Origin of the sequence: Pseudomonas sp. NyZ201, assembly GCF_049860765.1 — a bacterium.
In the GTDB taxonomy this organism is placed as follows: domain Bacteria; phylum Pseudomonadota; class Gammaproteobacteria; order Pseudomonadales; family Pseudomonadaceae; genus Aquipseudomonas; species Aquipseudomonas bharatica.
On record NZ_CP187557.1, the window covers coordinates 56144 to 111928 of the forward strand.

Below are 55785 nucleotides of genomic sequence, written 5' to 3' on the forward strand. Positions count from 1 at the left end.
AAGGTGTTCAACTGGGTGAGCACCATGTGGGAAGGCTCGCTGACCTTCGAGACGCCGATGCTGTTCGCCATCGCCTTCGTCATCCTGTTCACCATCGGCGGGTTCTCCGGGTTGATGCTGGCCATCGCCCCGGCGGACTTCCAGTACCACGACACCTACTTCGTGGTCGCCCACTTCCACTACGTGCTGGTGCCCGGGGCAATCTTCGGCATCTTCGCCTCGGCCTATTACTGGCTGCCCAAGTGGACCGGGCACATGTACGACGAAACCCTCGGCAAGCTGCATTTCTGGCTGTCGTTCGTCGGCATGAACCTGGCGTTCTTCCCGATGCACTTCGTCGGCCTCGCCGGCATGCCGCGGCGGATCCCGGACTACAACCTGCAGTTCGCCGACTTCAACATGATCAGCTCGATCGGCGCCTTCATGTTCGGCACCACCCAGTTGCTGTTCCTGTTCATCGTCATCAAGTGCATCCGCGGCGGCGAGCCGGCGCCGGCCAAGCCGTGGGATGGCGCCGATGGCCTGGAGTGGACGATTCCGTCGCCGGCGCCCTACCACACCTTCCAGACGCCGCCGGAAGTGAAATAAAGGAGGGCTGCGGTCATGAGCGAGGGCATCTCGATCAAGCGCCTGGTCAGCCGCCTGCTGCTGCTGGCGGTGGTGATGTTCGCCTTCGGCTTCGCCCTGGTGCCAATCTACGACGTGATGTGCCGGGCCTTCGGCATCAACGGCAAGACCGGCGGGCAATACCAGGGTACGCAACAGGTGGACCCGGCGCGTTCGGTGAAGGTGCAGTTCCTCTCGACCAACGCCATCGACATGGTCTGGGACTTCTACTCCACCGCCGACCAGATCGACGTCAACCCGGGGGCGGTGAACCAGATGATCTTCGTCGCCCACAACCCCACCGACAAACCCATGACTGCCCAGGCCATCCCGAGCATTTCCCCGGCCGAAGCGGCGGCGTATTTCCACAAGACCGAGTGCTTCTGCTTCAGCCAGCAGGTGCTGCAGCCGGGTGAGCGCATCGAGATGCCGGTGCGGTTCATCGTTGACCGCGACCTGCCCAAGGATGTGAAACACCTGACCCTTGCCTACACGCTGTTCGATATCACCGCTCGCCAGCCGCCGGTCGCCCAGGTGACCCACCCGAACCCGCAGAGCGCCCGATAAGGAGAACAATCCATGGCCTCTCACGATCACTACTACGTCCCGGCGCAAAGCAAGTGGCCGATCATTGCCACCATCGGCATGTTCATCACGGTGTTCGGCCTCGCCACCTGGTTCAACGACATGAAGGCCGGGCGCGATAGCCACGGGCCGCTGATCTTCTTCGTCGGTGCGCTGTTCCTCGCGTACATGCTGTTCGGCTGGTTCGGCGCGGTGATCAAGGAAAGCCGTGCCGGCCTGTACAGCCCGCAGATGGACCGCTCGTTCCGCTGGGGGATGTCGTGGTTCATCTTTTCCGAGGTGATGTTCTTCATCGCCTTCTTCGGCGCGCTGTTCTATGTGCGGCACATGTCGGGGCCGTGGCTTGGCGGCGAAGGGGCCAAGGGCGTGGCGCACATGCTCTGGCCGAACTTCGAGTTCACCTGGCCGCTGCTGCATACGCCGGATCCGAAGCTGTTCCCGCCGCCCAGGGAAGTGATCGATCCATGGCACCTGCCGCTGATCAACACCATCCTGCTGGTCAGCTCCAGCGTGACCATCACCATCGCCCACCATGCCCTGCGCAAGGACCATCGTGGCCCGCTGAAATTCTGGCTGGCGCTGACCGTGGTCCTGGGCATCGCCTTCCTCGTCCTGCAGGCCTACGAGTACCACGAGGCCTACACCAAGCTTGGCCTGACCCTCGGTTCCGGGATCTACGGTGCGACCTTCTTCATGCTCACGGGCTTCCACGGTGCCCACGTGACCATGGGCACCCTGATCCTGTTCGTGATGTTGATGAGAGTGTTGAGGGGCCATTTCAACCCGGACAAGCACTTCGGCTTCGAGGCGGCCAGTTGGTACTGGCACTTCGTCGATGTGGTCTGGGTGGGGCTGTTCATCTTCGTCTACGTGCTGTGAAGGCAGGAATCACCAAGGGGCGTGCGACACCAGTTGGCCGCTGACGAAGCCCCAGGTGATCAGGCCCAGGGTCACGGCGGCCAGGCAGACACGGACGGTCAGGGCCTTGAGCAGGCGGGTGGAGTTCTCGTCGTCCTTGACCAGGAACACCAGGCCGCTGAAGAGGCTGGCGACGGTAGCCAGCAACATCACAACGATCGCGGCTTTGAGCATGGCGACATCTCCGGGGGACGTGATGCATTCGAGTATAGCGGCAGCCTTCATGGGGGCTCGATGAGCGCCTTTCGTCCCGGCCTGGTGCCGACCCTGGTGGTGCTGGCGTTGCTGCCGGTGCTGGTCGGCCTGGGGTTCTGGCAGCTCGGTCGCGCTGAGCAGAAGCGTGCGCTGCTGAATGTGTATGCAGAGCGCGAAGTCGAGGCGCCCGTGCCAGCCGGGAAAGTGCTGGAGGACCAGGCTGATCCGGCCTACCGCCGCGTCCATCTGCACGGCCATTTCGACGGCCAGCACAGCATTCTCCTCGATAGCCGCATGCGCGACGGCAAGGCTGGCGTGGAGCTGTTGCAACCTTTCTTCGATGAGTCCAGCGGGCATTGGTGGCTGGTCAATCGCGGCTGGCTGCCATGGCCGGACCGGCGGGTACCGGCGAGCTTCGACACTCCGGCACACACCCTCGACCTGACGGCCTGGGTCTATATCGCGCCGGGCGCCAGCTTCCTGCTGCGCGCCGATGCGCCTGACGGCGACTTCCCGCGCCTGCTCAACAGCGCCGAGCCGGCGCACCTGTGGCAACAACTGGCCCGCGCCGGCTACCCCCACGAACTGCGCCTGGAGCCGGGGCCGGCCAGTTACCGGGTGGACTGGCCCCTGGTGCCCCTGGGCCCGGAAAAACACCTGGGCTACGCCGTGCAGTGGTTTGCCCTGGCCACGGCCCTGATCGCGCTTTACCTCTACTTCGGTTGGCATCGACACAATAAAAAGGAGAAACCTCATGGGCGTCGCCACGGGTCCACTCGACATGTCTGAGGGCAGGCCACCAAGGAATCGTGCCAAGGGCCGCCTGCAACTGATCCTGATCCTGCTGGTGGTGATCGGGCCGATGATACTCGCCACCGGCATGTACAAATTGCAGTTCTGGGTGCCGGAGGGGCGCAGTTATCACGGCGAGATGATCGGCAACGGCCTGGGGCTGGCCGACCTTGGCGTGCAGGCTCCGGCCGAGCGCTGGCAACTGCTGGTGAGTGCGCCGAAGGACTGCAGTGTCGATTGCCAGCAACTGGTCTACCTGGCCCGGCAGATCAACATCGGCCTGGGCCGCGATGCCAGCCGCGCCGGTCATGCCCTGGCCAGCAGCGAGCCGGTGAGCGGCGCCTACCTGTCCAGGCTGGAGAGCGAATACCCCCAGCTCCAGCGCTATCCGCTGGATGCCGCTCGCTATGGCGCGGTCGCGCCGAACCGTAGCGAGGCGCAACTGTGGATCGTCGATCCCCACGGCAACCTGGTGCTGCGTTACGACGCGAAGGTCAAGGGCAAGGATGTGCTCAACGACCTGCGCCACCTGCTCAAACTGTCCAATATCGGCTAGGAGCCCGCCATGACCCGTCCCGGATATCGCCTTGCCGTATTCGCCACCGGACTGGCGCTGCTGGTGGTGCTGCTCGGTGCCTATACCCGCCTGACCCACGCCGGCCTTGGTTGCCCCGACTGGCCCGGTTGCTACGGCTTTATCAGCGTGCCCAAGACCGAGGCGCAACTGGCCCATGCCGAACTGCATTTCCCCGATTCGCCGGTCGAAGCCCACAAGGGCCGCAACGAGATGGTCCACCGTTACTTCGCCGGCACCCTGGCCCTGGTGATCGCCATGCTGGCGGTGCAGGCGCTGCGCCGGCACGGGCGCGACGGGCAACCCTACCGCCTGCCGTTGCTGGTGCTCGGTGTGGTGTTCCTGCAAGCCGCCTTCGGCATGTGGACGGTGACCTTGCAACTGTGGCCGCAGGTGGTCACGGCGCACCTGTTGGGCGGGTTCGCGACCTTGAGCCTGCTGTTCCTGCTCAGCCTGCGCCTGTCCCGGGCCTATATGCCGCTGCCCGGGCTGCCGCGCAGGGTGCGCCGGCTGGCGGCCGTGGCGCTGATGCTGGTGATCGGGCAGATCGCCCTGGGCGGCTGGGTCAGCGCCAACTACGCGGCGGTGGCCTGCATCGACCTGCCTACCTGCCACGGTGAATGGTGGCCGCAGGCGGACTTCGCCAACGGCTTCCACCTGACCCAGCATATCGGCCCCAACTACCTCGGCGGCCAGCTCGACAGCGAGGCGCGCACCGCCATCCATATCACCCACCGCCTCGGCGCGCTGCTGGTGACCTGCGTACTGCTGGCCCTGGCTTGGCAACTGCACCGGGTCGGGTTGCGGCGGCTGGCGAAACTGGTAGTGGCGGCGTTGTTCCTGCAGGTCGGCCTGGGTATCAGCAACGTGCTGTTCCACCTGCCACTGGTCGTGGCCGTAGCACACAACGCCGGTGGCGCCGGTCTCCTGTTGACCATAGTGCTGGTCAACTACCGCACCCGTCCGGCCCTGCAGCCACGGGCACGCAGGGTCAGTCCCGGCTGGCGGCTCACGCCGTTGCGCCTGGCCGGTGACTTTCACTACCTGGGAGGCAATCCATGGCAACGCACCTGAGTGAACGTCAGCTCGACACCGGCTGGCGCGACTACCTTGAGTTGACCAAGCCCAAGGTGGTGGTGTTGATGCTGATAACCTCGCTGGTCGGCATGTTCCTCGCTACCCGGGCGGGCGTACCCTGGACGGTGCTGCTGTTCGGCAACCTCGGCATCGGCCTGTGTGCCGGGGCGGCGGCGGCGGTCAACCATGTGGTGGATCGGCGCATCGATGCGCTGATGGCCCGTACCCACAAGCGGCCGCTGGCCGAGGGCCGGGTCGCTCCGGTGCCGGCGCTGCTGTTCGCGCTGTTGCTGGCGGTGCTCGGCATGGTGCTGCTGCTGACCTTCACCAACTCGCTCACCGCGTGGCTGACCCTGGCCTCGCTGCTCGGCTATGCGGTGATCTACACCGGCTTTCTCAAGCGCGCCACGCCGCAGAATATCGTGATCGGCGGCCTGGCTGGTGCGGCCCCGCCGCTGCTTGGCTGGGTGGCGGTCAGCGGTCATCTGAGCGCCGAACCGCTGCTGCTGGTGCTGATCATCTTTGCCTGGACCCCGCCGCATTTCTGGGCCCTGGCCATCCACCGCAAGGCCGAGTACGCCAAGGCGGATATCCCGATGCTGCCGGTCACCCACGGCGAGCACTACACCAAGGTGCACATCCTGCTCTACACCTGCGTATTGCTTGCGGTGAGCCTGCTGCCGTTCGCCATCCATATGAGCGGGCCGCTCTACCTTGCCTGCGCCGTGCTGCTGGGGCTGCGCTTCCTGCAGTGGGCCTGGGTGTTGTACCGTGGCGTTCGGCCGCACGCTGCGATCAAGACCTTCAAGTACTCTGTCTGGTACCTGTTCCTGCTCTTCATCGCGCTGCTCGTAGACCATTACCTGTTGTTGAATCTATGACTCGAACCCAGAAAACCGTCTTTATCCTCGTCGCCCTCGTCGCGTTGATTCTCGGGCTGACCATCAACAAGGTGCTCAACGGCCGTGGCCAGGGCAACCCGACCGAACTGATCGATGCCGGCATCATCCTGCTGCCGCAAAGCCGTGCAGTGCCGGAGCTGGAAATGAGCGACGAGAACGGCCAGCCGGTGCGGGTCGATCAGTTGAAGGGCAAGTGGTCGCTGGTGTTCTTCGGCTATACCTTCTGCCCGGATATCTGCCCGACTACGCTGGCGCAGTTGCGCCAGGTGAAGAGCGAGCTGCCGAAGGAGGCGCTGGAGCGGTTGCAGGTGGTGCTGGTCAGCGTCGATCCGAACCGTGATACACCGGCCCAGCTCAAGCAATACCTGGGCTATTTCGACAAGGATTTCCGCGGCCTGACCGGCTCGCTGGAGGCGACGCAGAAGCTGGCCAATGCCCTGAGTATCCCGTTCATTCCGGCCGATACCAGCAAGCCGGGGTACACCGTGGATCACAGCGGCAACCTGGCCCTGATCGGACCGGATGGGGCGCAGCGGGGGTTCATTCGGGCGCCGTTCAACAACCAGAAGCTGGTGGCGCAATTGCCGGAGTTGGTGAAGCGGGATTGAGGTGGGGGATTTGGGGGCCTCATCGCTGGCAAGCGATGAGGCCCTCAAGAGCGATAGAGAACTATCAGAACGCCGGAATCACCGCGCCCTTGTATTTCTCCTGGATGAACTGCTTCACCTCAGGCGAGTGCAGGGCACCGACCAGCTTCTTGATGGCATCGGAGTCCTTGTCGTTCGGACGAGCCACCAGGATGTTCACGTAAGGCGAGTCGGCACCTTCGATGACCAGGGCATCCTTCTCAGGATTCAGCTTGGCTTCCAGCGCGTAGTTGGTGTTGATCAGCGCTAGGTCGACCTGGGTCAGCACGCGCGGCAGGGTGGCGGCTTCCAGTTCGCGGATCTTCAGGTTTTTCGGGTTTTCGGCGATGTCCTTCGGCGTCGACAGGATGTTCGAGGCGTCCTTGAGCTTGATCAGGCCAGCCTTCTGCAGCAGCAACAGGGCACGGCCGCCGTTGGTGGCGTCGTTCGGGATCACCACGTTGGCGCCCGACGGCAGCTCGTCCAGCTTCTTGAACTTGGTGGAGTAGGCGCCCAGCGGCTCGATGTGCACGCCGGCAACGCTCACCAGGTTGGTGCCCTTGCCCTTGTTGAACTCATCCAGGTACGGCTGGTGCTGGAAGAAGTTGGCGTCCAGGCGGCCTTCGGCGACCTGTACGTTGGGCTGGATGTAGTCGGTGAAGACCTTCACTTTCAGGTCCACGCCTTCCTTGGCCAGGGTCGGCTTGACGAATTCGAGGATCTCCGCGTGCGGCACCGCGGTGGCGGCGACGCTCAGGGTTTCCGCGGCGTTGGCGGCAGTGGTGGAAAGGGCCGCGAACGCGGCGACGGCAGCGAACAGCTTTTTCATTGCATCACTCCTTGAGGGAGCCGCTCGGCCCCCGATGTGTCGGTCACGCCGACCCTTTACTTACGGGAAAAATGGACGACCAGTTTGTCGCCAATGCTCTGCAGAACTTGAACCAGGATCAGCAGCAGGACCACGGTGACGATCATCACGTCGGTCTGGAAGCGCTGGTAGCCGAAGCGGATCGCCAGGTCACCCAAACCGCCTGCGCCCACCACGCCGGCCATGGCGGTGTAGGACACCAGGGTGATGGCGGTGACGGTGATCGCGGCGAAGATGCCCGGCCGCGCCTCCGGCAGCAGCGCATTCATGATGATCTGCCGGGTGGTCGCGCCCATGGACTGGGTGGCCTCGATGATGCCGCGATCCACCTCGCGCAGCGCGGTTTCCACCAGGCGCGCGAAGAATGGCGTGGCCCCCACCACCAGCGGCGGAATGGCCCCGGCGACGCCCAGCGAGGTGCCGGTGATCAGCACCGTGACCGGGATCATCACGATCAGCAGGATGATGAACGGCAGCGAGCGGAGGATGTTCACCACCAGCGACAGCACGGCGTAGATGCCCTTCTGCTCGAACATCTGCCGCGGGCCGAACATGAACAGCAAAACGCCCAGGGGCAGGCCCAGCAGCACGGTGAAGAACAGCGAACCGAACAGCATGATGAAGGTGTCGCCGGTGGCCAGCCAGATCTCGGACCAGTCCACGTTGGCGAAGAAATTCAGGGCGTCCATCAGCGCAATACCTCCATATGAACGTCAGCCGCGGTGAAGCGGGCGAAGGCCGCTTCCATGTCGCCGCCGGTGACGGCCAGGGTCAGTTGCCCGTATGGAGTGTCCTTGATGCGGTCGATGCGGCCGGCCAGGATGCTGTAGTCGACGCCCGTCTCGCGGGCCACGGTGCCCAGCAGCGGCGCGTAGGTGGCATCGCCCTGGAAGGTCAGGCGCACGATGCGCCCCGGGACGTGGGCGAAGTCGTCGCGCTGTTCGGCTTCATCCACCTGCTCGTCTTCCTGGACGAAGCGCCGGGTGGTCGGGTGCTTGGGATGCAGGAAGACATCGGCAACCGGGCCCTGCTCGACGATCTGCCCGGCGTCCATCACCGCGACCTGGTCGCAGACCCGGCGGATCACGTCCATTTCATGGGTGATCAGGACGATGGTCAGCTTCAGCTCGCGGTTGATCTCGGCCAGCAGTTGCAGGACGGAGGCGGTGGTCTGCGGGTCGAGGGCGCTGGTGGCCTCGTCGCACAGCAGGATCTTCGGCCGGGTCGAAAGGGCACGGGCGATGCCGACGCGCTGCTTCTGCCCGCCGGACAGTTGCGCCGGGTACTTCTTCGCATGCTCGGACAGACCGACGCGTTGCAGCAGTTCGGCGACGCGGGCGTCGATCTCCTTGCGCGACAGTTCGCCGGCCAGGGTCAGCGGCAGGCCGACGTTATCGGCGACGGTCTTGGAGGCCAGCAGGTTGAAGTGCTGGAAGATCATCCCGACCTGCTGGCGGAAGCCGCGCAGCTGGTTGGCATCGAAGGCGGTGACGTCCTCGCCATCGACGATGATCTTGCCACCGCTTGGCGCTTCCAGGCGGTTGATCAGGCGCAGCAGGGTGCTTTTGCCGGCACCGGAGTGGCCGATCAGGCCGAACACCTGGCCGTTGTCGATGCTCAGGCTCGTGGGGTGCAGCGCGGGAATGTCCCTACCGGCGACGCGGTAGGTCTTGTGGACTTGTTGGAACTCGATCACGTAGCGAACCTTGTGGGGCGCATGGGAATGGGGTCAGCGGTTAGCCGGTCGCGCATTTTAGCCTGTTCGTTTAGAGGTTCTTAGCATTTATTTCGTCATCGTCCATTGCTGCAGGCATAACGCGATCAGTGGTCAATCCGATGGAACGCCAGCCAAGCGGCCCCGGTCACTAGCAAAACAGCCCGCCAACGGGCATCCCCGCGATGGAACTGATGAGGACCGCCAGCCATGCCTAGCAAGAACGATGCGCCACGGGAAAGCCAGCTTGCCGGAACCGACACCCCGGACCGCGCCAATACCAATGCCAAGTTGCAAAGCCTGGAAACCGTGCGCAGCGACGCCACTGGCCAGGCCCTGCGTACTAACCAGGGCGTGAAGATCGCCGACAACCAGAACACGCTCAAGGCCGGCCCGCGCGGCCCGTCGTTGCTGGAAGACTTCATCATGCGCGAGAAAATCACGCATTTTGACCATGAGCGGATTCCGGAGCGCATCGTTCATGCCCGCGGTACCGGGGCGCACGGCTACTTCCAGTCCTACGGCAACCACGCGGAACTGACCAAGGCCGGCTTCCTCCAGGATCCGGAGAAAATCACCCCGGTCTTCGTGCGTTTCTCCACCGTGCAGGGGCCGCGTGGCTCGGGCGATACGGTGCGTGACGTGCGCGGCTTCGCCGTGAAGTTCTTCACCGACGAAGGCAACTTCGACCTGGTCGGCAACAACATGCCGGTGTTCTTCATCCAGGATGCGATCAAGTTTCCCGATTTCGTGCATGCGGTAAAACCCGAGCCCCATAACGAGATCCCCACCGGCGGCAGCGCCCACGACACCTTCTGGGACTTCGTCTCGCTGGTACCCGAATCGGCGCACATGGTGATCTGGGCTATGTCCGACCGCGCGATCCCGAAAAGCCTGCGGACCATGGAAGGTTTCGGCGTGCACACCTTCCGCCTGATCAACGCCGAAGGCGTGGCCAGCTTCGTCAAGTTCCACTGGAAACCCAAGCAGGGCGTGCTCTCGCTGCTCTGGGACGAAGCGCAGAAGCTCGCCGGCAAGGACACCGACTATCACCGTCGCGATCTGTGGGAAGCGATCGAGACCGGCAACTATCCGGAATGGGAACTGGGCGTGCAGATCGTCCCCGAGGCCGACGAGCACAAGTTCGACTTCGACCTGCTCGACCCGACCAAGATCATTCCCGAGGAACTGGTGCCGGTGACGCCGCTGGGCAAGATGGTGCTCAACCGCAACCCGGACAATTTCTTCGCCGAAGTCGAGCAGATCGCCTTCTGCCCCGGGCATATCGTGCCGGGTATCGACTTCACCAACGACCCGTTGCTACAGGGTCGCCTGTTCTCCTACACCGACACCCAGATCAGCCGCCTGGGCGGGCCGAACTTCCATGAAATCCCGATCAACCGGCCCATCGCACCGAACCACAATGGCCAGCGCGACGCCATGCACCGTGTGCGCATCGACAAGGGGCGCGCGGCCTACGAGCCCAACTCCATCGACGGTGGCTGGCCCAAGGAAACACCGCCAGCGGCGCAGGACGGCGGGTTCGAGTCTTACCAGGAGCGCATCGACGCGCACAAGATCCGCCAGCGCAGCGAATCCTTCGGCGACCACTTCTCCCAGGCGCGGTTGTTCTATCGCAGCATGAGCCCGAACGAGCAGGAGCACATCGTCAATGCCTACAGCTTCGAGCTGGGCAAGGTCGAGCGTGAGCACATCCGGGCGCGCGAGGTGAACGAGATCCTGGCCAATATCGACCTGGACCTGGCGGCGAAGGTGGCGGCCAAGCTTGGCCTCCCGGCACCGAAGGCCGGGACGGTGGATGTGCCGGAACTGTCGTTGAAGGCTTCGCCGGCGCTGAGCCAGATGAATCACCTTGGCGAAAGCATCAAGGGGCGCAAGGTGGCGCTGCTGGTGGCCGATGGCGTCGATGCCGGGCTGGCCGACAAGCTGACCAAGGCCCTGGAAGCCGAGAGCGTGCAGATCAAGGTGCTGGGGCCGACTTCAGCGCCGGTGAAAACCGCCGATGGCAAGACCTTGCCCGTGGATGCGTCGATGGAAGGCATGCCATCGATCGCCTTCGACGCGGTCTGGGTGGCGGGTGGCAAGGCGGTGATCGACGCGCTGCAAGGGGATGGTGTGGCGGTCCATTACATCCTCGAGGCCTACAAGCACCTCAAGCCGGTGGCCGGGCATGCCGAGGCGAAAGCCTGGTTCGACAGCCTGAATCTCAAGGAAGACAGCGGGTTGCTGGCGGGGAATGATGCCAAGGTGATCAAGGCGTTCACCCAGGCCATCGGCAAGCATCGGGTGTGGGAGCGGGAGGCTGCGGCTAAAGCCATTCCGGCCTGATCATCGTCCCCTTGTGGGAGCGGGTTCACCCGCGATTGCGGTAGTGGATCCACCATCGCAATCGCGGGTGAACCCGCTCCCACAAGGTCCGCAGATTATTCGTAGGTGCGCTTCGGCGTCAGGACCACCTGGGCCGGCTGGCTGCGGTGAATCTCACTGCGCTGCTGCAGCTCGAAGGCCGGATCACGCTTGCTGACCCGCTTGCCCAGCAGGGTCGACAGCCATGGATAATCGGCCTTGCGCGGCACCTGGAAGACCACTTCGCACTGGTAGTTGACGACATCGTCGGCGATATCGTCGAGCTGCCGACGCAGCTTGCCGATATCCCGGATATCCAGGGCGATCACGGTGCTTGGCGCCGTCGGGTCGATCACCTTGGCCTTCGGCTTGGCTTCGGCCGCTTTCAGCGCTGCTTCGGCACGGTCCAGCTCGGCCTTGCGCGCCTGGGCGATGGCACCGTTGACGCCGCCGGTCAGGGCCGGAGCCTTGGGCATCAGGGCACGGGCGCGGGCCAGGGCGGTGGCGGCAGCATTCACATCACCCTTCTGCAGGACGATCTGGCTGCGTTGCAGATACGCCTCGGCCAATTGCCGCTGGTACTGTTCGAGGCGGCTGTCGTCCGGCGCTTGGGCCTGCAACGCGGCCAACTGGTCCTCGGCGGTGGCCAGTTCACTGCTGGCGATACTCTGCTGCAATTGCTGCCAGGCATCCGGCGTGGCAGGCACGGCGGCGCTTTCGACCGGCTTGCCTGCGCAAGCGGTCAGAATCAGGGAAAACGCGGCAAGGAGCAGATAACGGGAGGCGAACGGCTTCATTCCTACGACTCTCTATTTGCGCGAAAAACGAGCAAGTCTACACCCAGTCCGTGGGCGGGAACATCATTCCTTCGCTGGCGCTCGCGGGGTGCATGGGGGCGGACGCCACCGCGCAGGCGGCGTTCGCTGTTGCATTCAGCGCTTGGGCAGGGCCAGGCTCAGCAAGAATAGCACCGCGGCACAGACCACGATCGAGGGCCCTGCGGGGGTGTCCTTGAACCAGGACATGGCCAGGCCGCCACAGACCGCGACGACCCCGATAAGACTGGCGCCAAGGGCCATTTGTTCCGGAGAGCGTGCATGTCTTTGCGCGGCGGCGGCGGGGATGATCAGCAACGACGTGATCAGCAGCACGCCGACGATCTTCATGGCTACGGCGATGACGATCGCGATCAGCAGCATCAGTGCCAGGCGCAGGCCGGCCACCGGCAGGCCTTCGACCCGGGCCAGCTCTTCATGCACGGTCACCGCCAGCAGCGGCCGCCACAGCGCCACAATCAACAACAGCACCGCTGCGCTGCCACCGAGGATCCAGGCCAGATCGGCCGGGCTGATCGCCAGCAGGTCGCCGAACAGGTAGCCCATCAGGTCGATGCGCACATCGCGCATGAAACTCAACGCCACCAGGCCGAGGGACAGGGTGCTGGGGGCAAGGATACCGAGCAGGGTGTCCGAGGCCAGCGGCTGGCGCTGCTGCAAGGTGACCAGGAGCAACGCCAGCAGCAGGCAGCCGACCGTTACCGCCAGCGCCGGGCTGATGTCGAGCATGAAGCCCATGGCCACGCCGAGCAGTGCGGCATGGGACAGGGTGTCACCGAAATAGGCCATGCGCCGCCAGACCACGAAGGAACCCAGGGGGCCGGCCACCACGGCCAGGGCCAGGCCTGCGAGCAGGGCGTAGAGCAGGAAATCAGCCATGCTTGCAGTTTTCTCCATGCACATGCGGGGTGACCACCGAACCATGCAGGTCGTGGCTGTGGTCGTGATGATGGTGATAGATCGCCAGGCTTGGCGCGTTGTTGCCGAACAGCTCGACGAAGGCCGGGTCGCCGCTGACCTGCTCCGGATGCCCGGAACAGCAGACGTGACGATTGAGGCAGACCACCTGGTCGGTGGTGCTCATGACCAGGTGCAGGTCGTGGGAGACCATCAGCACGCCGCAACGGTGGCGGTCGCGCAGGCGGGTGATGAGGCTGTACAGCTCGGCCTGGCCGGCGACGTCGACGCCCTGGACCGGTTCGTCCAGCACCAGCAGCTCGGGCTCGCGCAGCAAGGCGCGGGCCAGCAGCACGCGCTGCATCTCGCCGCCGGAAATGTTCTGGATCGGGCTGTCGATCACCTGTTCGGCACCGACTTCCTCCAGGGCCGCCAAGGCGGCGGTGCGGTCTACGCCCGGAACCAGGCGCAGGAAGCGCAGAACCGAGAGCGGCAGGGTCGCGTCCACCTGAAGCTTCTGCGGCATGTAGCCGATACGCAGCTTCGGCTTGCGCCAGACGCTGCCGCGATCTGGCTTGAGCAGGCCGAGGACGGCGCGCACGAGGGTGGTCTTGCCGGCGCCGTTGGGGCCGATCAGGGTGACGATCTGCCCGGGGTCGACGGTCAGGTCGATGCTGTCGAGGATGCTCTGCCCGGCGATGGTCACTCCCACCTGCTGCAGGCGGATCAAGGCATTGCTCATCAGGCGCTCCGGCAACTGGCGCAGATGCCGACGACTTCCACGGTCTGCGCCTCGACGCTGAAACCGACCTCCTTGGCACTGGTGACGATGGCGTCGCTGATCGCCGCCTGCTCGAGCTCGATCGCGACATGGCACTCGCGGCAGATCAGGAATTGACCCTGGTGCGCATGTTCCGGGTGATTGCAGCCGATAAAGGCGTTGAGCGAGGCGATGCGGTGCACCAGGCTGTTTTCCAGAAGGAAATCGAGGGCCCGATAAACGGTTGGCGGCGCAGCGCGACGGCCATCCTGTTCGCTCAGTACGCCGAGGATGTCATAGGCACCCAGCGGTTTATGGCTCTGCCAGACCAGTTCCAGCACACGCCGGCGCAACGCGGTCAGGCGCAGCCCCTGGCGGGCACACAGGGCATCGGCTTCGGCCAGGGCAGTGTGGACGCAATGGGAATGGTCGTGTGGGCGGTTGGCCAGCGGGGTAATGGGCATGGGCGGCGACGGTTCTGGTGAGAGACGTTATTATGTTACCTCTCTTTGCATCAATGAGCGCTTATCGTGTCCCGATTTTTTGCCCTTTTTGTCGCTTTTGCCTCAACCCTGGTCGTGCTGGCCCCGGCCCGCGCCGACGTTCGCGTTCTGACCAGCATCCAGCCGCTGCAACTGATTGCCGCAGCGGTCCAGGACGGCGTCGGCAAGCCGGAAGTGCTGCTGCCGCCGGGCGCTTCGCCGCACCACTATGCGCTGCGTCCGTCGGATGTACGGCGGGTAGCGGAGGTTGACCTGCTGTATTGGATCGGGCCGGACATGGAAAGCTTCCTGCCGCGTGTCATCACTGGGCGCAGCAAGCCTACCGTGGCGGTGCAGGATTTGCCCGGCATGAGCCTGCGCCACTTCGGCGAGGACAGCCAATCCCATGAAGAGCATGACGCGCACGGGGATGACCCTGATGAACATGACCACGACCACCGCCCCGGCAGCCTCGATGCCCACCTGTGGTTGTCCACGGTCAACGCCCGGGTGATCGCCGCGCGCATGGCGGCGGACCTGAGTGCGGCGGATCCGGCCAATGCCGCGCGCTACCAGAGCAACCTGAAGGGCTTCGAGCAGCGCCTGGATGTGCTGGACCAGCGCTTGAAACAGCGACTGGCCGGCGTCGCGGACAAGCCGTTCTTCGTCTTCCACGAGGCGTTCGATTACTTTGAATCGGCTTATGGGCTGAAGCATGCAGGCGTGTTCAGCGTGGTCCAGGAAGTGCAGCCGGGCGCCCAGCATGTGGCCGCCATGCGCAAGCGCTTGCAGGAGGCAGGCAAGACCTGTGTGTTCAGTGAGCCGCCACTGCGGCCGCGCCTGGCTGAAACCCTGACCGCCGGTTTGCCGGTGAAACTGGCGGAACTGGATGCGCTGGGCGGGACGCTGCCAGTGGATGCCAAGGGCTACGAGACCTTGCTGGCGAACCTGGGGAACGGGTTGGCGGGGTGTCTGGAAAGCCTATAAAGTCCCTGGCAACGACGCTGTACCCTGTGAGAGCGGGTTTACCCGCGATTGCTATGGTGGAATCACTATCGCAATCGCGGGTAAACCCGCTCCCACAGGGTCCGCGTGATCCTTATAGGGCGAAATGCAGTGCCAGGCTCACATCCTGCCGCGCCTTCAAGCGCACCTCGAACTCCACCGGATCGTGAATCATCACATCCATCCCCGCGAACGATTCCGCCGCGATCAGGCGCGACAGCCAGAAGCGCACGCACGCGACCCGCAGCATCACCGGCCAGAGCTCGGCTTCCGCCGCCGTGAACGGCCGCAGTGCCGCATAGGCGCCGAGGAACGCCCGCGCTCGCGGCAGATCGATCGCTCCCGCCTCGTCACAGCACCAGTCGTTCAGGCTGATCGCCAGGTCATACAGCATCGGCCCCGAGCAAGCGTTGTAGAAGTCGATCACACCGGTCAGGTGCGTGCCTTCGAACATTGCGTTGTCACGGAACAGGTCGGCATGCACGTTGGCCCGTGGGAGCGCCATGATCCGTGCGTGATTGGCGCTGATCTCGTCCAGGCTGGCTTTCAGCAGGGCTTGCTGCCCGGCATTCAGTCGCGGCATCAATTCGTTGCCGGCCTGCAGCATCCAGTCCAGCCCCCGGTCGGTCTTGCGTTCCAGTGTGTGTTCGCGGGTCGCCAGGTGCAGGTGGCCCATGAAATCGGCGACCTGCATGCAGTGCTGGGCGTTGGGCGCCTTGATGTGCTTGCCGGCCAGGCGCGGTTGCAGCAGCGCCGGCTTGCCGGCCAGCTCGCGCAGGGCCACGCCGTCGGTGGCGGGCAAGGCATAAGGCACCGGCAGGTCGGCCTGGTGCAGCACCTCGAGCAGTTCGACGAAGAACGGCAGGTCCTGGATCGGTCCGCGCTCCACAAGCGTCAGCACGAACTCCCCCTGTTCGAGGCTGATGAAGAAATTGCTGTTCTCGGTACCGGCGGCGATGCCCTGGAAATCCAGCAGGCGGCCCAGTCCATAGGGGGCCAGGAAGGTTTCCAGCTGTGGCCGGGTCAGGGGGGTGAAGACAGACATGGTCAAAAACTGCTCAGTCAGGCACGTCGTCGCGACGTGCCGGGTGGATGTTAAGGGTCCGCGTTACCACTCGAAGATTTTCCAGGAGGGAATCAGCATGTCGGGTTGGTCGGACCGGATGAAGTTGGCGTCGCTACCGTCGGCACGCACCAGGAAGTACGGCTTGCCGTTCTTCGGTGTGACCTTGATCGCGTACAGGAAGCCGTTCTGACGGTATTCCTGAATGGTTTTGTCACCTTCCGTGCGAATGGTTACTTCCGGCTCGGCCGAGGGCGCTTCGTCCGCTGCCAGGGCTGCGACCGGCGTGCCGACGAGAAGGCCGAGCAACAACAGGCGATTGAATGTACCCATGATAACCTTGTCCCTTTGTCGTCAATGTTCCGGACATTCTAGCGCCGGGCCCGTCGAAAAGGTTGATTCCGCTCATGAGCCAAACCCCCCTCGTCCTGGTGGACGGTTCTTCGTACCTCTACCGTGCCTTCCACGCGCTGCCGCCGCTGACCACGTCCAAGGGCATGCCGTCCGGGGCTGTAAAGGGTGTGCTGAACATGCTCAGGAGCCTGCGCAAGCAATATCCGGACAGCCCGTTCGCGGTGGTCTTCGATGCCAAGGGCGGAACGTTCCGCGACGAGATGTTCGCCGACTACAAGGCCAACCGCCCGAGCATGCCCGACGACATGCGCGTGCAGATCGAACCGCTGCACGCCGCCGTGCGTGCCCTGGGCTTCCCGCTGCTGTGCGTCGAGGGTGTCGAGGCCGATGACGTGATCGGCACCCTGGCCCGCAGCAGCGCTGCGGCAGCGCGCCCGGTGGTGGTGTCCACCGGCGACAAGGACATGGCGCAGCTGGTGGACGAGCACGTTACGCTGGTCAACACCATGACCGGAACCGTGCTGGATATCGAGGGCGTAAAAGGGAAATTCGGTGTCGCTCCGGAACAGATCATCGACCTGCTGGCCCTGATGGGCGATACCGCCGACAACATCCCGGGGGTCAAGGGTGTCGGCGAGAAGACTGCCGTCGGCTTGCTGGTCGGGGTCAATGGCGGCCTCAAGGAGCTCTACGACAACCTCGACCTGGTGCCGTCCCTGCCCATCCGTGGTGCCAAGACCCTGCCGGCCAAGCTGCTGGAAAGCAAGGAAATGGCCTTCCTCTCCTATCGCCTGGCGACCATCAAGTGCGACGTCGAACTGGACGTCGGCCTGGATGACCTGCACCTGGGCGAGCCGGATCGCGACAAGCTCATGGAGCTCTACACCGAGCTGGAGTTCAAGGGCTGGATCGACGAACTCGAGCGCGAAGCGCGCCGTGCCGCGCAGCCGGCCCCGGTGGCGGTGCTGGATGTCACCGTGGCGGCGGTCAGCGACGAGGCGCTGGTGGTGGCCGAGGTCGAGGTGCCGGTCGAGCCGGATTACGAGACCATCCTCGACCAGGCGCGTTTCGATGCCTGGTTGCAGAAACTCAAGGACGCCCCGCTGTTCGCCTTCGACACCGAAACCACCGGCATCGACGCGCAGCAGGCGCAACTGGTGGGTGTGTCCTTTGCGGTGAAAGCCCATGAGGCGGCGTATGTCCCGCTGACCCACAGTTACCCCGATGCCCCCGCGCAACTGGACCGCGACAGCGTGTTGCTGGCCCTGAAGCCGCTGCTGGAAGACCCGCAAAAGCTCAAGGTCGGCCAGCACGCCAAGTTCGACATGAACATCCTCGCCAACTGCGCGATCGGCGGCGACCCGGCCAACGGCATCACCGTGCGCGGCATCGCCTTCGACACCATGCTCGAATCCTACGTGCTCAACTCCACGGCGATCCGCCACGATATGGACAGCCTGGCGAAGAAGTACCTCGACTACAGCACCGTCAAGTTCGAAGACATCGCTGGCAAGGGCGCCAAGCAGGTGACCTTCGACAAGATCCACCTGGACAAGGCCGGCCCCTACGCCGCCGAAGACGCCGACGTGACCCTGCGCCTGCACCAGACGCTGTTCGCGCAGCTCCAGGCGATCCCGTCCCTGGCCAGCGTGCTGACCGACATCGAGATGCCGCTGGTGCCGGTGCTGGCGCGGATCGAGCGCCAGGGCGCGCTGGTCGATCCCGAATTGCTGAGGCTGCAGAGCCAGGAGCTGGGCGACAAGATGGTCGAGCTGGAGCGCGAGGCCATCGAACTCGCCGGTGAGCCGTTCAACCTCGGTTCGCCACGCCAGCTAGGCGCGATCCTTTACGACAAGTTCGGCCTGCCGGTCTTGAAGAAGACCGCCAAGGGCCAGCCCTCCACTGCCGAAGAGGTGCTGGACGAACTGGCCGAGGAAGGCTATCCGCTGCCACGGGTGCTGATGCAGTACCGCTCGCTGAGCAAGCTCAAGAGCACCTACACCGACCGTCTGCCCGAGCAGATCAACCCGCGCACCCAGCGCATCCATACGTCCTATGGCCAGGCGGTCGCGGCCACCGGTCGCCTGTCGTCCAGCGATCCGAACCTGCAGAACATCCCGGCCCGCACTGCCGAGGGGCGGCGCATCCGCCAGGCGTTCATCGCGCCACCGGGCTACAAGCTGCTGGCGGCCGACTACTCGCAGATCGAGTTGCGCATCATGGCCCACCTGTCCGGCGACGAAGGCCTGATGAACGCCTTCCGCAACGGCCTCGACGTGCACACCGCGACTGCCGCCGAAGTGTTCAACGTGGCCCTGGACCAAGTGACTTCCGACCAGCGCCGCAGCGCCAAGGCGATCAACTTCGGCCTGATCTATGGCATGGGCGCGAAAAAGCTCGGCAAGGACATCGGCGTCGAGACCAAGCAGGCCAAGGCCTATATCGATGCCTACTTCGCCCGCTACCCGGGTGTGCGCCAGTACATGGAAAGCACCCGCAAGCTGGCCGCCGAGCAAGGCTTCGTGGAAACCCTGTTCGGTCGTCGCCTGTACCTGCCGGCGATCAACTCCAGCCGCCCGATGGAGCGTGCCGGAGCTGAACGTACGGCGATCAACGCGCCGATGCAGGGTACCGCGGCGGACATCATCAAGCGCGCCATGGTCGCGGTGGACAACTGGCTGGAAAGCTCCGGGCTCGATGCCCGGGTAATTCTCCAGGTACACGACGAACTGGTGCTGGAAGTGCGCGAAGACCTGGTGGAGCAGGTGCGTGAGGACATTCGTCCGTACATGAGCAACGCTGCGCAACTGGATGTTCCGCTGGTGGTGGACGTTGGAGTGGGGGCGAACTGGGACGAAGCGCACTGAACATCGGGGAATGTCTGCGACATAAGGTCGCGCGAAATGCCCGACTCCGGCAGTCGGGCATTAAGAGAATTCCTACTTATCGCAAATAGTTTCTACACGCCCGGAACTAATCCGGTGAACCGACACTCAGAGGTACTGAATGGCTGGTGAAGCCCTTCAATGCTCCTATGTTGTGTTAAGTGTTGGCAGATATCCGGACCCCGCCCTAGCGGTTCGGAACTTGAACCCCGAACTTCCCCCTCCCCATACGAAGTCCGGGGTTTTTTTTTGCCCGGATTTCGCCGGGCAGCCCTTATGCCTCGGGCTTGTCAGCCAGTTCCAGCCAACGCGCGAGGACGGCGTAGGCTTCTTCCAGCCCCTGCCGTTTCGGTGCCGAGAACAGCTGGATGGTGATGCTGTCACCCCAGCCCTTGCGGATTTCCGACTGCACCTTGAGCAGCGTGTTCTTGGCCGCGCCGAAGGTCAGCTTGTCGGCCTTGGTCAGCAGGATATGCATCGGCATGCCGCTGGCCTTGGACCAGTCGAGCATCATCTTGTCGAAGTCGGTCATCGGATGGCGCACGTCCATCATCAGGATCAGGCCCTTCAACGCTTCGCGGCTGCCCAGGTAGGCCTCGAGGTGGCGCTGCCAGTGCTGCTTGAGCGGAATCGGCACCTTGGCATATCCGTAGCCCGGCAGGTCGACCAAACGCCGATCGTCATCCAGACTGAAGAAGTTCAACAGCTGGGTCCGGCCCGGGGTTTTCGAGGTACGCGCCAGGCTGGCGTGGGTCAGGGTGTTGAGCGCGCTGGACTTGCCGGCGTTGGAGCGGCCGGCGAAGGCGACTTCATAGCCTTCGTCAGGTGGACACTGGTCGACCTTGGCGGCACTGAGGGCGAATCTTGCCGTCTGGCAAAGTCCGAGGATGGGGTTTTTGACTTGCATGGGATGTCCGAAGTGAGCGTTGCCCGGGGTGGGTGCGGCAGGGTGTGTCGTTTCCGTTTCGGCAACGGGAGTATATAATGCCCTAGATTTTGTGTGCGCATTATCCCAGCGTAGGAGGATGTGCACGGGGGCTCAGACTTTAAAGGTTGCGCACTAGAACGCAATGAGCTTCCAACCCTGAAGGGTCGTTCGATGACGAAATGGCTGCTTGCAATCGGTGTCTTGATACCGTTTTCCAGCGCTCAGGCTACACAGGATCCCGAGGCGTTGTACAACCGCACCTGTGCGGCCTGTCACGCCGGGCAGCTGCCACAGGCCCCGAAAGCCGGTGATCGTGCAGCCTGGGAGCCAAGGCTGGCGCAGGGTATGGAGATATTGGTCGGGCATGTAACCCAGGGTTTCAAGGCTATGCCACCGCGTGGATTGTGCATGGACTGCAGTGCCGAGGACTACCAGGCGATCATCCAGTGGATGAGCGGTAGGCCCGATACATAACTCTTTCACCCTTAGCCGTAGTTGGATTAGCTGATGAACAAACTGATCGTGAGTCTGCTGTTGACCCTGGGCGTTACAGGCGGCGCCAATGCCGCTGGCACTATCGTTGGCGATGCCGCTGCCGGTCAGGCAAAAGCGGCCGTTTGTGGGGCGTGTCACAGCCCGGACGGCAATAGCGTCGCGCCGAACTTCCCGAAACTTGCAGGCCAGGGTGAGCGTTACCTGACCAAGCAGCTCCACGACATCAAGGACGGCAAGCGCACGGTCCTGGAAATGACCGGCCTTCTGACCAACCTCGGCGACCAGGACCTGGCCGACATCGCCGCCTACTTCGCCAGCCAGAAAGGCAGCGTCGGTGCTGCCGATCCGAAACTGGTCGAACAGGGTCGCGCCCTGTTCAACGGCGGTAACCTGGAAAAAGGCCTGCCCGCCTGCACCGGTTGCCACTCGCCGAATGGCGCTGGCCTGGCAACCGCCGGCTTCCCGCACCTGGGCGGCCAGCACGCCCAGTACGTTACCAAGCAACTGACCGACTTCCGCGAAGGCAACCGCACCAACGATGGTGATGCCACCACCATGCGCACCATCGCTTCCAAGCTCAGCAACAAGGAAATCGAGGCGCTGGCCAGCTACATCCAGGGCCTGCACTGATCCGTCCGGCGGCAACGTTAACGCTGCGTTAATGGCGCGTGCCGAACATGAAAAGGGTGGCCTCGGCCACCCTTTTTTCATTCTTCAGCCGTTACACTTACGAACTCGGACCCGCCTTGGCCTGTCAGAAAGACAAGTCGTTTCAGGGCGACTCAAAGACTGCACAGGAGCAAAGCATGCGTAATCTGATTCTCAGCGCCGCGCTGGTAGCTGCCAGCGTTTTCGGTATGACTGCCCAGGCCGCGGAACCGGTCGCCGGCAAGGAATACATCGAGCTGAGCAACCCGGTGCCGGTATCCCAACCGGGCAAGATCGAGGTCGTCGAACTGTTCTGGTACGGCTGCCCGCACTGCTACCACTTCGAACCGACCATCAATCCCTGGATCGACAAGCTGCCCGCCGACGTCAACTTCAAGCGCGTGCCGGCCATGTTCGGCGGCCCATGGGATGCCCACGGCCAGATGTTCCTGACCCTCGAAGCCATGGGCGTCGAGCACAAGGTGCATGCCGCCGTCTTCGACGCCATCCAGAACCAGCGCAAGCGCCTGACCGACCCGCAGGACATGGCTGACTTCCTCGCCACCCAGGGTGTCGACAAGGACAAGTTCCTCGCCACCTTCAATTCCTTCGCGATCAAGGGCCAGGTCAACCAGGCCAAGGAACTGGCGAAGAAATACGAGATCACTGGCGTGCCGAGCATGGTGGTCAACGGCAAGTATCGCTTCGACCTGGGCAGCGCCGGTGGCCCGGAAGGCGTGCTGAACGTTGCCGACCAGCTGATCGCCAAGGAGCGCGCCGCGAAGTAAGCGGCGATGATCATGGCGCGCTGGAGAAGCGAGCGGGTAGTCGGCCTGTGTGATCCACGGATCAACGAGCTGCATGTCGGCGAGGACAACCTGCCAAGGGACGGTCGCCTGCGCCTGCTCAGCTTCAATATCCAGGTCGGGATCAGCACCGAGCGCTATCGACACTACGTGACGCGCAGCTGGCAGCATCTGCTGCCACATGTGGGACGCGCCGGCAACCTGCAGAAGATCGGCGCGTTGCTCAACGACTTCGACCTGGTGGCCCTGCAGGAAGCCGACGGCGGCAGCCTGCGCTCGGGTTATGTCAACCAGGTCGAGCATCTCGCCCATCTCGGTGCTTTCCCCTACTGGTACCAGCAGCTCAACCGTAATCTCGGGCGCTTCGCCCAGCACAGCAATGGCGTGCTGAGCCGGCTCAAGCCGCAGCTGCTCGAAGACCACCCGCTGCCCGGCCCTGCCGGTCGCGGGGCGATCCTGGTGCGTTTTGGCGAAGGCGAGGACGCCCTGGTCGTGGTAATGATGCACCTGGCCCTGGGCTCCAAAACCCGCGCCCGCCAGCTTGCCTATATCCGTGAGTTGATCGGTGGTTATCGTCACCAGGTGCTGATGGGCGACATGAACACCCACGCCACCGACCTTCTGCAACATTCCCCCCTGCGTGACCTCGGCTTGATCGCGCCACAGGTCGAAGCCACGTTCCCCAGCTGGCGCCCGCAACGCTGCCTGGACCATATTCTGCTCAGCCCGAGCCTGACCCTGGAAAAGGTCGAAGTGCTTTCGCAGCCGATTTCCGATCATTTACCGGTCGCCGTTGAGATTCGTTTGCCTGACGCCCTGACTGTGGATACGCTTCCGGTTTTGCGTTAATCCCCCCTGATTGCGGGCCCGGGCATGAGCGACGAAGCAGAGCGCTGGAAAGAGAAGTACCTCAAGAGTATCGAACAGCAGGAAAAGCTGGAGCGCCGTTGGGAGGCCCGCCTCGACCTGCTGCGTCGCGGTCTCGTGCGCAGTACCCTGGCCGCTGAGGGCAGCGACCGTGTGGTAGACGAGTGCATGAAGGAAATGCGCGATGTCATCCGCTCCGACAACATGGACGCTGGTCTTGCCGGACTCATTCCCCGTCTCGAAAAAGCCGTGCTCGACTCCGAGCAGCGCCGTGCCACGCGGGTAACCCAGGTAATCACCGCGTTGACGTCGCTGGTCAACCAGCTGCAAACGCTGTCCTTGCCCAGCGAGGTGCGGCGTCCCTTGAAGAAGCTCGGCAAGCAGGTCGAGGCCCGTGCTGGCCAGTCGCGGGAAATCCCCTTGCTGTTGAGTGAGCTGAGCAAGCTGCAGGGCGAAGCGATCGGCGTGCTGACCCATCCCGAGGAACAGAACAGACCGGGCTTTCTGCAACGGTTGTTCGGCGGCCGCGATGCCGCGGAAGAAGTGCCGTCGGCGGCGCCGGTGGGCGAGGCGCCTGTCGTGCCGGCCGCGCCGAAGGCCGAAGTTGCCCCGGTTGCCGATATAGACGAACTGCGACCTTCTTCCCGGACAGCTGATGCCTGCGCAACCAGTGCGCCTGCGGCGGATATCGATACTGCGTCTGAGGTGCCTGTCCCTGTCACTGCCGCTGTGACAGCGACCGCGGTTGCCGAGCCTGAGGTTGCCGATCCGGCTCCAATGGAACTGGAGGTGGTGGCGGAGCCCGCCAATCCAGAGCCTGTCGAAGCCGTTTCACGCGAAGAGGAGCCTGTGCAGCCGGAGCCGGTCGTGGAGCTGACCGCGGAACAGATGCTCTACGCCCTGCCCGACGGTACCGAGCCAACCTACAGCTCGGTGGCGACCCATATCGAGCACACCCTGCTCGGGCTGCTCAACGACCTGGCCCTGCCGGAGCGCCACCGTCCCCAGGCGGAGTCCATGCGCCAGCGCCTGGAGCATGGCCTGAACTGGTATGAGTTGCTTCCGGTGCTGGATGATCTGGCGGTACTGATGCTGGCCATCACCGACAGCGGGCAGCATGAGTTCGAAGCCTATCTGAAACAGCTCAATGAGCGTCTGGAGTCGTTCCAGAGCCACCTGCAGGAGGCCAGCGAAGGCCACGCCGACAATCAGTCCGCCGAACGTGACCTGAACAGCCAGTTGCGCGAACAGGTCGACGGCCTGCACAGCAGCGTGCAGGGCGCGGCTGATCTGGAAAGCCTCAAGCACGTGCTGGAGGGGCGTCTCGAAGGGCTGCTTGGCGTCATGGACGAGCACCAGCAGCAGCGCGACAAGCGCGAAGAGGAAATGGCCAACCGCCTCAAGGGGCTGTCCGAGCGGGTCGCCCACATGGAGCAGGAGGCCCAGGGCTACCGCGAGCACCTGGAGGAGCAGCGTCAAAAAGCCTTGGTCGATCCGCTCACCGGCCTGCCCAACCGCGCCGCCTGGTCCGAGCGTCTCGAGCTGGAAGTTGCTGAATGGGAGGAAAAAGGCGGCCAGTTGCTGATGGCGATCCTGGACCTGGATCACTTCAAGCGCATCAACGACAGTTATGGCCACCTGGCTGGCGACAAGGTCCTGAAGATCGTCGCCAACGAACTGCGCAAGCGTCTGCGTCCTCGGGATTTCATCGCCCGCTTCGGTGGCGAGGAATTCGTTCTGCTGGTGCCACAGACAACGGTGACGGGTGGTCTACAGTTGGCGGAGAGCCTGCGTGCAGCGGTGGAGGCCTGCCCGTTCCACTTCAAGGGTGAGCGCGTCACCATTACCCTGTCGGTGGGTATGACCGAGTTTCGCGATGGCGAACGCAGCGACACGGTGCTCAAGCGCGCCGACGAAGCGCTTTACCGGGCCAAGCACCTTGGACGCAATCGCTTGCAACTCGGATGAACGACCCCACAGGAGGCACGTTATGCTATTGCATTGCACACTTCCCAGGCAGTCCTTTTCCCATGAAAGCGTTTTTCTCCATCCTGCTGCTGGCCCTGCTGGCCGGTTGCACCAGTGGCCCGCAGTTGCGTATCGACCGTAGCCATGTTTCGGCCAACCAGGACAGCCGCATCCAGTTCGTCGTCCTGCATTACACCAATGCCTCGCTGGAGCGCTCGCTGGCCTTGCTGACCCATGGCGAGGTCAGCAGCCATTACCTGATCGGCGATGACCGTGATGGCACCGTCTACCAACTGGTGGACGAAAGTCGCCGCGCCTGGCATGCCGGTGAAAGCCAGTGGGAGGGCCGGACCTGGCTCAACTCCACGTCGATCGGCATCGAAATCGTCAATCCCGGCTTCACCGACACCCCGACCGGACGGGTCTGGCATCCGTACAGCGAGGCGCAGGTGCAATCGCTGATCCTGTTGCTCAAGGACATCGCCAAGCGCAACAACATCCTGCCGCGGCACATCATCGGTCATAGCGACATCGCGCCGTTGCGCAAGCTGGATCCGGGGCCACTGTTTCCGTGGAAGCGTCTGGCCGACGAAGGCCTGGCTATCTGGCCGAATGCCCAGGCGGTGGTGCAGCAGCAGGCGCGCTTTGCGGTGAATCCACCGAGCATTACCTGGTACCAGCAACAGCTGGCACGGTTTGGTTATGCGATCGAGCAGACCGGGGTATTCGATGTTGCCACCCGTCACGTGATCGCCGCGTTCCAGATGCGTTTCCGCCCGCAAAATTTCGACGGCCAGCCGGATGCGCAGACGGCCGCAATGCTGCAGGTCCTCAACAACCAGCGCTAGCAGGATCACTTCATACCCTGTGGGAGCTGGCTTGCCAGCGATTGCGTCAGTCCGGACAACATCGCGACATTGCCGGCCTCATCGCTGGCAAGCCCGCTCCCACAGGGGGCAGAGGTCGCCTGCAAGAAGCTTCACCGTCAAAACCCCGCCAAACGGCCAGGACGATATCCAACCAAGTTGCTATACCTTTGGTATGAAACGGGATATTGCCGATGTCGCCTGCCCTCCAGCTGTTACGCGGCCTGTTATATCGACCCTGGCTCCTGGCATCGCTGGCCGCCTCGGCAAGCGCCTTTTTGCTTCTGCTGGGCAGCCTGGGCCTGGCCATGCACCAGGTGCAGGCCAATGAAAGCGAGCGCATGAACGCCCGCGGTGAGCGGTTCCTGGAACGCCTCGAGCAGATCTTCGGCCAGCTCCGACAGGGCGTCGACCAGTTGTACAAACAGCCCGTGCGCGGCTGCAGCTTCGAAATGTATTCCGCTTTGCAACAGGTCGCCTTCAACAATCGCTTCGTGTTCGAAGCGGCCTATATCGATGATCGACAGATCTGTTCCAGCCGCCTCGGCGATCGCACCTTCCAGTCCTTGCCGCCCCCGGATATTCGCGGCCCGACCTATAGCTATTGGCTCAATACCAGCACCGAACCGGACGATAACCGTGCGGCATTGATACTCGGTCGCGGGCCGTTTCGCGTCTCCACCTCTCGCGGACATCTCACCGATGTGGTCGATCTGCCCGCCGGCGGCAGCCTGCTGGTCGTTCTCGACCAAGGTACCCGTGCCGTGCCGGTTCTCGGGCCCGTACAACCCTGGCCACCGCCCAGCGGCAATTGGCCGCCGAGCTCGAAAACCGCCCTGATCGAGTTGCCCGACCGCTTGCTTTATCGAATGCCGACCCGATCACCGGATTACCAACTGGTGTTGATTGCCCCGCGCGTCAGTCAGCCGCTGAAGATGAGCGGTGCCCTGTGGCTGCTGTTTCCCGGCAGCCTGCTGCTGGCCTGGTGCATCGGCTGGGCGGTGTTGCAACTGGTGCAGCAAAGCCGCTCCATGAGTTCGCAATTGCAGGGCGCGCTGCGCCGGGGCGAATTGCAGGTGCTCTACCAGCCGATATTCGAACTGGCCAGCCGTCGCTGTGTCGGCGCCGAGGCCCTGGTGCGCTGGCGCCGCCCGGACGGTACCCTGACCAGCCCTGAGCTGTTCATCCCGCTGGCGGAAAACACCGGGCAGATCCGCCAGATCACCGATTTCGTCCTGCAGCGGGTGTTCGATCAGTTGGGGCAGCTGCTACGCGCTAATCCGCAACTGTACGTCTCGGTCAACCTCGCGGCATGCGACGTAATGGTGCCGCGTATCGATCGGGTCGCTGCGCGCCTGCTGGCGAGCCATCATGTAGCGGCCAGCCAGATCGCCTTCGAGGTGACCGAGCGTGGCCTGATCGATGTGGCGATAGCGCGGGACAACCTTCAGGCGCTCCGGGCGCTGGGCCATCAGGTGTTGATCGACGATTTCGGCACCGGCTATTGCAGCCTCGCCTATTTGCAAACCTTGCCGGTGGATTGCCTGAAAATCGACAAGGCCTTTATCGACGCTCTCGGCCATGACGCGGCCAGCAGCGGTGTCGCCCCGCATATCATTCGTATGGCCCACGCCCTGCAATTGCGGGTGATCGCCGAGGGGATCGAGTACGAGGAACAGGCCGTGCTGCTTAACAGCGAGGGGGTCAATTATGGCCAGGGCTGGCTGTTCGCCCACCCGCTGAACGCGCGGCAATTCGCCGAACTCATCACCCGCGGTCGTCGCCTCGGGCCTCGGCGGATCGACGACGAAGCCTGATCAGACCGGCAGGGCCATGTAGAACTGGGTCCCGTGTTCCGGCCGCGAATACACGCCCATGCGCCCACCGTGCAACTGCACGATTTCCTTGCACAAGGCCAGGCCGAGGCCGGCGCCGCCCTTCTTGCGTCCGACCTGGACGAAAGGCTCGAAAATACGTCCTTGCTGGCTGTAGGCGATGCCCTCGCCGCTGTCCTCGACGCTGACAATCACCCGCTCGCCGTGCCGACGGGCCTGCAGTCGGATAGTGCCGTTCTTCGGGGTATGCCGGATGGCATTGTCCAGCAGGTTGTCCATGACCCGATCCAGTTGCGCGATGTCCGCCTGGATCCGTGGCAAGGGCGAGCCCAATTCCAGTTGCAGCTCGATCTGCTTGGCCGCTGCGGCCTGGGCGTGGCGCACGCGGGCGCGTTCGAGCAGATCGTCGAGGGCACAGACGCTGCGCTCGAGCTTCTGCTGGCCACTCTGGTAGCGGGAAAAGTTCAGCAGGTCGTTGATCAGTTGGGTCAGGCGCTGCATTTCCTCGCCGATGGTATCCAGCAGGTCATTTTCGCGGCTTTCTTCGGGGAATTTGATTCGCTCCTTCAACAGACCGAAGGCCATGTGCATGCCGGTGACCGGTGTGCGCAATTCGTGGGAGGCACGCAGGACGAACTCGCTGCGCACCCGCTCGAAAGCGCGCTGTTCGGTGACATCGTGCAGCACCATCACGGCACCGAGGATCTGCCCGTCCGGGCGACACACCGGGGTCAGGCTGTAGGTCAGGACGCGGTTTTCCTTGTCGATCTCCAGGTGCAGGTCTTCCGGGACCCGCTCCAGGCTGCCGCCGCGCAGGATCAGGTGCAGTTGCTGGTCCAGTTCGGGGCGCTGCAGTGCCTCGCCCAGGGGGCTGCCGGTGCGGGAGTCGTCCCAGCCCAGTTGGCGCTGGGCCACCGGATTGAGGTGTTCAAGGCGGCCTTGGCGGTCGATGATCAGCAGACCGTCGTCGATGCTGTCCAGCACCGCCTGCAAGCGTTGCTGGCCGGCCAGCAATTCATCGACATTGGTTGCCTGATGCTCGCGCAGGGCCTCGGCCATAAGGCCGAAGCGCTTGGTCAGCTGGTTGATTTCCAAGGCCGAAGTTACTGGCAGGGTCACATCGAAATTTCCCAGGCCGACCTGGTCGGCGGCGCTGGCCAGCGCTTCGATGGGCTGGCCGAAGCGCCGGGCGATACCGTGGGCGGTGAAAAAGCCCAGCGCCAGCACGGCCAGTGCGACCAGCCCGAGCACGCCCGACATCAACACCGCGCGATCCCGGGAGATCTTCTCGGCATCGCGGATCTGTTCCACCGCCTGCTTGTGATACGCAATCAGCGTGGCGCGCAGCTCGCTGAAAGCCTGGCCCAACGGTTCGTCGACGCTGAGGCTGCGTGCCGGCGATGCGGCGGCCTTCAGTTGCTGGAGAAAATCCTGGTACTTGGCATTGGCCCTGGAAAACTCCTGTTCGTTGTCACTGAACTGGCTTTCATGCTGCATGCCTTCATCGAGCAACTGTTGGAACTGCGCCTGCAGGTCCGCCAGGACCCGTGGGTCGCTGCCATCGTCGAGGAGCTGGGTCAACTGTTCGCTGAGGTTCTGCCGCAGCTTCAGGCCCATGTCGAGGACGAAGGTATTGTTGCGAATCATCGTCTGCTGCGAGCTGGCCATCTGCTGGACGCTCACCAGGCTCAGCAACAGGCCGAGCAGTGCCACGGTGATCAGCGCGGAAATGCTGAGAAACAGCCGTGTCCGCAGCTTCATCGCCCATCTCATAGGTTGTACTGCTTGCGCTTGCGATACAGGGTCGAGGCGTCGATGCCGAGGGTCTTGGCCGCCTGGTCGAGGGTATCGCTGGTGGCCAGCACCGCGCCGATGTGTGCCCGCTCCAGTTCATCCAGGCTCAATGCCGCGCCGATGCGCGGGGCGTTGCTGGCCGGCTGTTCGGCCATGCCGAGGTGGCTGACTTCGACCTTCTCCTGGGCGCAGATGATACTGGCCCGTTCGATGACGTTGCGCAGCTCGCGAATGTTCCCCGGCCAGCGGTAATTGAGCAGCGCGGTGCGGGCTTCGTCGCTGAAGGCACGGGCCGGGCGCGAGTACTCCTTGACGAAACGGGCGAGGAAGCGCTCGGCCAGGGTCAGGATGTCTTCGCTGCGCTCGCGCAACGGCGGCAGGTGGAGGGTAATGACGTTGAGGCGATAGAGCAGGTCTTCGCGGAAGCGGCCTTCGCGGACCATGTCCTCGAGGTTGAGGTTGGTCGCGGCGAGAATGCGCACGTCGGCGCGGCGTGTCACCGGGTCGCCGACCCGCTCGTATTCCTTGTCCTGGATAAAGCGCAACAGCTTGGGCTGGAGCGTCAGCGGGAAATCGCCGATCTCGTCGAGGAACAAGGTGCCACCGTCAGCCTGGTTGACCCGGCCCAGAGTGCTTTCACTGGCGCCGGTGAAGGCGCCGCGGCTGTGGCCGAACAGTTCGCTCTCCATGAGTTCGGCGGTCAGCGATGGGCAGTTGATGGTCACGCAAGCCTTGCGTGCGCGCTTGCTCCAGCCATGGATGGCGCGGGCCAGTTCGCCCTTGCCGGTGCCGGACTCGCCGAGGATAAGAATGTTGGCATCGGTGGTTGCTACCTGCCGTGCGGTTTCCAGCACCACCATCATGGCCGGGCTGTGCGAATCGAGGCCATCCTTGGGTTTGCGCACCTCGCCTTCGAGGGCCTCCAGGCGCGCCGAGAGTTGCCGCACCTCCAGTTGCTTGGCGGTAGCCAGGCGCAGCTGATCAGGGCTGCATGGCTTGACCAGGTAATCGGCGGCGCCGGCCTGGATGGCATCCACCGCAGTGTCCACGGCCGAGTGGGCAGTGACGATGACCACGCGCATCCAGGGCGCGAGGATGCGCATCTGCGCCAACACATCGAGGCCGTTGTCTTCGCCAAGGCGCAGGTCGAGGAAGCACAGGTCGAAGACCTGACGCTGCAAGAGGGTCTCCGCCTGGGCCGCACTGTTGGCGGTGGCCACGGTATAGCCCTCGTCCTCGAGGCAATAGCGGAAGGTACGCAAGATGGCGGACTCATCGTCCACCAGCAGAATGCGGCCTTGAGGCTCCGGGGCTGACTCCATTTCCTGCGCTCCTTGGGAATTATCTTGGTTAGTGTCGGAAAAATCGTGCAAGTTGCATGGCAGATTCTGATTCATTCTTTCCCTTCCATGCTAGCTCGCCGTTTTTCGTCCACTGTCGGGATTTCTGACGTTGAAAAAGCGGCGTTTCACCATGCAAAAAGCACGACCGCCGCAGGGGGCATCGTGCAGGATGCGTTCCCAGGCCATTTCGGTCAAATCATAAGTTATTGATTTATAAGAATAATTTAAGCTGCTGAAGGCTGGCATGCAGGCTGCAATGACCCTTCCAGGTCATAACGAACATGCAGCAAGAGGAGCCCGGCACATGAAACGCACTTCCGCCGCCCTGGTGCTTATATCGCCACATCATTTGCGTCAGGCGCTGTTTCTTGTGCTGGCGCTGTTGCTGACCCTGGTCGCCGGGCAGCTTTATCACGCCTGGCAGGCCAGCAAGGTCGAAAGCCAGCTCGCCGTGCAGGTGGTGCGCATCCATGAAAGCCGCGCCGCCCCGTTGCAAACCACTCCGATCATGCGCTCGCAAGTGCTGCCGGCCGCCAGTGTCGATGACTCGACGCCGGCTCCGGTACAGCGCTGGGTCTTTTGACCGCATGCGGACCGGGAACGTTTCCAAAACAGAAGGAGTATCACCATGTTGAGTTGGGCCATTACCTTCCTGATCATCGCCATTGTCGCCGCTGTGCTGGGCTTCGGTGGTATCGCCGGCGCCGCTACCGGTATCGCGAAGATCCTGTTCATTGTCTTCCTGGTGCTGTTCGTGGCTTCGTTCTTCTTTGGTCGTCGCGGTCGAGGCTGAAGCCAATGAAAGGCGTGATACGCAGCGCCCTGGTCGCCGGCCTGTTGATGGCCGGCGGGTCGGCGGCAATGGCGGCCAATGACGGCCAGGTCCGGGCCAGTGAATTGCTCGGCACGGACCCCGAGTATCGGGAAACCTGGCAGGACGTGGTCAAGAAAGAGGAACGACTGCCCGATTGGGTGCTCAACCTGAGCGGAGTGTCCGAACTGCAGATGTCCGCCGTCGAGGAAGATGGCGACAAGTACCTGGTCGGTCCTCTGTGCGAAAGCGCCGGCAAGTGCTTGAACAAGCGTCTGATCGTCGCTTTCCGTTGGGATAAGGAAAAAGCCTACGGAATGCTGGTGGAGGTGCCGGAAGGGCTACCGGGTGACAAGTCGCCGACCCGCCATGCCGATTACCGTTGGCTCGGTGATCCCGACGAAGGCATGCAGGCCATGCTCAGGGAACAGCTCAAACGTGATCCGAACTGGTACTGAGGCGCGACCGCGCGCGTCGGTGCCGTGACAGAAGCTGAACCTTTCCTGTGTTCAAGCTTCTATGTTGCGCCCTCCCGAGGACGGTGGGTGCATGACCAGGGGGCCGGGCAGCTCTGATCGATGCAGTTCGGAGCAGCCTAGGGGTACAAGGAGTGCCTCCGTCGAGGGCCGGGTCAGGAAAGCAAATGCCGGGATCAGTCAGTCGGGGGTGTTCCGTGAATGGAAGATCCTGACCGGGCTGTCCCGGCAGCACCTTGTCCCGACAGATGGCAAATCTGCCATCCGTTCGTCTGTCGACGTAAATTTTTTTGTCAATTTTCCTACATCATCGAAGAGCTTTTTCACCCATTCGGATTGTCGAACGCTGATAGCGTGCATCCATTAAACATCCTGTGAATCTGCCGAAATATGGCGGATCGGTCCTATTCGGGATTCCGAACAGCTTGCGAAAAACCCCTTCCGGCGCTTGATTTCTGCTCAAAATCTCATGCCGATTCGGCATGGGCTACTCGTTTCCGGCATTAGACTGCTCCCCCTCCCGCCTGAATAGTTGCGCCTTTTTTCGCCAGCAAGCGACCGTCCCGGTTCGTTGGCAGCAACCTTCTGCGGTGCCTTTGACTGTTGCCGAAGAAGTCTCCGGATTGGCTAGAAGCCGCTCTGGAACGCCGGTTACAGCGCAATGCCCGTGTCCACTTGAACAAAAAGGTAAAGACATGAAGAAGGCAAAACTGAGCCTCGCCTGGCAGATCCTTATCGGTCTGGTACTGGGTATCGCCATCGGCGCCTTGCTGAATCATTTCAGTGCAGAAAAGGCATGGTGGATCAGCAACGTGCTGCAGCCCGCCGGTGACATCTTCATTCGCCTGATCAAGATGATCGTCATCCCGATCGTGATTTCGTCGCTGATCGTGGGTATCGCCGGGGTTGGCGATGCGAAAAAACTTGGCAGTATCGGCCTCAAGACCATCATCTATTTCGAGGTGGTGACCACCATCGCCATCGTCGTCGGCCTGGTCCTGGCCAACCTGTTCCACCCGGGCGCCGGCATCGACATGAGCACCCTGGGCACCGTGGATATCTCCAAGTACCAGGCCACAGCGGCCGAGGTGCAGCACGAGCATGCGTTCATCGAAACCATCCTCAACCTGATCCCGTCGAACATCTTCGCGGCGCTGATGCGCGGTGAAATGCTGCCGATCATCTTCTTCTCGGTACTGTTCGGCCTGGGCCTGTCGAGCCTCAACGCGGACATCCGCGACCCGCTGGTCAAGACCTTCCAGGGCGTTTCCGAAGCCATGTTCAAGGTCACCCACATGATCATGAACTACGCCCCTATCGGCGTATTTGCGCTGATCGCCGTGACGGTCGCCAACTTCGGCTTCGCCTCGCTGCTGCCGCTGGCCAAGCTGGTGTTGCTGGTGTACTTCGCCATCGCCTTCTTCGCCTTCATGGTGCTGGGCCTGGTGGCGCGGCTGTTCGGCTTCTCGATCATCAAGCTGATGCGCATCTTCAAGGACGAACTGGTCCTGGCCTACTCCACCGCAAGCTCTGAAACCGTGCTGCCGCGGGTCATCGAGAAGATGGAAGCCTACGGTGCGCCAAAGGCCATCTGCAGCTTCGTGGTGCCGACCGGCTACTCCTTCAACCTCGACGGTTCCACCCTGTACCAGAGCATCGCGGCGATCTTCATTGCCCAGCTGTACGGCATCGACCTATCGATCAGCCAGCAACTGCTGCTGGTGCTGACCCTGATGGTCACGTCGAAAGGTATCGCCGGCGTGCCGGGCGTGTCCTTCGTGGTACTGCTGGCGACCCTGGGCAGTGTCGGCATTCCGCTGGAAGGCCTGGCCTTCATCGCCGGTGTCGACCGCATCATGGACATGGCGCGTACCGCCCTGAACGTGATCGGCAATGCCCTGGCGGTGCTGGTGATCGCTCGTTGGGAAGGCATGTACGACGCCGAAAAAGGCCAGAAGTACTGGAACTCCCTGCCACACTGGCGCAGCAAGGAAGCGGCGGTGGCGGGCAAGACCGTCAACTCCTGAGTCCTGTACCGCGCCGAATGAAAAAGCCCCGCATTGTCGGGGCTTTTTCACATCCAGCCGCCGCAACACGGACCCTGTGGGAGCGGGTTTACCCGCGATTGCGATGGTGAATCCACTACCGCAATCGCGGGTGAACCCGCTCCCACAGGGTTCGCGTCATGGCTTCGAGTGACGACTCCGCCTATCATTCAGCCCATCTTTGAGGGGAGTTCGTTCGGATGCTCAACGGCCTTTGGCTTGGTTTCTTCGTGGTGGCGGCCATTTCGGCGCTGGGGCAATGGCTGGTAGGCGGTAATGCCGGGATCTTCGCGGCGATGGTGGAAAGCATCTTCGCCATGGCCAAGCTCTCGGTGGAAGTGATGGTCCTGCTGTTCGGCACCCTGACGCTGTGGCTGGGCTTTCTCAAGATCGCCGAGCAGGCCGGTATCGTCGAATGGCTGGCCAAGGTCCTCGGCCCGCTGTTCCGCCGCCTGATGCCGGAAGTCCCGCCGGGCCATCCCGCCCTCGGCCTGATCACCCTGAACTTCGCCGCCAATGGCCTGGGCCTGGACAACGCTGCCACCCCAATCGGCCTCAAGGCCATGCGCGCCCTGCAGGAACTGAACCCGAGCCCGACCACGGCGAGCAACGCGCAGATCCTGTTCCTGGTGCTCAATGCCTCGTCCCTGACCCTGTTGCCGGTGACCATCTTCATGTACCGCGCCCAGCAAGGCGCGATGGACCCGACCCTGGTGTTCCTGCCGATCCTGCTCGCCACCAGTTGCTCGACCCTGGTCGGCCTGCTCTCGGTGGCCATCGTCCAGCGCCTGCGCCTGTGGGACCCGGTTGTGCTCGCCTACTTGATTCCCGGTGCGCTGCTGCTCGGTGGCTTCATGGCCATCCTCGCCGGGCTGTCGGCCAGCGCCCTGGCCAGCCTGTCGTCGATCCTCGGCAACCTGACCCTGTTCGGCCTGATCATCCTGTTCCTGCTGATCGGTGCGCTGAAGAAAGTGAAGGTGTACGAAACCTTCGTCGAGGGGGCGAAGGAAGGCTTCGATGTGGCGAAGAACCTGCTGCCGTACCTGGTCGCCATGCTGTGCGCCGTTGGCGTGCTGCGCGCGTCCGGGGCCCTGGAGTTCGGCCTGGAGGGCATTCGCCACACGGTGGAATGGCTCGGCTGGGACACCCGGTTCGTCGATGCCCTGCCTACCGCGATGGTCAAGCCGTTCTCCGGCAGCGCTGCGCGGGCGATGTTGATCGAAACCATGCAGACCCACGGCGTCGACAGCTTCCCGGCGCTGGTCGCAGCCACCGTGCAGGGCAGCACGGAAACCACCTTCTATGTGCTGGCGGTGTATTTCGGCGCCGTCGGCATCCAGCGCACCCGGCACGCCGTGGGCTGCGCCCTGCTTGCCGAGCTGGCCGGCGTGCTGGGCGCCATCGGCGTGTGCTACTGGTTTTTCGGCTGATACCGGCTGGCCTGGGCCACGGTCCAGTCCAGCAGTTGCGCCATGGCCTTGTCGGTCGCCTGGCCAAGGCCGGCGACCACCGTCGGCACGTTCTTGTCGCCCAGCACCTGGCGCACCTCGAAGCGCCGGCTGACCAGGATGCGCTGGGTGCGCCCGTCCACCAGCCGCGCATCCAGGCGAATCACCGCCTCGACGCCCTGCGCCGTGTATTCGCTCTGGAACGCCTGCAGCTCGCCAGCCAGCTCGAAATCCGATTGCAGGTTGCTGTCATCGGCGCTCAGGCGCGGTACCCGGCCGTCGCGCTGGAAGGCGTCGAGGATGCGATTACGCAACAGCGCCGGGGCCGGGTCGGTCCAGCGTGCGCCCTTGTAGGTGCTGATCACGTTGCCCTGCGGCACCACGGCGATGCGCGGCATGTCCAGCGCGTCGCTGGTGATCGGCTTGTTCACCCGCAGCGACCAGCTGACTGGCGCCGCACTGGATTGCGCGGTATGCGCCGGCAGGCGATAGACCTCGGCGTTCTCCGCCTTGGGCAGGATCGAGCAGGCACCGCTCAGGCTGATCAGCAGGGCCAGGGACAGACGGCTGGCGAGTCTCATGGCTCGAACTCCTTGCTTTGGTCACGGCCGAGCAGGTAGCCGCTGGGGTTGGCTTCAAGGCGGCGGGAAATGGCCTTGAGGGAATTGAGGGTGTCGCGCAGTTCACGGATCGCCGGGGACAGGTCGCGGAAGCCCTGGGCGCCGCTGTCGATGGCGTCGCGGTTGCTTTCCAGCATGGCGTTGAGGGTCGCGGTGCTTCGGGCCAGGGATTGCATGGTCTGGTCGGCGCTGTCGAAGATATCCGGCCCGCGCTTGGCCAGGAGTTGATTGGCGTTACGCATCAGGTCGCCGGTCTGTTGCAGGGCGGCGCCCGCCTGCTGGCCGAGGGTCGCCATCTGCTTGATCGCCAGGCTGATGTCCTCGCGTTGGGCGGAAACCGCGCCGGTGGTCTGCTCCAGGTTCTCCAGGGTGGCGCTCAGGCGGTTGACGTTGTCCTCGGAGAACAGCCGGTTGGCGTTGTGCAGCAGCAGGTTGATGTTGGTCACCAGGTCGCTACTGTTGGTCAGCAGGCGGGCGATGGGCGATGGCGAGGCGACGATCACCGGCAGCTTGCCGCCCTTGCCCACCAGCGGCGGGCTTTCCGGGGTGCCGCCGCTGAGCTGGATCAGCGAGGTGCCGGTGACGCCGGTCAGGGTCAGCTTGGCCTGGGTGTCCTGCTTGATCGGGGTCTCGGCGTTGAGGCGGATATGCGCCAAGACCCGGCGTGGGTCCTCGGGGTCGAGGCGCAGGCTGATCACATCGCCGACCTTGATCCCGCTGTATTGCACGGCGCTGCCCTTGGACAGGCCGGTCACCGCCTCGTTGAAGACCACCTCGTAGTCCTTGAAGGTGGCATCGACGCTGGCCTTGGCCAGCCACAGGCCGAACAGCATGGCGGCGGCGACCACCAGCACGGTGACCATTCCGATCATTACATGGTGCGCACGGGGCTCCATCTCACTTCTCCTTCAGCGCTGAGGCGGCATCGAGCGCCGCACGGCCACGCGGGCCATGGAAATATTCGTGGATCCACGGCTCGTCGTAGCCGGCCACTTCGTCGATGGGGGCGGCCACCAGGACTTTCTTCTGCGCCAGTACCGCGACCCGGTCGCTGATGGTGTAGAGGGTGTCGAGGTCGTGGGTAATGAGGAACACGCTCAGGCCCAGGGCATCGCGCAGGGTCAGGATCAACTGGTCGAAGGCCGCTGCACCGATGGGGTCGAGGCCGGCGGTGGGCTCGTCGAGGAACAGGATGTCCGGGTCCAGCGCCAGAGCGCGGGCCAGGGCGGCGCGCTTGATCATGCCGCCGGACAGCGAGGCCGGGTATTTGTCCGCCGCCGACTGCGGCAGGCCGGCCAGGGCCAGCTTGACCCCGGCAAGGTGCTCGGCATCGTCGCGGCTCAGGCCGGCATGCTCGATCAGTGGCAGGGCGACGTTCTCGGTCACAGTCAGCGAGGAAAACAGCGCGCCCTTCTGGAACAGCACGCCGAAGCGTCGTTCGATCAGCGAGCGCTCGGTCGGATTGGCCTCCAGCAGGTCCTGGCCGAACACCTTCACCGTGCCCTCGTTGGGCCGGCGCAGGCCGATGATGCTGCGCAGCAGCACCGACTTGCCGCTGCCCGATCCACCGACCACGGAAAGGATCTCGCCGCGGTACAGGTCGAGGTCGAGCTGTTCGTGCACGCTTTGTGCGCCGAAGCGGTTGCACAGGCCGCGCACCTGGATGACCGCCTCGCGGTCGTCTGCCCGGCTCACCAGCCCATCTCCATGAAGAACAGCGCAGCCACGGCGTCGAGCATGATCACCACGAAGATCGACTGCACCACCGCCGAGGTGGTGTGGGCACCGACCGACTCGGCGCTGCCACTGACCTTGAAGCCTTCCAGGCAGCCTATGGAGGCGATCAGGAAGGCGAAGAACGGCGCCTTTGCCAGGCCGACCAGGAAATGCTGCACACCGATATCGTCCTCCAGCAGCGACAGGAACATGGCCGGCGAGATATCCAGCGACAGCGCACAGACCACACCACCGCCAACGATGCCGCAGATCATGGCGAGGAAGGTCAGCAACGGCAGGGAAATCAGCAGGGCCAGCACCCGCGGGATCACCAGCAGCTCCACCGGGTCGAGGCCGAGGGTGCGGATCGCGTCCACTTCCTCGTTGGCCTTCATCGAACCGATCTGTGCGGTAAAGGCGCTGGCGGTGCGCCCGGCCATGAGGATGGCGGTCAGCAGCACGCCGAATTCGCGAAGGAAGGAGAACGCCACCAGGTCCACGGTAAAGATGCTCGCGCCGAAGCTGGCCAGTACCGTGGCGCCGAGAAAGGCCACCACCGCGCCGACCAGGAAGGTCAGCAGGGCGACGATGGGCGCGGCGTCGAGGCCGGTCTGCTCGATATGGGCGACCACCGAGGTCATGCGCCAGCGCCTGGGCTGCAGGGCCCGGCGCGCCAGGGTGGTGACGATCAGGCCGATGAAGCCGAGAAGCTGGCGCGAGTCCTGCCAAAGGGTATCCACGGCGCAGCCGATGCGCGCCATCAACTGGGTCAGCACCGGCACTTGCGGGACGCGGGGCGGGATGCAGAACTCGGTCAGCGAGGCCTGCACGCTGCGCACCAGATGGCGGCTGGCCTCGGGCAGTGCATTGCACTGGTCCAGTTGCGCCACCCGGGCCGGGCCCAGCAGCTCGACGAGCAGCGAGGCGCCGGCTGTGTCGAGCTTGCCGAGCCGGTCCAGGTCGATGCGGGTGGTCTGGTCGTATTGGCCACTCAAGGCGGCGATGGCGTGCTTGAGGCCGGCATAGTGGGGCAGCGTCCAGTCACCGTCCAGGCGCAGGCAGGCCGGGTTCTGGCTGGTATCGAGCGTGACATTGGCGGGGCTGGAAGTGCTGGTCATGGGCTGCGTCTATCCCTGGATGCGCCGCACAGCATAGCGTCACTGTGCCGCCGCTGCTTGACCGTCGTCCACAACCCGGAAGCGCAGCACACCGATCACCTGGCCGTCCTCGGTCAGCACCCGCACTTGCCAGCGCCCGACCGGGTTGGCCGGGAACACCTGCTTGTGGGTCCAGGCGCGATAACCTTCCTTGCGCCCACCGTTGATGTTCAGGGCGATGCGGTCCACTTCTTTGCCGTTGAGTTGCCAGACGTGGTAGATCCGCTCGTTCAGCCCGCGCGGCGCCTTGATCGCGGTGTAGGCGTACAGCCCGGCGCTGCGGATCTGGCTGGCGTTGACCTCCCTGAGGCTCTCGCTCGGGGTGCGGTCGCGGACATCGGTGGTGATCGCGACCTCGGTCATCCACAAGGTCGCTGGCGGTACCCAGGAGCGCAGCAGCCAGCCGGCGCCGCCGATGGCCAGGGTCACCAGCACCAGGGCGATGGCGCGTCGCGCGGTATTGACCGGGAAGCTGCTGATCAGGCTGGGGAAGGACAGCAGCATGGCGACGCCGAGGGCGAGCTTGAAGCTCTCGGCGGTGGTCAGGTGGAGGATGATCGGCAGCGCCGTGAGCATCGCGGCGAACAGGGTCAGGGTATGCAGGGCGAGGAACAGCCAGCGCCGTGGTGCGACCCATTTGTAGTAGAGCGGGTCGATGATCGACACCAGCCCGGCAGCGCCGAGCAACCCGGTGAAGATCGCCTGGCCGCTGTTCCAGGTGGTGGTAACGAAGAAGAACGGCAGGACGAAGAACAGGCTTTCCTGGTGGATCATCTGCGTCGCGTAGCGCAACAGCGGCTGCGGGATCTCGCGCTTGAAGATGCGGGCGAAGAATTCGGTGAAGGTGTTTTCCAGCATCAGCCAGACCCAGCTCACCAGCATCAGGATCGCCACCCAGCTGGCCAGGCTCTCCTGGCGATCGACCAGGATGAAACTGCCGATACCGGAAACGAAACCGCCAAGTGCGATGACCCCGGGGTAGCGCTTGATCAGCTCGATGATGCGCTGGATGTAGATTGGCATGTTGGGGTGTTCGCTGAGGCTGAAAAATACGGTTACAAGGATACCTTGGTTTTTGCCTGTTCGGGCCTCACCGCTGGCAAGCCAGCTCCCACAGGGTCCGTGTGGGAGCTGGCTTGCCAGCGATGAGGCCCTCAAGCCCGCCGCCGATACCAGACCCCAGCCCCGACCACGACCAGCACAACCCCCAACACGCCGATCCAGAACAGTTCGTCATACCCGAGCAACGGCTTTTCCACCCTCACCCATCCGGCTTCCTTGAACACTTCACGCATCGCCTGGTTGGCCTCGTCCAGGCTCACCCCGCGCAGCCGCTGCGCCGGATCGACGAACCTGCCATCGGCATAGCTGTTCAAGGCGCCCCAGTAGTAATCCGCCAGTGCGCTGTTGCCCTGGGTCGTCCAGGCTTCCCGGGCAATCGCCGCCGCCTTGACCCGCTCGAAGGTCGCCGGATCCAGCCCTTCCTTGCGCAGGCGCTCGATCATTGCCTTCATGACCTTTTCTGCGTCTTCCACCTGGTCTCGTTCCAAATCGGCATTCAGGCTGAGCATGCCGCTGTCGCCGAAGCTTTCGCGCTGGCTCCATGGCCCGTACGACAGCCCGTGCTCAAGCCGCAGTTCGCTGTACAACGCCCAGTCCAGGTAGCGCTGCAGCAGCTCCAGGGTTTCGTCGTGTTCGTTGTCCAGGACAGGTTCGAGGAACAGCCAGCTCAGCCGCGCACTGTTGCCCAGCACGCCGCGGACCAGGGTGCGATTGCTCTCGGCCTGGCGCGTGACGCCATCGAGCGTCCGGCGCTCGGCAGGCTCGCCGGGCTCCAGCTCGCCCCAGGCACGCTCCAGATAGGCCGGCAGGACCCGGTCGAGACCACCCACGACGATCAGGGTCATGTTGTTCGGCACGTACCAGCCTTTGCGGATTTCCTCGACCTGGTCCAGGGTCATGGCGTGGATATCGGAGCGTTCGGCGCACTTGAGCCCCAGTTCTATCGCCAGTTGGCTGCTGGCGCGCTGGCCGATGTCCTGGCGATCGAGCCAGCGTTGCAGATGAGAGTAATGCCCGCCGTCCTCCCGCTCGATGATGCGCTTGGACTGCGCCACGGCCTGCTCGTCGATCCGGGTGCGCTGGAGGATCGCCAGCAGCAGGTCGAGAACCTTGCGCTGGTTGCGCGCCGGGGCCTCGATGACGAAGGTGGTATCGGTGTTGCTGGTGTAGGCGTTCCACTCCCCGCCAAGGGCCTGCATGCGCTTTTCCAGGCCACCTTCGCCGCTGTCGTCGATCCCGCTGAACAGCAGGTGTTCGAGCAGATGGGGCAGCTCTTTCTGCTCGCACGGGAAATCGTCGAGGCCGACCCCGACCACCAAGCGGATCGATACATGATCCCGTTCATAACCGGGCTTGAGCAGCACCTGCAGCCCGTTGGGCAGCAGATACCCCTCGACCTGGTTGCGATCGAGGGCAAAGCCGGGGGTACAACCCAGCAGCAGGCAGACGAATATCAGGCAACGCATGCAGAACTTCCTTGAACCAGGTCGATGCGGTACGGGGTCACGGTGAGTGGATTTCATCCGGTACGCTGTCGATCAGCAGACCGCCAGTGTCGTTACCCCCGAGTACCACATAGGCACTGCTACAGAACAATGAATTCAATCTTTTCATGTCCGCGATCAATTCCAGGTGCAGGGCGCTGGTCTCGATGCTTTGCACCACCTTGCGCTGCAGGCGGCTGACGTGGGCATGGGCCAGGCGTCGCTCCTGGGCGCGGAAGCGGCGTTTTTCCCGTAGCAACTGGCGCGCGCTCTCCGGGTCGGCGCTGAGGAATACCGAAAGGCCGAGGCGCAGGTTGGCCAGCAACTGGGCATGCAGGCCGGTCAGTTCCTCCAGGCCGACCTCGGAGAACTCGCGGCGCTGCGAGGTCTTCTGCTGCTGGATCTTGCGCAGCATGCGTTCGATCAGGTTGCTGGCCATCTTCAGGTTAAGGGCCAGCTCGATGATCTCGGCCCAGCGCTGGCTGTCCTGTTCGCTGAGGTCTTCCCGGGGCATCTGCGCCAGGTACAGCTTGATCGCGTTGTACAGCGCCTCGATATCTTCGCTAAGGCTGCGCATCTCCTGCGATACCGTGGTCTTGGTGCCCCGCAGTACGCCGTTCATGGCTTCCAGCATGCTGTCGACCAGATCACCGAGACGCAGGGTTTCGCGCACGGCGTTGGCCAGGGCCAGGCTCGGGGTCGCCAGGGCGGCCGGGTCGAGGTGGCGCGGGGCGGTGCGGCCATTGGTGTCCGGGCGGTCCGGCATCAGCCAGGTGCAGGCCTTGGCCATGAGGTTGACGGTGGGCAGCAGGGTCAGGCAACGCAGGGTGTTGTAGAGCAGGTGGAAACCGATCACCAGCTCCTGCGGACGAAAACTCAGGCTGTCCATCCAGTCGACCAGGGGGTGCAGCAGCGGAATGGTGATCAGCAGCCCCAACAGCTTGTACAGCAGGCTGCCCAGGGCCACCTGGCGCCCGGCAGTGTTCTGCATGCTGGTGCTGATGAAAGCCAGCAGGCCGCTGCCGATATTGGCGCCGATCACCAGGCCGATCGCCACCGGCAGCCCGATCACCCCGGCACCGGCCAGGGTCGCGGTGAGCAGCACGGCGGCCAGGCTGGAGTAGGACACCATGGCGAACAATGCGCCAATCAGGGCATCGAGGAGGATATCGCCGGTCAACGAGGCGAACAGCACCTTCACGCCCTGGGCCGTGGTGATCGGGGTGGCGGCTTCGACGATCAGTTGCAGGGCAAGGATGATCAGGCCCAGGCCGATTCCGACGCGACCAAGCTGGCCGGCGCGGGTCTGCTTGCGCGAGAGGAAGAAGATCACCCCGAGGAAAATCAGCAGCGGCGACAGCCACGACAGGTCGAGGGTCAGCACCCGGGCCATCAGCGCGGTACCGACGTCGGCGCCAAGCATGATCGCCAAGGCCGGGGTCAGCGCCATCAGGCCCTGGCCGACGAACGAGGTCACCAGCATGGCCGTGGCGTTGCTGCTTTGCACCATGGCCGTGACCAGGATGCCGGCAATGAAGGCCAGCGGCCTGCGTGCCATGTTCTGGCCAATGACCCGGCGCAGGTTGGAGCCGTAGACCCTCAGGATCCCGGTCCGGACGATGTGCGTGCCCCAGATCAGCAGGGCGACGGCTGACAATAGATTGAGCAGGGTCAGCATGCTGGGCCCCCTGTTTGCGGTGCCCCATGGGGACAAAATGAACGACGCTCGGAGCCTGGCCGTGAATACGGCGGTTTTTTCCAGTGCTCCCTTTAAGCTTTAGCCCGCTGAAAGCCATGGCGCCAGCGGTTTTGCCACGACCTGGAATGAAAAAAGGCCCCGACGGGGGCCTTGATTCAGTGACGGGCCAGTATTACTGACCCGGGATGCCTGCGCGAAGTTTCACCGCGTCGGCTTATTGCTCGCCACGCTTTTTCGCAATGGCCGTGCGCATGCGGATGTTGATTGTTTCCACCGCCAGGGAGAAGGCCATGGCGAAGTAGACGTAACCCTTCGGCACATGTACGTCGAAAGCTTCGGCGATCAGCACGGTACCCACCACCATCAGGAACGACAGGGCGAGCATCTTCAGCGACGGATGCTTGTCGATGAATTCGCTGATGGCCTTGGCGCAGAGCATCATCACCAGTACGGCGATGACGATCGCGGCGATCATTACCGGAACATGGGACACCATGCCCACGGCGGTGATCACCGAGTCCAGGGAGAACACGATATCGATGATCGCGATCTGCACGATGGTGAACAGGAACTTGCCCCCTGCTCCGCCGGCCGGCTCCTCGTTGCTCTCTTCCTCGCCTTCCAGGCCGTGGAAGATTTCCTGCGAGCTTTTCCACAACAGGAACAGGCCGCCACAGAACAGGATCAGGTCGCGCCCCGAGATGCCCTGGTCGAAGACCACGAACAGATCGTCGGTCAGGCGCATGACCCAGGTAATCGACAGCAACAACAGGATCCGCGTGACCATGGCCAGGGCCAGGCCGAAGATCCGCGTGCGTTGCTGCATGTGCTTGGGCATGCGGCTGACCAGGATCGAGATCATGATGATGTTATCGATGCCCAGCACGATCTCGAGTGCAGTCAGGGTAAAGAGGGCAACCCAGATTTCCGGGTTGGTCAGCCATTCCATGTGTGTTCCTTCGAGCGTAAAGCGTCGCGCACCGCAGCGGCGCGCGACAGGTTGGTTGAATCCCGTTTACTTAGAGGCTGCTGAACAGCGGAAAAATTCCCATGAGCAGCGCGGCGAACATTATGCACAGGCAGACCAGTACCGCCCACTTGAGCGTGAAGCGCTGGTGATCGCCGAACTCGATACCGGCCAGGGCCACCAGCAGGTAGGTCGATGGAACCAGCGGGCTGAGCAGGTGTACCGGCTGTCCGACGATCGAAGCGCGGGCCATTTCCACTGGCGAGATGCCGTAGTGGCTGGCGGCTTCTGAAAGCACCGGCAGTACCCCGTAGTAGAAGGCATCGTTGGACATGAAGAAGGTGAACGGCATGCTCACGATCGCCGTGATCACCGCCAGGTACGGGCCCAGTGCATCCGGGATCACTGCCAGCAGGCTCTTGGACATGGCGTCGACCATGCCGGTGCCCGACAGGATGCCGGTGAAGATACCTGCGGCGAAGATCAGGCCGGTCACCGCCAGGACGCTGCCGGCGTGGGCGGCGATACGGTCCTTCTGCTGCTGCAGGCAGGGATAGTTGACGATCATGGCGATACTGAAGGCGATCATGAACAGCACCGGCAGCGGCAGCAGGCCGGCGATCAACGCGGCCATCAGCGCTGCGGTCAGGGCGCCGTTGAACCACAGCAGCTTCGGACGGCGGGCATCCGGGTACTGGGACACGGAGATTTCGCTGTGGTCGATCTCGTCGCCCGGCAAGTGCAGCTCACCGAGGCGGGCACGCTCGCGCTTGCCGTACCAGTAGGCGATCACCAGGATGGCGGCGACACCGGCGAGCATGGCCGGGATCATCGGCACGAAGATGTCCGAAGGGTCTACATGCAGGGCGCTGGCGGCACGGGCGGTCGGGCCGCCCCAGGGGGTCATGTTCATCACCCCGCCGGCCAGGATGATCAGGCCGGCCATGATCCGCGGGCTCATGCCCAGGCGGCTGTAGAGAGGCAGCATGGCGGCGCAGCAGATCATGTAGGTGGTCGCGCCGTCACCATCGAGGGACACGACCAGGGCCAGCACGGCAGTGCCGACCGAGACTTTCAGCGGATCGCCCTTGACCAGCTTGAGGATCTTGCGCACGGCCGGATCGAACAGGCCGGAGTCGATCATCAGGGCGAAATACAGGATGGCGAACATCAGCATCACGCCAGTAGGCGCCAGCTTGCTGATGCCCTCCAGCATCATCGGGCCGATCTTGCTGGAAAAGCCGCCGAACAGGGCGAACAGGATCGGTACCAGGATCAGCGCGATCAAGGCCGACAGGCGCTTGGTCATGATCAGGTACATGAAGGTGATGACCATGGCGAAGCCGAGGAAGGTCAGCATGGGGGTACTCCAGGCGTAGGTGCGTCGGGACGGGACGAAACGGACGGATCAGCGGGTTGGGTGCTGGGGCTGGAGTAACGGCGGGAATTGCGGGCGCAGGACGGTACGGAAGGACATCGGAATCACCATTGTTCTTGTTGAATAGGCCGGGCATCCTGATTTCGGGTGCCCTGGCGCGCCGGTCGTTTTGCCGGTGGTGAGGCGATGCTAAGGGCCTAAGCTTTCAGCCAGCTTTCGATGCTGAAAGCTTCATTTTTGACCTCGAAAGCGCGACACGGACCCTGTGGGAGCGGGTTTACCCGCGATTGCGATGGTGAATCCACTACCGCAATCGCGGGTAAACCCGCTCCCACAGGGGGCGCGTCGCTCTATTAATTCATTGATTGCAGCGAAGGAGTGCCCAACGAAAATGAGCCAACACCAGGAAGGCGGCTGCCATTGCGGCGCCCTGCGCTACCGGGTCGAAAGCCCGCTGACCGACGTCGCCCATTGCCATTGCTCGATCTGCCGCAAGGTTTCCGGCGGCTTGCTGATCACTTGGGCGACGGTGCCCTGCTCCGCCTTCCAATGGCTGACCGGCACTCCGCAGCGCTACGACTCGTCCGCCAGTTGCGTGCGTTACTTCTGCAGCCGCTGTGGCGCCCATCTGGCCCTGACCACCGACCTGAGCCCGGAAACCATCGATATCACCATCGCTACCCTCGACGACCCGGCCTCGGTCCGCCCCGACCGGCATATCTGGACGGTCAGCCGCCTGCCCTGGTTGCATCTGGACGAGCACCTGCCTGGTGAGGAGCACGAATCGCTGTAATCAGGGCAGCTCCAGGCCGCCGGCCGCCTTGTGCAGGGCGCGCAGGTGGTCGCCGATCAGTTTGGCGTTGGTTTCCACGGCGCGGATTTCCTTGTCGCGCTCGGGGTCGAGCAATGCCCGGGCTTCCTTGTCGAGATCGGTGCTCAGGCTTTGCAACCGGGCCTGTCGCTCGCGGCTGCTGTCCAGCAACTGCTCGCGCTCCTGGGCCTGGGGCAGCCCGTAGCCGCCCTGCCCCAGCAATTCGGCCGGTTTGCTGAGAAAACCACTGTTGGCCAGGATCTCTTGCAACGTGCGGTTGGCCTTGTCGACCCGTCCGTCCTGCTGCGAGCGGCCGCTCAGATAGCGCTGCTTGACCTCGTCCTGGGCCAGCAGCAATTGCCGGCGCAGGGCGGCCTGTTCCAGCAGCAGCATCGCTGCACTGGTGCGCAGATCGGCGCGCTCGAACCAGGTACGGCGCTGCTCTGCGCTTTGTTCCAGCCAGGATTCGACCGTTGCCTGGGGAATCGGCAGTTGTTTCTTCAACACCTGGAACATGGCCTCGAAGCGATCACGGTAGGAATCGAAGCGGTAGCCCAGGCGCAGCGCCTCGCGGGGGTCGTCGAGCACACGGGTGTCCGCCAGGCCGCGGCCCTTGAGCACTTCCAGCAGGCCGTTGGGCATGATGCTGTCGAGGCTGGTCAGTTGCCGGTTGGCGGTACCGCTGCGCAACAGCTTGAGGGTTTCCACCGCGCAGTTGTTGGACAGGAAGAAGTAGTTGCCGTCGTAGCTCCAGTGCATCTCCAGGGCCTGGCGCACCAGGTTTTCCAGCTCCGGACGGGACAGCTTGAGCGGCACCGAGGACAGGCTGCGCAGCTCGGTCTTGGTGTATTCGTCTATGACCTGGCCCAGCGGCAGCACGAACAGGCGCGATGGATAGGAGCCCACCAGGCCGTCCCAGCTGGACAACTGCACGTCGTTGACGAAGGCGCGGTACGACAGGACCAGATGCTGGTCGAGGTCCAGCCGACAATCCGGGCCTCGCGGGCGACCCGGCGCACAGATCACCAGGCGCAACATGCTATGGCCCCAGCGGCTGACCCAGTTCTGGTTGGCTTCGGCCAGCAGGTAGTCCACCGAATAGACCCGCTCCGGGTCGATGTAGCCGAGGGGCTGCTTGGCGAAGTCATTGCCGGCATTGAGGTAAGGCAGCTCTGCCGCACAGGGCGGATGTTCCGGCGCCCAGCCGAAATGTCCGCTCAGGTAGGCGTGCAGTGCCGGGCGACGGCAGGCGTAGCTCGGGTCGAGGAGAAAATACTCCATGTTGACCGCGATGAATTCCTTGGGGCTGCTCAGCTCGTAGCTGTCCGGGGTGCGTACGTCCTGGTGGTTTTCCTGCTCGCGCTCGCCGCGACGACCGACATATTGCGGCCAGCCGGCCAGGTCGAGCAGGCGCGGATCGTCGCTAAGGGTGAAGCGGCGCCCTGGCTGGCCGCGGCATTCGTCACGCAGGCCGACCTTGCCTTGGCTATCGAGCTGGCGTTGGCACTGGACGATCAGGCGACGCTGGTCCGCCGGCCAGAGCCGCGCGCGGTCGTAGATGTGGGTAAGTTCATGGAGCACGGTGGCCAGCAGCTCTTCGCGCACCGTGCCGTGGGGGCGACCGGTCTTCTGCGTGGCGGCGCTGCCGTCGGTGAGGCTGTCAAGGAGACGACGGTTCAGGGCCAGGGTCGACACCAGCGAAGCCTGGCCGTACGCATCCTGCGGCATGCGCGAGTCCCAACTGACGGTGACGCTGCGGTCGAGTCGGGTCTTGAAGCTGGATGGCAGTTTTTCCAGCGCTTCATCCAGCAATGCCTGGGTCGCCTGGCGCTGGGCCGCGCTCAGCCCGTCACCTTGCAAATGCAATTGCAGATCGGCCACGGCGGGGCTGCCGAGCAGCGCGAGTACGCCGCCCAGCAGCCAGGCACGGAGTGATTTCACAGCGCGAGGATGGCTTCGGCGAGTACCTGGTCGCTGGCGTCGCGCGCTTCGGGGACGCGCTGGCGCAGGGTGTTGAAGGCGGCTTCCAGTTGTGCGCCGCGGATATCGCCATTGCTGGCGACGAAGCTGGCCGCGTCGTCACGGGCTTCGCGAACGACCTTGGAATCACGGATCGAGGTGGTGGTGTCCGAGGTGAAATCGATCGAGCGGCCAAAGGCACGGACGATGATATTGCTGGTGGCCACCAGGGTATGTGCCTGGGCCACATCGGCCAGCAGAAGGAAGCCGAGGGTGGCGGCGATCAGCGGGTTACGCATGGAACTTCTCCGGAGAAACAGGGGTGATCATTGGACGAGAATTGCTTGCGCCAGTTCAAGGTCGCCAGCATGAAGATCGGGGTTTTCCCGGCGTAGCCGGCCAATGACCGATTCCAGCCGTGCGCCACGGAGCTGGCCATCGCTGGCGACGTAGGCCGCAGCATCGTCGCGGGCGGCCTGCACCCATTTGCGGTCGAAGGGCGCGCTGGTCACCTGGCTGGTGGCGTAGCCGCCTATAACGCTGGCGGCGGTGGTCATGTCGAAGGCCTCGGCCGTTGTCGAGAACGCCGTTGTGGACCCGAACAGTGCAAGCAGCAAAAACACATAACGCATGGAAAGAGATGGCCCTTGGAAACACAAGGTGTCCAAGGCTATCCCATGGCATCAGCCCGGGCCAGAGCGGTTGGCCCGGCTGTTTTGCAGGGTGTTGCCTGGTGTGTCAGGCCTACAGCGCCAGGATCGCCTGGGCCAGTTGTGCGTCGCTGGCTTGCAGGGTTGGCAGTTGCTGGCGGATATGGGCGAAGGCGCTTTCCAGTTTCACTCCGCGGATATCGCCGTTGCTGGCGACGAAGCTGGCGGCGTCGTCACGGGCGGCACGCACGACCTTGTTGTCGCGGAACGACGAGGTCACGTCAGACGTGGCGTCGGAAGAGGCTTTCAGTGCACCGACCAGGGAGTCGGTGGTGACGATGAAGCTCGTGGCGTGGGCGGTGGAAGCCAGGGCCAGCAAGAGTGCGGCGCCCAGCAGACGGGTACGGATCATGGTCTATCTCCTGAGGTAGGACTTGGGTCCAGCAACTGTCAGACGCACGCTCAGCCGGTTGCGCTACGCGTGGCATAAAACCCTGTTGGAAAAAGCGTAACACGTAACAAGCGAAGCGCCGGTCGATATAACTGTTATGGTTGATTTTATAAATCTGAAAACTGTATCTGTCGACCGGCAAATCCCTCTAGCCCGCGCCTTCCAGAACGAAAAAACCCGTCAGCAGTCACCTGCGACGGGTTTTTCGGAATTCGGTGCCGGCCTTGGCCGGCGGGCCTTGCATTAACGCCAGAAAGGCTTGCTCAGCTCTTCGTAACGTTGTGCTTCGCTGATACCGGCGTCAGCCAGCAGGCGAGCGTCCAGGCGAGCCAGTTGATGGCGGCTGGAGATACGACGTTGCCACAGAACCAGGTTGGCCAGCAGGCGCAGTGGCAGGGCAGCTTTGGATTGTTGAGCGTTGCTTTCGAAAACCAGACCGGAACTGAGGGTACGTTCCATGATGTGCTTCCTTCCGCTTGTGGCGGCATTGAGTAGTGATTTAACTGATGCCAATGATCCTCCTCGGGCGTCCATAACAGTAGATACAGTTCACCTGCATTGTGATGGTCCAGTTAACTGTTTAAGGGCACTGTTGCACTCGAAATGCACGCAACTGTACTGGTTGGCGCAAAAATGGTGCGTTTTTCAATTTTTGGCGAGTGGAAGGCGGAAAATCGAGGGGTTTTGAGCGGTACAGTAGTACAGTTTTTTAAAATCAGTTGGTCGAACTGTTCAGCCGACAGGCATTGCACCTTGTCGGCTGAGCAGTGTTCACCGATTAAACGGCCAGCATGCGCCCGGTTTCTTCCAGGTTTTCATGCCAGGCCAGCGCTTCGCGCAGGATGTGCGGGGTGTGACCGCCCCGCTCGCACGCGCGGGTGAAGTAGTCGTTGAGCGCTTCGCGGTAGTCCGGATGCACGCAATTGTCGATGATCGCCCGGGCGCGCTCGCGCGGTGCCAGTCCGCGCAGGTCGGCCAGGCCCTGCTCGGTTACCAGGATGTCTACGTCGTGCTCGGTGTGATCGACGTGGCTGACCATCGGCACCACGCTGGAAATCGCGCCGCCCTTGGCGATCGACTTGGTCACGAAGATGGCCAGGTGGGCATTGCGCGCGAAATCGCCCGAGCCACCGATGCCGTTCATCATCCGTGTACCGCAGACGTGAGTGGAGTTGACGTTGCCGTACAGGTCGAACTCCAGCGCGGTGTTGATGCCGATGATGCCCAGGCGGCGCACCACTTCAGGGTGGTTGGAGATCTCCTGCGGGCGCAGCACCAGCTTGTCCTTGTAGCGCTCCAGGTTGCCGAACACATCGGCATTGCGGCGGCTCGACAGGGTGATCGAGCTGCCCGAGGCGAAGCCCAGCTTGCCGGCGTCGATCAGGTCGAACGTCGAGTCCTGAAGTACCTCGGAGTACATGGTCAGTTCTTCGAACGGCGATTCGATCAGACCGCACATCACCGCGTTGGCGATGCTGCCGATGCCGGCCTGCAGCGGGCCGAGCCTGTTGGTCATGCGCCCCGCCGCCACTTCTTCCTTGAAGAAGTTGATCAGGTGGTTGGCGATGCCCTGGGTCTCTTCGTCCGGCGGCAGCACGGTAGACGGCGAATCCGCCTGTTCGGTAATGACGATGCCAACGATCTTCGTCGGGTCGATCGGGATCGCCGTGCTGCCGATGCGGTCATCGACCTTCACCAGCGGGATCGGCGTGCGGGTCGGACGGTAGGTCGGAATATAGATGTCGTGCAGGCCTTCGAGATTGGCGTTGTGCGCCATGTTGATCTCGATGATCACCTGCTTGGCGAAGATCGCGAAGCTCGCCGAGTTGCCGACGGAGGTGGTGGGTACGATATGGCCCTGTTCGGTGATCGCCACCGCTTCGATGACGGCAATGTCCGGCAGCTTGAGCTGCTGGTTGCGCAGTTGCTCGACGGTTTCCGACAGGTGCTGGTCGATGAACATCACCTTGCCGTCGTTGATCGCCTTGCGCAGGGTGCTGTCCACCTGGAACGGCATGCGTCGTGCCAGCACACCGGCTTCGGTCAGTTCCTTGTCCAGGTCGTTGCCCAGGCTGGCGCCGGTCATCAGGCTGATCTTCAGCGGCGACTGCTTGGCCCGCTCGGCCAGCGCGTGGGGAACGGCCTTGGCTTCACCGGCGCGGGTGAAGCCGCTCATGCCAACGGTCATGCCATCCTGGATCAGGCCGGCGGCATCGGCCGCGCTCATGACTTTATTGTGCAGCGAGGACAAGCGAATACGATCACGGTACATGGATTGTTATCTCGGGTATTGAAACCAGGAGCGCAGTCTATTGCTTTCGCAAAGACTCGTCCCACGACCAAGGTCGTATGTGAAGCCCTGCAATAGAGCCTTCCGTCGGCAGGCCGGGGACAAAAAAGCCCCGGTCGTTGCCGAACCGGGGCTTTTTGTCACATCTGGAAAAGGCCCTTATTCGACGGCCTTGACCATGTCCTCGATGACCTTCTTGGCATCGCCGAAGACCATCATGGTCTTGTCGAGGTAGAACAGTTCGTTGTCCAGGCCGGCATAGCCGCTGGCCATCGAGCGCTTGTTGACGATGATGGTCTTGGCCTTGAAGGCCTCCAGGATCGGCATGCCGGCGATCGGCGATTTCGGATCGTTCTTCGCCGCCGGGTTGACCACGTCGTTGGCGCCCAGCACCAGGACCACGTCGGCCTGGCCGAACTCGGAGTTGATGTCCTCCATCTCGAACACCTGGTCATACGGTACTTCGGCTTCCGCCAGCAGCACGTTCATATGCCCGGGCATGCGACCGGCCACCGGGTGGATGGCGTACTTCACCGTCACCCCGGCGTGGGTCAGCTTCTCGGTCAGTTCCTTCAGTGCGTGCTGGGCACGGGCCACCGCCAGGCCGTAGCCGGGCACGATGATCACGGTGTCGGCGTTGCTCAGGAGGAAGGTGGCATCGTCGGCGGAGCCGGACTTCACCGGGCGCTGTTCCTTCGATCCGGTCGCCGCGCCGGCATCGGTATCACCACCGAATCCGCCGAGGATGACGTTGAAGAAGGAGCGGTTCATCGCCTTGCACATGATGTACGAGAGGATGGCGCCGGACGAACCCACCAGGGAGCCGGCGATGATCAGCATCGAGTTGTTCAGCGAGAAGCCGATGCCCGCCGCCGCCCAGCCCGAGTAGCTGTTCAGCATCGACACCACGACCGGCATGTCTGCCCCGCCGATCGGGATGATGATGAGCACGCCCATGACGAAGGCCAGGGCCAGCATCACGGCGAAGGCGGTGTAGTTGCCGGTGAAGGTGAACACCAGGCCGAGGCCGATGGTGGTCAGGCCCAGTACCAGGTTCAGCTTGTGCTGCCCGGCGAACTGTACCGGTGCGCCCTGGAACAGGCGGAACTTGTACTTGCCGGAGAGCTTGCCGAAGGCGATGACCGAGCCGGAGAAGGTGATCGCACCGATAGCTGCACCGAGGAACAGCTCCAGGCGGTTGCCGGTGGGGATCGGGTCGCTGATGGCGCTGACGATACCCAGGGATTGCGGCTCGACCACGGCGGCAATGGCAATGAACACCGCAGCCAGGCCGATCATGCTGTGCATGAAGGCTACCAGCTCCGGCATCTTGGTCATTTCCACGCGCTTGGCCATGATCGCGCCGGCGCTACCGCCGATCAGCAGGCCGACGATCACGTAGGCGATGCCATCAGTGGCCAGCTCCGCGCCGAGCTTGTAGATCAGGCCAACGGTGGTGATGACCGCCAGGGCCATGCCAAGCATGCCGAACAGGTTGCCGCGCCGGGAGGTGGTCGGGTGCGACAGGCCCTTGAGGGCCTGGATGAAGCAGACCGACGCTACCAGGTAGAGAAGTGTTACCAGGTTCATGCTCATCTTTACTTCTGCCCCTCTGCCTTCGCGGCTTTCTTCTTGAACATCTCCAGCATGCGCCGGGTGACGAGGAATCCACCGAACACGTTCACCGCCGCCAGGGCCACCGCAAGGGTGCCCATGACCTTGCCCAGCGGGGTGACGGTCAGCGCCGCGGCGAGCATGGCACCGACGATGACGATGGCGGAGATGGCGTTGGTGACCGCCATCAACGGGGTGTGCAGCGCAGGCGTGACGTTCCAGACCACGTGGTAGCCGACATAGATCGCCAGCACGAAGATGATCAGGTTATAGACGCCGTGGGAAATCAGCATGTCTTCCATTGCCCTGCTCCTTAACCGTTCTTGCGGATGACCTGGCCGTCGCGGCACATCAGGCACGCGGCGACGATGTCGTCTTCGAGGTTGATCGTCAGCGCGCCGTCCTTGTCGAACAGCAGCTTCATGAAGTCCAGCAGGTTGCGCGCGTAGAGCGCCGAGGCATCGGCGCCGACCTGGGCCGGCAGGTTGGTCGGGCCGACGATGGTCACGCCGTTCTCGATGACGATCTGATCGGCGACGGTCAGCGGGCAATTGCCGCCCTGGGCCGCTGCCAGGTCGATGACCACCGAGCCGGGCTTCATCTGCGCCACGGTTTCCGCGCTAAGCAGGGTTGGTGCCTTGCGGCCCGGGATAAGGGCTGTGGTAATGACGATATCGGCCTGCTTGGCGCGCTCGTGCACGGCCTGGGCCTGGCGCTGCATCCAGCTCGCCGGCATCGGGCGGGCATAGCCGCCGACCCCAACCGCGCAGTCGCGTTCCTCGTCGGTCTCGTACGGCACATCGATGAACTTGGCGCCGAGGGATTCGATCTGCTCCTTCACCGCCGGACGCACGTCCGACGCCTCGATCACCGCGCCCAGGCGCTTGGCCGTGGCGATGGCCTGCAGGCCGGCCACACCCGCTCCGAGGATCAGCACGCGGGCGGCTTTCACCGTACCGGCGGCGGTCATCAGCATCGGCATGAAGCGTGGATAGTGGTGCGCGGCGAGCAACACGGCCTTGTAACCGGCGATGTTCGCCTGCGAGGACAGCACGTCCAGGCTCTGGGCCCGGGAAGTGCGTGGCGCGGCTTCGAGAGCGAAGGCGGTGATCCCGCGTTCGGCCATTTTTGCGATCAGATCGTTGTTGAACGGGTTGAGCATGCCCGCAAGCACGCTGCCGCTCTTGATCAGGGCCAGTTCGCTGTCGTTGGGCGCTACAACCTTAAGGACAAGCTGCGCGCCAAACGCATCGGCGGCGCTTCCAAGAACCGCGCCGACTGCCTCGTAGGCACTGTCAGGAATGCTGGCATTGACGCCGGCTCCACGCTCTACAGTGACCTGATGGCCCTGGCCCACCAGTTTCTTGATGGTTTCGGGAGTGGCAGCGACCCGTGTTTCGCCCGTCTGCGTTTCGAGAGGAACACCAATGTGCACGTCATTTCTCCTGCGTGATCTTTGTTGTTGAACCAGCGCACTACGGATGGTGCGTCTGGGGCGGCCGATCAGCACGATCCCGCCTGAACGAGGCGGGGCGCGGCATTTTGCAAGCGATCCTGAATCGCTTCAATGGGTTCTGAATGGAAACTTAATCGAAACTACAAGTCACCCTGTGACCACTTGTCGCAACGAACCGGCTTGAGCCCGCCAAACACGGGGTTTAGCGACATTAGGAGATTTTTTAAAAATTTTCTGACAATTTTCGCGGAGAGGAAGAAAAAGGTCGTTTTTTCCGCTTTAAAGCCCCGTAAACATTGGGGTTGTCAGAGTTTTTAATGAAGGGCGGAACAGTTGTCGCTTCTGCGACATTTCCTTATATCTGTAGGTGTTAAATTTAATTGACTACCGGGTCAATTAGTCGGCTTGAGCCTTGTCGGCTGCGGTATAGCGCTGTGCCTCGGTTACCAGCCAATCGCGGAAAAAACGCAATGAAGCGGACTCGACCTTTCTTTCCGGAATCATCAAGTGGTAGGCCTTGATGCTGGACAGTCCGTGCGGGTTGGCGATCACCAGCCTGCGTTCCTCCAGTTCACGCTGGATCAGGAACGGTGGAATCAGCGCCACGCCCATCTCGTGCATCGCCGCTTGGGCCA

At 63.4% G+C, this 55785-nt stretch carries 56 protein-coding genes (2 of these 56 only partly in view); 24 read left to right on the plus strand and 32 right to left on the minus strand.

Annotated elements, in window-relative coordinates:
- The 3 genes in view from ctaD to ACPFMA_RS00280 are tightly spaced (at most 15 nt apart) and all read left to right on the plus strand, a layout consistent with a single transcriptional unit that may run on beyond the window.
- Nucleotides 1-588: the end of a cytochrome c oxidase subunit I gene (gene ctaD / locus ACPFMA_RS00270; protein WP_009401764.1), read on the plus strand. Its footprint begins 1005 nt before the window's first position; only the last 588 of its 1593 coding nucleotides appear in the window; its start codon lies off the left edge, out of view; its stop codon occupies nt 586-588.
- A 15-nt stretch (nt 589-603) separates the two neighbouring features.
- Nucleotides 604-1173, plus strand: a complete 570-nt coding sequence (locus ACPFMA_RS00275; RefSeq protein ID WP_064302120.1) for a cytochrome c oxidase assembly protein — start codon at nt 604-606, stop codon at nt 1171-1173.
- Nucleotides 1174-1185: 12 nt separating this feature from the next.
- Nucleotides 1186-2070, plus strand: a complete 885-nt coding sequence (locus tag ACPFMA_RS00280) for a cytochrome c oxidase subunit 3 (protein WP_009401758.1) — start codon at nt 1186-1188, stop codon at nt 2068-2070.
- A 9-nt stretch (nt 2071-2079) separates the two neighbouring features.
- On the opposite strand, the gene ACPFMA_RS00285 is transcribed toward ACPFMA_RS00280, so the two are convergent.
- Nucleotides 2080-2283 (minus strand): twin transmembrane helix small protein, encoded by a 204-nt coding sequence (locus ACPFMA_RS00285; RefSeq protein ID WP_009401756.1) that lies wholly within the window; start codon nt 2281-2283, stop codon nt 2080-2082.
- Nucleotides 2284-2343: 60 nt separating this feature from the next.
- Here ACPFMA_RS00285 and ACPFMA_RS00290 point away from each other — a divergent pair, with 60 nt between their 5' ends.
- Genes ACPFMA_RS00290 through ACPFMA_RS00310 form a run of 5 tightly spaced genes read left to right on the plus strand, consistent with a single transcriptional unit; the run spans nt 2344 to nt 6257 of the window.
- Entirely contained in the window at nt 2344-3093 is a 750-nt protein-coding gene (locus ACPFMA_RS00290) for an SURF1 family protein (RefSeq protein ID WP_425929492.1), read from the plus strand.
- Complete coding sequence (locus ACPFMA_RS00295; protein ID WP_425929493.1) at nt 3059-3652, plus strand: hypothetical protein; 594 nt, start codon at nt 3059-3061, stop codon at nt 3650-3652. Before ACPFMA_RS00290 ends, ACPFMA_RS00295 begins: the two co-directional genes overlap by 35 nt.
- A gap of 9 nt (nt 3653-3661) precedes the next feature.
- A complete protein-coding gene (locus ACPFMA_RS00300) occupies nt 3662-4744 on the plus strand; it encodes a COX15/CtaA family protein (protein WP_425929494.1) in 1083 nt (360 codons plus the stop codon).
- Nucleotides 4729-5628: a heme o synthase gene (cyoE, locus tag ACPFMA_RS00305; RefSeq protein ID WP_420058526.1), complete on the plus strand. Its 900-nt coding sequence runs from the start codon at nt 4729-4731 to the stop codon at nt 5626-5628. Before ACPFMA_RS00300 ends, cyoE begins: the two co-directional genes overlap by 16 nt.
- Nucleotides 5625-6257: an SCO family protein gene (locus ACPFMA_RS00310; RefSeq protein WP_425929495.1), complete on the plus strand. Its 633-nt coding sequence runs from the start codon at nt 5625-5627 to the stop codon at nt 6255-6257. The genes cyoE and ACPFMA_RS00310 overlap by 4 nt, the downstream gene beginning before the upstream one ends.
- A gap of 64 nt (nt 6258-6321) precedes the next feature.
- On the opposite strand, the gene ACPFMA_RS00315 is transcribed toward ACPFMA_RS00310, so the two are convergent.
- From ACPFMA_RS00315 to ACPFMA_RS00325, 3 genes are read right to left on the minus strand one after another with little or no spacing between them, the layout of a single operon-like run.
- On the minus strand, nt 6322-7104 hold the full coding sequence (locus tag ACPFMA_RS00315; protein WP_064303922.1) for a MetQ/NlpA family ABC transporter substrate-binding protein: 783 nt from the start codon (nt 7102-7104) through the stop codon (nt 6322-6324).
- A 56-nt stretch (nt 7105-7160) separates the two neighbouring features.
- Nucleotides 7161-7832 carry a methionine ABC transporter permease gene (locus ACPFMA_RS00320; RefSeq protein ID WP_009401743.1) on the minus strand — a complete coding sequence of 224 codons (672 nt, stop codon included), beginning with the start codon at nt 7830-7832 and terminating at the stop codon, nt 7161-7163.
- The gene (locus ACPFMA_RS00325; protein WP_064303921.1) at nt 7832-8839 is read right to left on the minus strand and encodes a methionine ABC transporter ATP-binding protein; all 1008 of its coding nucleotides are present in this window, start codon (nt 8837-8839) and stop codon (nt 7832-7834) included. Before ACPFMA_RS00325 ends, ACPFMA_RS00320 begins: the two co-directional genes overlap by 1 nt.
- Before the next feature lie 228 nt (nt 8840-9067).
- On the opposite strand from ACPFMA_RS00325, the gene katE reads away from it, so the two are divergent.
- Nucleotides 9068-11206, plus strand: coding sequence for a catalase HPII (katE, locus tag ACPFMA_RS00330; protein WP_009401730.1), 2139 nt, complete (start codon nt 9068-9070; stop codon nt 11204-11206).
- Nucleotides 11207-11301: 95 nt separating this feature from the next.
- On the opposite strand, the gene ACPFMA_RS00335 is transcribed toward katE, so the two are convergent.
- The 4 genes from ACPFMA_RS00335 to zur all read right to left on the minus strand — a co-directional run bounded on the left by ACPFMA_RS00335 (nt 11302) and on the right by zur (nt 14181).
- Nucleotides 11302-12021: a PA5502 family lipoprotein gene (locus tag ACPFMA_RS00335; RefSeq protein ID WP_425929496.1), complete on the minus strand. Its 720-nt coding sequence runs from the start codon at nt 12019-12021 to the stop codon at nt 11302-11304.
- 135 nt (nt 12022-12156) lie between these two features.
- Nucleotides 12157-12939 (minus strand): zinc ABC transporter permease subunit ZnuB, encoded by a 783-nt coding sequence (gene znuB, locus ACPFMA_RS00340; protein ID WP_064303918.1) that lies wholly within the window; start codon nt 12937-12939, stop codon nt 12157-12159.
- Nucleotides 12932-13699 carry a zinc ABC transporter ATP-binding protein ZnuC gene (gene znuC, locus ACPFMA_RS00345; protein ID WP_064303917.1) on the minus strand — a complete coding sequence of 256 codons (768 nt, stop codon included), beginning with the start codon at nt 13697-13699 and terminating at the stop codon, nt 12932-12934. The genes znuB and znuC overlap by 8 nt, the downstream gene beginning before the upstream one ends.
- Nucleotides 13699-14181 carry a zinc uptake transcriptional repressor Zur gene (zur, locus tag ACPFMA_RS00350; RefSeq protein WP_420058531.1) on the minus strand — a complete coding sequence of 161 codons (483 nt, stop codon included), beginning with the start codon at nt 14179-14181 and terminating at the stop codon, nt 13699-13701. Before zur ends, znuC begins: the two co-directional genes overlap by 1 nt.
- 66 nt (nt 14182-14247) lie before the next feature.
- Here zur and znuA point away from each other — a divergent pair, with 66 nt between their 5' ends.
- Entirely contained in the window at nt 14248-15186 is a 939-nt protein-coding gene (gene znuA, locus ACPFMA_RS00355; RefSeq protein WP_064303915.1) for a zinc ABC transporter substrate-binding protein ZnuA, read from the plus strand.
- Nucleotides 15187-15298: 112 nt separating this feature from the next.
- On the opposite strand, the gene ACPFMA_RS00360 is transcribed toward znuA, so the two are convergent.
- Complete coding sequence (locus ACPFMA_RS00360) at nt 15299-16249, minus strand: homoserine kinase (protein ID WP_425929497.1); 951 nt, start codon at nt 16247-16249, stop codon at nt 15299-15301.
- Nucleotides 16250-16312: 63 nt separating this feature from the next.
- Nucleotides 16313-16600, minus strand: coding sequence for a DUF2782 domain-containing protein (locus tag ACPFMA_RS00365; RefSeq protein WP_009401712.1), 288 nt, complete (start codon nt 16598-16600; stop codon nt 16313-16315).
- 74 nt (nt 16601-16674) lie between these two features.
- Between ACPFMA_RS00365 and polA the strand changes: the two genes are divergently transcribed.
- Nucleotides 16675-19488: a DNA polymerase I gene (gene polA, locus ACPFMA_RS00370; RefSeq protein ID WP_420058534.1), complete on the plus strand. Its 2814-nt coding sequence runs from the start codon at nt 16675-16677 to the stop codon at nt 19486-19488.
- A 292-nt stretch (nt 19489-19780) separates the two neighbouring features.
- Here the strand turns inward: polA and yihA are convergent, their stop codons facing one another.
- Nucleotides 19781-20413: a ribosome biogenesis GTP-binding protein YihA/YsxC gene (gene yihA, locus ACPFMA_RS00375; protein ID WP_064303913.1), complete on the minus strand. Its 633-nt coding sequence runs from the start codon at nt 20411-20413 to the stop codon at nt 19781-19783.
- 192 nt (nt 20414-20605) lie between these two features.
- On the opposite strand from yihA, the gene ACPFMA_RS00380 reads away from it, so the two are divergent.
- From ACPFMA_RS00380 to ACPFMA_RS00410, 7 genes are all read left to right on the plus strand, one after another.
- On the plus strand, nt 20606-20908 hold the full coding sequence (locus ACPFMA_RS00380) for a c-type cytochrome (RefSeq protein ID WP_009401707.1): 303 nt from the start codon (nt 20606-20608) through the stop codon (nt 20906-20908).
- 33 nt (nt 20909-20941) lie between these two features.
- Nucleotides 20942-21559 (plus strand): c-type cytochrome, encoded by a 618-nt coding sequence (locus ACPFMA_RS00385; RefSeq protein WP_064303912.1) that lies wholly within the window; start codon nt 20942-20944, stop codon nt 21557-21559.
- Nucleotides 21560-21735: 176 nt separating this feature from the next.
- Nucleotides 21736-22365 (plus strand): thiol:disulfide interchange protein DsbA, encoded by a 630-nt coding sequence (gene dsbA / locus ACPFMA_RS00390; protein ID WP_009401704.1) that lies wholly within the window; start codon nt 21736-21738, stop codon nt 22363-22365.
- A 12-nt stretch (nt 22366-22377) separates the two neighbouring features.
- A complete protein-coding gene (locus ACPFMA_RS00395) occupies nt 22378-23232 on the plus strand; it encodes an endonuclease/exonuclease/phosphatase family protein (protein ID WP_064303925.1) in 855 nt (284 codons plus the stop codon).
- 24 nt (nt 23233-23256) lie between these two features.
- Nucleotides 23257-25218: a GGDEF domain-containing protein gene (locus ACPFMA_RS00400; protein WP_420058535.1), complete on the plus strand. Its 1962-nt coding sequence runs from the start codon at nt 23257-23259 to the stop codon at nt 25216-25218.
- A 62-nt stretch (nt 25219-25280) separates the two neighbouring features.
- On the plus strand, nt 25281-26066 hold the full coding sequence (locus ACPFMA_RS00405; RefSeq protein WP_064303910.1) for an N-acetylmuramoyl-L-alanine amidase: 786 nt from the start codon (nt 25281-25283) through the stop codon (nt 26064-26066).
- Between the two features lie 212 nt (nt 26067-26278).
- Nucleotides 26279-27901: an EAL domain-containing protein gene (locus tag ACPFMA_RS00410; protein WP_425929498.1), complete on the plus strand. Its 1623-nt coding sequence runs from the start codon at nt 26279-26281 to the stop codon at nt 27899-27901.
- On the opposite strand, the gene ACPFMA_RS00415 is transcribed toward ACPFMA_RS00410, so the two are convergent.
- Nucleotides 27902-29692: a KinB sensor domain-containing domain gene (locus ACPFMA_RS00415; RefSeq protein WP_064303908.1), complete on the minus strand. Its 1791-nt coding sequence runs from the start codon at nt 29690-29692 to the stop codon at nt 27902-27904.
- Nucleotides 29689-31035 carry a sigma-54-dependent response regulator transcription factor AlgB gene (algB, locus tag ACPFMA_RS00420; protein WP_009401694.1) on the minus strand — a complete coding sequence of 449 codons (1347 nt, stop codon included), beginning with the start codon at nt 31033-31035 and terminating at the stop codon, nt 29689-29691. The genes ACPFMA_RS00415 and algB overlap by 4 nt, the downstream gene beginning before the upstream one ends.
- Before the next feature lie 325 nt (nt 31036-31360).
- Between algB and ACPFMA_RS00425 the strand changes: the two genes are divergently transcribed.
- The 5 genes from ACPFMA_RS00425 (at nt 31361) to ACPFMA_RS00445 (ending at nt 35818) form a co-directional block, all read left to right on the plus strand.
- Nucleotides 31361-31639 (plus strand): hypothetical protein, encoded by a 279-nt coding sequence (locus tag ACPFMA_RS00425; protein ID WP_009401692.1) that lies wholly within the window; start codon nt 31361-31363, stop codon nt 31637-31639.
- A 45-nt stretch (nt 31640-31684) separates the two neighbouring features.
- Nucleotides 31685-31849: a DUF1328 domain-containing protein gene (locus tag ACPFMA_RS00430; RefSeq protein WP_009401691.1), complete on the plus strand. Its 165-nt coding sequence runs from the start codon at nt 31685-31687 to the stop codon at nt 31847-31849.
- Between the two features lie 5 nt (nt 31850-31854).
- On the plus strand, nt 31855-32325 hold the full coding sequence (locus ACPFMA_RS00435; RefSeq protein WP_009401689.1) for an inhibitor of vertebrate lysozyme family protein: 471 nt from the start codon (nt 31855-31857) through the stop codon (nt 32323-32325).
- A 713-nt stretch (nt 32326-33038) separates the two neighbouring features.
- The gene (gene gltP, locus ACPFMA_RS00440) at nt 33039-34370 is read left to right on the plus strand and encodes a glutamate/aspartate:proton symporter GltP (protein WP_064303906.1); all 1332 of its coding nucleotides are present in this window, start codon (nt 33039-33041) and stop codon (nt 34368-34370) included.
- Nucleotides 34371-34588: 218 nt separating this feature from the next.
- A complete protein-coding gene (locus ACPFMA_RS00445) occupies nt 34589-35818 on the plus strand; it encodes a nucleoside recognition domain-containing protein (RefSeq protein ID WP_425929499.1) in 1230 nt (409 codons plus the stop codon).
- On the opposite strand, the gene ACPFMA_RS00450 is transcribed toward ACPFMA_RS00445, so the two are convergent.
- The 9 genes from ACPFMA_RS00450 to ACPFMA_RS00490 all read right to left on the minus strand — a co-directional run bounded on the left by ACPFMA_RS00450 (nt 35800) and on the right by ACPFMA_RS00490 (nt 45901).
- A complete protein-coding gene (locus ACPFMA_RS00450) occupies nt 35800-36417 on the minus strand; it encodes an ABC-type transport auxiliary lipoprotein family protein (RefSeq protein ID WP_064303904.1) in 618 nt (205 codons plus the stop codon). The genes ACPFMA_RS00445 and ACPFMA_RS00450 overlap by 19 nt on opposite strands.
- Entirely contained in the window at nt 36414-37352 is a 939-nt protein-coding gene (locus ACPFMA_RS00455) for an MlaD family protein (RefSeq protein WP_009403412.1), read from the minus strand. The genes ACPFMA_RS00450 and ACPFMA_RS00455 overlap by 4 nt, the downstream gene beginning before the upstream one ends.
- A 1-nt stretch (nt 37353) precedes the next feature.
- Nucleotides 37354-38151 (minus strand): ABC transporter ATP-binding protein, encoded by a 798-nt coding sequence (locus tag ACPFMA_RS00460; RefSeq protein WP_009403413.1) that lies wholly within the window; start codon nt 38149-38151, stop codon nt 37354-37356.
- Nucleotides 38148-39290 (minus strand): ABC transporter permease, encoded by a 1143-nt coding sequence (locus tag ACPFMA_RS00465; RefSeq protein ID WP_009403414.1) that lies wholly within the window; start codon nt 39288-39290, stop codon nt 38148-38150. Before ACPFMA_RS00465 ends, ACPFMA_RS00460 begins: the two co-directional genes overlap by 4 nt.
- 39 nt (nt 39291-39329) lie before the next feature.
- A complete protein-coding gene (locus ACPFMA_RS00470; RefSeq protein WP_064303902.1) occupies nt 39330-40352 on the minus strand; it encodes a DUF5924 family protein in 1023 nt (340 codons plus the stop codon).
- A 131-nt stretch (nt 40353-40483) separates the two neighbouring features.
- Entirely contained in the window at nt 40484-41857 is a 1374-nt protein-coding gene (locus tag ACPFMA_RS00475; protein WP_420058539.1) for a M16 family metallopeptidase, read from the minus strand.
- A 37-nt stretch (nt 41858-41894) separates the two neighbouring features.
- Nucleotides 41895-43553, minus strand: coding sequence for a Na/Pi cotransporter family protein (locus ACPFMA_RS00480; RefSeq protein ID WP_009403422.1), 1659 nt, complete (start codon nt 43551-43553; stop codon nt 41895-41897).
- 235 nt (nt 43554-43788) lie between these two features.
- The gene (locus ACPFMA_RS00485; protein ID WP_009403423.1) at nt 43789-44523 is read right to left on the minus strand and encodes a TerC family protein; all 735 of its coding nucleotides are present in this window, start codon (nt 44521-44523) and stop codon (nt 43789-43791) included.
- A 70-nt stretch (nt 44524-44593) separates the two neighbouring features.
- On the minus strand, nt 44594-45901 hold the full coding sequence (locus ACPFMA_RS00490) for a CitMHS family transporter (protein ID WP_009403428.1): 1308 nt from the start codon (nt 45899-45901) through the stop codon (nt 44594-44596).
- A gap of 409 nt (nt 45902-46310) precedes the next feature.
- On the opposite strand from ACPFMA_RS00490, the gene ACPFMA_RS00495 reads away from it, so the two are divergent.
- On the plus strand, nt 46311-46712 hold the full coding sequence (locus ACPFMA_RS00495; RefSeq protein WP_009403429.1) for a GFA family protein: 402 nt from the start codon (nt 46311-46313) through the stop codon (nt 46710-46712).
- On the opposite strand, the gene ACPFMA_RS00500 is transcribed toward ACPFMA_RS00495, so the two are convergent.
- From ACPFMA_RS00500 to ACPFMA_RS00545, 10 genes are all read right to left on the minus strand, one after another.
- The gene (locus ACPFMA_RS00500) at nt 46713-48671 is read right to left on the minus strand and encodes a DUF4105 domain-containing protein (RefSeq protein ID WP_420059587.1); all 1959 of its coding nucleotides are present in this window, start codon (nt 48669-48671) and stop codon (nt 46713-46715) included.
- The gene (locus ACPFMA_RS00505; RefSeq protein ID WP_009403433.1) at nt 48668-48988 is read right to left on the minus strand and encodes a DUF2388 domain-containing protein; all 321 of its coding nucleotides are present in this window, start codon (nt 48986-48988) and stop codon (nt 48668-48670) included. The genes ACPFMA_RS00500 and ACPFMA_RS00505 overlap by 4 nt, the downstream gene beginning before the upstream one ends.
- Before the next feature lie 27 nt (nt 48989-49015).
- A complete protein-coding gene (locus ACPFMA_RS00510) occupies nt 49016-49321 on the minus strand; it encodes a DUF2388 domain-containing protein (RefSeq protein ID WP_009403435.1) in 306 nt (101 codons plus the stop codon).
- Nucleotides 49322-49433: 112 nt separating this feature from the next.
- Nucleotides 49434-49751, minus strand: a complete 318-nt coding sequence (locus ACPFMA_RS00515) for a DUF2388 domain-containing protein (RefSeq protein WP_064303897.1) — start codon at nt 49749-49751, stop codon at nt 49434-49436.
- Nucleotides 49752-50033: 282 nt separating this feature from the next.
- Nucleotides 50034-50249, minus strand: coding sequence for a DUF1127 domain-containing protein (locus tag ACPFMA_RS00520; RefSeq protein ID WP_009403437.1), 216 nt, complete (start codon nt 50247-50249; stop codon nt 50034-50036).
- A gap of 319 nt (nt 50250-50568) precedes the next feature.
- On the minus strand, nt 50569-52062 hold the full coding sequence (locus ACPFMA_RS00525) for an acetyl-CoA hydrolase/transferase family protein (protein WP_425929500.1): 1494 nt from the start codon (nt 52060-52062) through the stop codon (nt 50569-50571).
- Between the two features lie 177 nt (nt 52063-52239).
- Nucleotides 52240-53676, minus strand: coding sequence for an NAD(P)(+) transhydrogenase (Re/Si-specific) subunit beta (locus ACPFMA_RS00530; protein ID WP_009403439.1), 1437 nt, complete (start codon nt 53674-53676; stop codon nt 52240-52242).
- Nucleotides 53677-53678: 2 nt separating this feature from the next.
- Nucleotides 53679-53996 carry an NAD(P) transhydrogenase subunit alpha gene (locus ACPFMA_RS00535; RefSeq protein WP_009403440.1) on the minus strand — a complete coding sequence of 106 codons (318 nt, stop codon included), beginning with the start codon at nt 53994-53996 and terminating at the stop codon, nt 53679-53681.
- A gap of 11 nt (nt 53997-54007) precedes the next feature.
- The gene (locus tag ACPFMA_RS00540) at nt 54008-55129 is read right to left on the minus strand and encodes a Re/Si-specific NAD(P)(+) transhydrogenase subunit alpha (RefSeq protein WP_009403441.1); all 1122 of its coding nucleotides are present in this window, start codon (nt 55127-55129) and stop codon (nt 54008-54010) included.
- A gap of 417 nt (nt 55130-55546) precedes the next feature.
- Nucleotides 55547-55785: the final stretch of a LysR family transcriptional regulator gene (locus ACPFMA_RS00545; RefSeq protein ID WP_425929501.1), read on the minus strand. The gene runs 676 nt beyond the window's last position; only the last 239 of its 915 coding nucleotides appear in the window; its start codon lies off the right edge, out of view; its stop codon occupies nt 55547-55549.

Bases quoted from the DNA above. Each gene is read 5' to 3' on its own strand.
- ACPFMA_RS00275 (WP_064302120.1), top strand. From the start codon at position 604: ATGAGCGAGGGCATCTCGATCAAGCGCCTGGTCAGCCGCCTGCTGCTG.
- ACPFMA_RS00280 (WP_009401758.1), top strand. From the start codon at position 1,186: ATGGCCTCTCACGATCACTACTACGTCCCGGCGCAAAGCAAGTGGCCG.
- ACPFMA_RS00285 (WP_009401756.1), bottom strand. From the start codon at position 2,283: ATGCTCAAAGCCGCGATCGTTGTGATGTTGCTGGCTACCGTCGCCAGC.
- ACPFMA_RS00290 (WP_425929492.1), top strand. From the start codon at position 2,344: ATGAGCGCCTTTCGTCCCGGCCTGGTGCCGACCCTGGTGGTGCTGGCG.
- ACPFMA_RS00295 (WP_425929493.1), top strand. From the start codon at position 3,059: ATGGGCGTCGCCACGGGTCCACTCGACATGTCTGAGGGCAGGCCACCA.
- ACPFMA_RS00300 (WP_425929494.1), top strand. From the start codon at position 3,662: ATGACCCGTCCCGGATATCGCCTTGCCGTATTCGCCACCGGACTGGCG.
- cyoE (WP_420058526.1), top strand. From the start codon at position 4,729: ATGGCAACGCACCTGAGTGAACGTCAGCTCGACACCGGCTGGCGCGAC.
- ACPFMA_RS00310 (WP_425929495.1), top strand. From the start codon at position 5,625: ATGACTCGAACCCAGAAAACCGTCTTTATCCTCGTCGCCCTCGTCGCG.
- ACPFMA_RS00315 (WP_064303922.1), bottom strand. From the start codon at position 7,104: ATGAAAAAGCTGTTCGCTGCCGTCGCCGCGTTCGCGGCCCTTTCCACC.
- ACPFMA_RS00320 (WP_009401743.1), bottom strand. From the start codon at position 7,832: ATGGACGCCCTGAATTTCTTCGCCAACGTGGACTGGTCCGAGATCTGG.
- katE (WP_009401730.1), top strand. From the start codon at position 9,068: ATGCCTAGCAAGAACGATGCGCCACGGGAAAGCCAGCTTGCCGGAACC.
- ACPFMA_RS00335 (WP_425929496.1), bottom strand. From the start codon at position 12,021: ATGAAGCCGTTCGCCTCCCGTTATCTGCTCCTTGCCGCGTTTTCCCTG.
- znuB (WP_064303918.1), bottom strand. From the start codon at position 12,939: ATGGCTGATTTCCTGCTCTACGCCCTGCTCGCAGGCCTGGCCCTGGCC.
- znuC (WP_064303917.1), bottom strand. From the start codon at position 13,699: ATGAGCAATGCCTTGATCCGCCTGCAGCAGGTGGGAGTGACCATCGCC.
- zur (WP_420058531.1), bottom strand. From the start codon at position 14,181: ATGCCCATTACCCCGCTGGCCAACCGCCCACACGACCATTCCCATTGC.
- ACPFMA_RS00360 (WP_425929497.1), bottom strand. From the start codon at position 16,249: ATGTCTGTCTTCACCCCCCTGACCCGGCCACAGCTGGAAACCTTCCTG.
- ACPFMA_RS00365 (WP_009401712.1), bottom strand. From the start codon at position 16,600: ATGGGTACATTCAATCGCCTGTTGTTGCTCGGCCTTCTCGTCGGCACG.
- polA (WP_420058534.1), top strand. From the start codon at position 16,675: ATGAGCCAAACCCCCCTCGTCCTGGTGGACGGTTCTTCGTACCTCTAC.
- yihA (WP_064303913.1), bottom strand. From the start codon at position 20,413: ATGCAAGTCAAAAACCCCATCCTCGGACTTTGCCAGACGGCAAGATTC.
- ACPFMA_RS00380 (WP_009401707.1), top strand. From the start codon at position 20,606: ATGACGAAATGGCTGCTTGCAATCGGTGTCTTGATACCGTTTTCCAGC.
- ACPFMA_RS00385 (WP_064303912.1), top strand. From the start codon at position 20,942: ATGAACAAACTGATCGTGAGTCTGCTGTTGACCCTGGGCGTTACAGGC.
- dsbA (WP_009401704.1), top strand. From the start codon at position 21,736: ATGCGTAATCTGATTCTCAGCGCCGCGCTGGTAGCTGCCAGCGTTTTC.
- ACPFMA_RS00395 (WP_064303925.1), top strand. From the start codon at position 22,378: ATGGCGCGCTGGAGAAGCGAGCGGGTAGTCGGCCTGTGTGATCCACGG.
- ACPFMA_RS00400 (WP_420058535.1), top strand. From the start codon at position 23,257: ATGAGCGACGAAGCAGAGCGCTGGAAAGAGAAGTACCTCAAGAGTATC.
- ACPFMA_RS00405 (WP_064303910.1), top strand. From the start codon at position 25,281: ATGAAAGCGTTTTTCTCCATCCTGCTGCTGGCCCTGCTGGCCGGTTGC.
- ACPFMA_RS00410 (WP_425929498.1), top strand. From the start codon at position 26,279: ATGTCGCCTGCCCTCCAGCTGTTACGCGGCCTGTTATATCGACCCTGG.
- ACPFMA_RS00415 (WP_064303908.1), bottom strand. From the start codon at position 29,692: ATGAGATGGGCGATGAAGCTGCGGACACGGCTGTTTCTCAGCATTTCC.
- algB (WP_009401694.1), bottom strand. From the start codon at position 31,035: ATGGAGTCAGCCCCGGAGCCTCAAGGCCGCATTCTGCTGGTGGACGAT.
- ACPFMA_RS00425 (WP_009401692.1), top strand. From the start codon at position 31,361: ATGAAACGCACTTCCGCCGCCCTGGTGCTTATATCGCCACATCATTTG.
- ACPFMA_RS00430 (WP_009401691.1), top strand. From the start codon at position 31,685: ATGTTGAGTTGGGCCATTACCTTCCTGATCATCGCCATTGTCGCCGCT.
- ACPFMA_RS00435 (WP_009401689.1), top strand. From the start codon at position 31,855: ATGAAAGGCGTGATACGCAGCGCCCTGGTCGCCGGCCTGTTGATGGCC.
- gltP (WP_064303906.1), top strand. From the start codon at position 33,039: ATGAAGAAGGCAAAACTGAGCCTCGCCTGGCAGATCCTTATCGGTCTG.
- ACPFMA_RS00445 (WP_425929499.1), top strand. From the start codon at position 34,589: ATGCTCAACGGCCTTTGGCTTGGTTTCTTCGTGGTGGCGGCCATTTCG.
- ACPFMA_RS00450 (WP_064303904.1), bottom strand. From the start codon at position 36,417: ATGAGACTCGCCAGCCGTCTGTCCCTGGCCCTGCTGATCAGCCTGAGC.
- ACPFMA_RS00455 (WP_009403412.1), bottom strand. From the start codon at position 37,352: ATGGAGCCCCGTGCGCACCATGTAATGATCGGAATGGTCACCGTGCTG.
- ACPFMA_RS00465 (WP_009403414.1), bottom strand. From the start codon at position 39,290: ATGACCAGCACTTCCAGCCCCGCCAATGTCACGCTCGATACCAGCCAG.
- ACPFMA_RS00470 (WP_064303902.1), bottom strand. From the start codon at position 40,352: ATGCCAATCTACATCCAGCGCATCATCGAGCTGATCAAGCGCTACCCC.
- ACPFMA_RS00475 (WP_420058539.1), bottom strand. From the start codon at position 41,857: ATGCGTTGCCTGATATTCGTCTGCCTGCTGCTGGGTTGTACCCCCGGC.
- ACPFMA_RS00480 (WP_009403422.1), bottom strand. From the start codon at position 43,553: ATGCTGACCCTGCTCAATCTATTGTCAGCCGTCGCCCTGCTGATCTGG.
- ACPFMA_RS00485 (WP_009403423.1), bottom strand. From the start codon at position 44,523: ATGGAATGGCTGACCAACCCGGAAATCTGGGTTGCCCTCTTTACCCTG.
- ACPFMA_RS00490 (WP_009403428.1), bottom strand. From the start codon at position 45,901: ATGCTGACCTTCCTCGGCTTCGCCATGGTCATCACCTTCATGTACCTG.
- ACPFMA_RS00495 (WP_009403429.1), top strand. From the start codon at position 46,311: ATGAGCCAACACCAGGAAGGCGGCTGCCATTGCGGCGCCCTGCGCTAC.
- ACPFMA_RS00505 (WP_009403433.1), bottom strand. From the start codon at position 48,988: ATGCGTAACCCGCTGATCGCCGCCACCCTCGGCTTCCTTCTGCTGGCC.
- ACPFMA_RS00510 (WP_009403435.1), bottom strand. From the start codon at position 49,321: ATGCGTTATGTGTTTTTGCTGCTTGCACTGTTCGGGTCCACAACGGCG.
- ACPFMA_RS00515 (WP_064303897.1), bottom strand. From the start codon at position 49,751: ATGATCCGTACCCGTCTGCTGGGCGCCGCACTCTTGCTGGCCCTGGCT.
- ACPFMA_RS00520 (WP_009403437.1), bottom strand. From the start codon at position 50,249: ATGGAACGTACCCTCAGTTCCGGTCTGGTTTTCGAAAGCAACGCTCAA.
- ACPFMA_RS00525 (WP_425929500.1), bottom strand. From the start codon at position 52,062: ATGTACCGTGATCGTATTCGCTTGTCCTCGCTGCACAATAAAGTCATG.
- ACPFMA_RS00530 (WP_009403439.1), bottom strand. From the start codon at position 53,676: ATGAGCATGAACCTGGTAACACTTCTCTACCTGGTAGCGTCGGTCTGC.
- ACPFMA_RS00535 (WP_009403440.1), bottom strand. From the start codon at position 53,996: ATGGAAGACATGCTGATTTCCCACGGCGTCTATAACCTGATCATCTTC.